The organism is Prevotella sp. tf2-5 (assembly GCF_900115435.1).
Classification (GTDB): domain Bacteria; phylum Bacteroidota; class Bacteroidia; order Bacteroidales; family Bacteroidaceae; genus Prevotella.
This window is the reverse complement of the sequence record NZ_FOWK01000004.1, coordinates 173014-230684: the sequence shown is the minus strand read 5'-3', so window position 1 is coordinate 230684 and position 57671 is coordinate 173014. Positions and strand designations below refer to the sequence as shown.

Sequence of the window (57671 nt, the reverse complement as noted above, 5' to 3'; positions counted from 1 at the left end):
AGGTGATGGCTCGTCAGCGTTTCCGTGTCTGTGTGACGGCACAACGGATGACCTGTTGCCTGATGCTCTGCAAAGTGTGTGAGACTCTCATCCAGAAACATGGGGTGAATGGGGCTGAGACGCTGCTAAAACAAAACCCAACTCTCTGGAAACAACTGTTGCTGAAAGCGCAAATACCAGCTCTGTTGGAAACTTACGACATCATTGCCAACTCTCTCTTGGAGAATGCGCTGTATTTCTTTCGTGACCGTATTGAGGACGCTTTCAACAGTCGTGACTATGCCGGCAACAACGAACGTCGTCGTATGGGTAGGAACGACTCTATCTATGAGCGTCTGGACATGCAGTTTACCATCGAGCAGGCTATGCAGCAAACTGTAGCTATCAAAGGTGCCAACGTGACACATAACAGTGTGCGGCAGATGCTGAAAAACTGGAAGAGACAGGGGCTGATCATGAATACGGAGACGGGAAGGTTCCAGAAGATGCAAGTGGGTGTGTCATGAAGGTCATTGGTCATGAAGGTCATGAAGGTTTTTATGATTAAGATTGAGAATAACATGAAATGTTTTGTGCGTCTATGGCGACTGCTGGAGCACACGAGACTGTATCTGGACGCACATTATAAGCGCTTCTGTGTACGTCATGTGCTGATCCTGTGGTTTCAAGGGGATGCTACCGACGACTTTATCTGGGAAGTGTGCAACAAGACTGTCGTTAATGAAGAGACTGTCTGCGGCTGGGACTTGTTGCCGCTGCCCTCGCTCTTTCCACGTCAGCATCGTGAACTGCTACGGGCTATCGTGGCGGTAAGGTTGGATATCGGGATGCGGAAGGTCGACCTGAAAGCGCTTGATGCAGCCTACAGCATCGTCTTCCCACATAGTACACCGATTAATGTCAGTAAGAAATAATGTAAAGTTTAAAGTTTAAAGTGTGAAGTTAAAGATATGAATACAGCAAGAGGAATGCGGAACAATAATCCGCTGAATATCGTACAGAGTTCCAGTTTCAAGTGGAACGGTGAGGTGATGGCAGAAGAGAAGATCTTCTGTGTGTTTGAAACGATGGGGCAGGGGTGTCGTGCTGCCCTGAAACTGCTCCGGACGTATTACGAGAAACATAAGTGTACCACCATCAGCAGGATTATCCGACGGTGGGCTCCAGAGACAGAGAATAACGTACAGGCGTATATCCGAAGTGTCTGCCGGATGACAGGCATCGGGGCTACGACTCCTTTGCCGCCGATGAAGGAGGAGAGTAAGGTGGTATGGTGTGACATCGTCCTCGCGATGGCGACGGTGGAATGCGGTCTGAATGCCAAAGACCGGGAGGAATTTGCTCCTTACATCGATATCGGGTGGAAGTTGCTGAATCCGTGAGTATAATATTTCACATTCTTCTTGCTTTTCTTGCAATTTTTTCCTAAATTTGCAGCAGTCTAAAACTATAAATCAAAATGTTATGAACGAGAAGTTTCCATACGGTTATGATCTGAATGCCTATATCGACAAGGCGTTCGAGCAGATGAAGGCTGACTTTCCCTGGGCAACGAGGGACATGATAGCGGAACACATCTGTTACGGTATCGAGAAAGTGGGGGATGACTATCAGTATGTCAGGTATTACTCGTTTTGTAGTCCAGAAATTCTCAATGTGGACAGTGAAGAGTTTATCCGTCGGCTGACCAAAGGACATGACTGGGAACTGGAAAAAGCCAATCCCGTGAAGGAATGCATCGATGTGCAAGCCTCTAACAGATGCAGCGGCGACTGGTTTCTGGAGTGCTATCAGATTCAGAAACATGAGAAGGGCGGCTATTCGGTTTATGTAACGGCTGGCAACCGCTCGGCAGGCGGGTCAAAGACGGTCTTTATTCCTGCCTCCTATTTCAAGCTGAGTTGGGAAGAGTTTCTGGATAAGTATCTCGATTTGGCTACCCCCGGCTCTTTTTACGTAGGCAGGGCCGATCTTGAGCGAGATCCTCGCATTAAAGAGTTCCTGGGCTTCTCAAAATAGCTATGTTTACATAGATACCTACAAGTGGACTGACGACAACAAGCTTGAACTCATCAAGACCCGTAAAGGAGCATTCTTTGGTGACGATACTATCTACAAGATCGACAGTCTGAAGCAAGAAAAATCTGAGTATAAACATTAATCGATACGATCATTATGAAGAAACTAAACCAAAGGGTTGCGCTATCAAACAGAATAATTGGCTTCTCTTTCTTTTGGACGGCAATCATAACTCATATTTAGAGTTATATGCGTGTATTTTGCTTCCAAATTCGATAAAAATGCGAATTTGGAGATAAAATTCTATAAAATAGAATGATTTTAGGCAAAAACAGTACAAAGCTAATATTTTTTTTATTATATTTGCACCAAAATTACTCAGTATGACATTACAAAAGTGGATTGAAGATAGAGCTATTCATGGTTTTCCTACGTTTTCTGTTGAGGATGTAAGGGCTGCTGACTTGTGCTCTTCAGAACAGATTCTTCAAAATGAACTTTCCAGACTTAGTTCAAACAAGACTATAGCCAGTGTATATAGAGGGTATTACGTTATTATTCCCACTCAATATGTGTTGCGTGGATCTGTGCCAGCAACCTATTATATTGATCAGTTAATGTCGTATCTGCAAAAGCCTTACTATGTCTGTATGCTTAGCGCAGCAGAGCTACTTGGCGCTGCTCATCAACGTCCCCAGCAATTCTCTGTAATGACGACTTTTCCTAAGCGTAGGACAGTCTCTACTCGTAATGTAACCATTGATTGGTATTATCGGGATGGACTGCCAGGGGAAGCTCTGATTACAAAGAATACTGAAACGGGAACTATCCGTATATCAAATCCTCTTCAAACCGCCGCTGACCTTGTGCAGTATCAGCAACATGTGGGTGGATTGTCGCGAGTCGCCACCATACTTGAAGAGCTTTCAGAGCAGATTGATATTAAAAAGCAATTTGCACCGCTTGCAACTTATGTGAAAAAGGTTGTATGGCAACGACTTGGCTATATACTTGAAAATGTTGTCGGGGAAAAGAAGTTAGCAGATAAATTGTATGAACTACTTCGTGCATCATCGGGTTATTTCAAATATCAACCTTTAAGTACATCGGCAGAAGATAATCCATCAAATAGAGACAGCCGATGGAAGATAAACGTAAACGTAGAAATAGAAACAGACGATATATGATTAACAGAACAGCAATACAACAGTGGAGCGAACATGCTCCCTGGATAGATAATGCCCAGATAGAGCAAGATCTGATTATATGTCGTGCCTTGGTTTCTATCTTTAGTGATGAGTTCCTTGCATCGCAGTTAGCATTCCGAGGAGGAACAGCCTTGCATAAGCTCTATCTCTCGCAGGATGATCAGCTCAATGCCTTCTCTGCCGTAGGCACATCGCGGTCGCCGCTTGTGGCTGCCTACCAGCTGTTGCGACAGGCAGAACCGTTGATTCTTGAGCGACAGGGCACGAAAGATATGGATGCTGTGCTGCTCGACAACGAACAGCGAGAGGCTGAGATCGTCACTGCTGATGGTTTCCGCTTCACTATCAGGCATAGTTATTCGCTGGGTTGTGAACCAGGTGCAAAGGGGGCGGAATGGCCAGAGACGGCTTGCATCATCCTAAGACTGGGTAAAGAGGATTATCTGGTGATAGGCAGTGGGGTGGTGGTTACCTTTCAGCAGCGCATCGGGTTGGCGAAATGCGAGGAGGTGGAGATCGTTGATGGCAAACAGCGCATCATCCGTCATCTGAATGGCGACCAGACGCATCAAGGTCGTCATGTGCGCATACCCGTAGGAGCATTCCAGATTCAACATTTCAAATTATACAGATACTGATGAGAAAGAACTTGCTTATTTTCCTGCTACTCTGCCTTCTGACAATGGGAGCGCAGGCACAACTGAAACCTCGTGTGGTGATCTTGACTGACATCGGACAACCGGATCTTGAACCTGATGATACGGAGTCGTTGGTGCATCTGCTTTGCTATGCCGACCAACTGGAGATTGAGGGTATCATCACCTCGACGGGCTGGAACTGCGACCCTTATCCCACGAAGAGCGCTGCCTATCGTGATTCGGTGGTAGAGGCTTACGGGGCGGATGTGCATAACCTGATGAAACGATCTGACCAAATGGCTTTTCTCAGCTTAGAGAAAGAGAATGGTTGTCAGGAGATGGGCTACTGGCCAAGTGTGGAGTACATTCGTAACCGGAGTGTGATGGGTAGTCAACGGGCTGGCATCAAGGTGATTGGCAGCGACAACGACAGCGAGGGTAGCGAACTGATTATCCGTCTGGCTGACGAGAAGGATGAGCGCCCCATCTGGGTTTGTGCGTGGGGTGGTGCCAACACATTGGCTCAGGCGATCTGGAAGGTGAAGCAGACGCGCACGCCCGAACAGCTGAAGGCGTTTCTGCATAAGCTCCGTCTATACACCATCACTGATCAGGATATGGTGTATGCAATGCGCATGGATCTGGCATACAGCTCTCATCAGTGGATGCGCAGGGAGTTCGCCAGAGATCTTCTGTTTGTGTGGGATGAAGGCACATGGCAGTTGCAATGCAGTCTCGGACAGGATTACTGGCAGCTGATCAGAACGCAGATTCAGGGACATGCCACTTTGGGCAGACAGTATCCTGATTATAAATATGGTGTGGAGGGTGATACACCTTCGTTTCTGAACGTAATTCCCAATGGTCTGCATAATCCTGAAGAACCGATGCAGGTGGGTTGGGGCGGTTATCATATTTGGACAATGACCAAGGACTCGACAACCTGTGCGTGGACCAGTTGGCAGGAGTCTGTGAAGAGCATCTCGGAAACGTATTACAGACAGTTCTATCCTTCACAACTTAACGACTTCATCGCCCGCGTCGAATGGGCTGAGAAGGGACAGGGTAACCGCAATCCGGTAGCTGTCGTCAATGGTGAGAACGGAACTGATGCTATCGTTATCATGGCAAAGGCTGGGCAGACCATCAGTCTCGACGCTTCTGCGTCATTCGACCCCGATGGTGATGAACTCACCTTCAAATGGTGGCAACAGGATGGTATCAGTCAGGCAAAGGCAACTGTCAGCAATGCCACTTCTTCGACAGTTAAAGTGGACATGCCAACAACTTTTGCAAACGATGAGATTCACATCATCTGCGAGGTACACGACCAAAGCAAGTACGCCTTGCCCGCTTATCGCAGAGTCATCATCAAACCGACAGAATGACGAATTTGAAAAAGGTGCAGGTAATGACAAATTGATATAACGTTGTCTAATATCACTTTCCCACGCAGAATCTACTTTCCGACGCAGAATGTAAAATCTGCATATATAAGTCGTTGATAATCAGTGTATATGCCTCCAATTGCAGGGGATAGATACTATGCCGAGGGACGGAGGAGGGACGTAAAATATACAAAAATCTGCAAATGAAGCTGCCGTCAAAAATAAAATATACAAACATCTGCAAAGATGTTTTTCCAGTTCTTTGTATATTTTTGTAATCTGGCGAAAAATCGAAGCATTTTCTATCTCAAAATTGGGTTGTTAAAAAGTGTTGGCACTATTTTTGTTTATTTATGGCAAAAATCGAATCTGTCCCTCGGGGGACTTTTGTCCCTCCGTGTCCCTCTTGGCTCTTATTCTGTTCCTTCTGAGCAGGAAATATATATTATAGCCGGAAGATAAAAGGTTTAGTTTAGGTTATGGATATTTAATATGGGGATAAACTAAACTGCACTATATTCAAACTTATCTGCCCCTTTCTCTTTCTTTTTTGGACGGCACACAAATCAAATGTTACGCGGAATCGTGAAACTCATAATAACATTCTACAGAGCATCATGTAGATAACAATTAACCCCTTATCTACATGATGCTCTATTCTTTACTCTGTTGTATATTCAAACCAATCAAAATCTGCATATCCGGCTTCACCCTGGGCAAACAAGCCAAGCATCACGCCTGTGAACCCGCCTATCACCTCGGTTGAAAGATAGCGGAAGTCCATCTTGGCGAGTGTAGCGAACGATTTGCCATCGGTAGAAACTTGCATGTAGTAATAGTCCTTGTCGGAACTGATGCGTATGTAAGCCTGAGCGTCTTTCAGTTCAACGGGTCGGCCGGCATGACTGAGTGCTCCCACACGGATGTTCGACTGGGCAAATAGTTTTCCGTTCTTTCGTTCCACAATCACATCATAATGATTCAGGGGGGCTGCATAGGCCGTGATTCCTGCCTGAGAGCCTTCTGCCAGATGGGATGCGTCGATGAGCGTGGTGGCGCTGAAACATAGCTCAGTCTGACGTCTTGCCACGAAAGTGGGCGATGTAGCTGCATCGAGAGGCGTAGAAGTAGGATGCAGACGCAACCAACCCTTTCGTTCAGTGAGTGAGTAGCGCGAATAATCGGGATTGCCGATGCTCATCCATCCCCAGGGCAATCCGATGATGCTGTAGCTGTCGGCAGGCACATCGTGCTTGACGTAATTGAACTCTTCGCGAACAGGGTCAAGGGGCATTGGGACTTCAGGCAAGGTGTTGCATTTCATGTCGATGGCGATAGTTCCATTGCCATTGACCACTGGCCATGCATCCTTGTCCCAACGTACAGGTGCAAGCATAGTCTCGCGTCCCATCACATGCAGGAGGTAACCGCTGGTGCGATACCCCAGACATATCATCCACCATGAGGAGTCGGGCGCTTGTATGAGGTCTGCATGTCCGAGTCCTTGAATATTGCTGTTCTGCATCTTCATGCTGAAATGCGTGAGAATGGGGTTGGCAGGATTCGGCTCATAGGGACCGAACAGAGAGCGGCTACGCAAGATGTTGACATGGTGACCATGTTCCGTGCCCCCTTCAGCAAGCATCATATAGTAGTAATCGTCTTTCTTGTATATGTGTGGTCCTTCAGGATAGCGTCCACCGAGACCCGTTCCCAAGTGATGGACATCGCCTGTACGCTTGCCTGTATAAACGTCAATCTCGCAGATGTTGATTTCACCCGGCTTGATTCCTGGGCGTGTTTCGTCTGCTGCTGCTTTCCATAGGAAATAGCACTTCCCTTCGTCCCAGAAGAGGGTAGGGTCGCAACTGCCGAGGGCAAAGTCAATGAATATGGGGTCGGACCATTCTTTAGATGGGTCATCTGTCCATACGTAGAAATGGCGACGTGATGGGAAGATGGTAGTCACCATGTAATAGCGGCCCTCGTGGTAGCGGATGGTTGGGGCATAGATGCCCGCGTTGGTCCAACCTAGTTCCGGCTGGTTCTGTGTGTAAAGCCCCGAGAGGTCAAGCTGCGACTTGCGCGAGAGGCAATTGCTTACCTGTTCCCAGTGTATCAAGTCCTTGCTGTGGAAGACAGGTACGCCTGGGAAATACTGGAACGTGCTATTGACAAGGTAGAAGTCCTTTCCGTTTGTACACACACTTGGGTCGGCATGAAAGCCGGGAAGCACAGGGTTGCGGTAGCCTTGAGCCTGAATGTTCAGAGACGCTATAACAGCGATAGAGATTATGAATAATAGTTTTTTCATAATTGTTTATTCTTTGCCGTGATAGGATGGATGTTCATTATCCGGATTAACAACTAACTTCTCAACGACGATTTCCGGGTCTATCATAACAACTTTAATGGTATGATTGCCTTCTGTAGGTATGTCGAGGTCGATGCTGAGCCATCGAAGGTTGTCAAACACCTCGCTGCGCATACGTTGACGGGTACCAGACAGATAGATGTCGCTTGCAGGTCGAGGAAGTGGTTTCAGCACCTTCGAACGTGCTATATTCTCTTTTGTATATTCGTTGAAGGTGTCCACATATCCTTGTCGTGCATCAATGGTCTGCATCTCGCCATCATCGACGCGAATGCCAATACGGAGCCCGCGGGACGGGTTTATGTCGTTGGTAGGCAAGATTCCCAGAGCCAGCTTCTGTTTGCCAGATCGTGAGAAGTTGATGTCATATTCCAATATTGGACCATCTCCCAGAGGACGGCTTTTTGCCGTAACGGGTTCAATGCCCATATTGCCCTTGCCGCGTCCCAGTCCTGGCAGAAACACCCAGCGGGCATCCTCTGTGGCTGTTCTGCGTGTGTAGTCGTGTGCCATGATGGCTGTTTCGCTGGCGGTTGTGCCCGTTTTGCCCGATGGGTTGGCCACCTGAGGCAGGGTATTTTCGCTTGGCATCGACCACATGCGGTAGCCAATGTGCTTGTCAAGCATCATGCCATCCCACTTGCCGTCTGCAATCACCTTGTTATATTTGTCGGTCATCTGCTTGTCACGCTCAAAAAGTGTCTGCATTGTAATCGAATCACCCAAGGTCGCTGCCAGATAGATCTTCGCCACTCCAGCACTTGCCACTGCCGGGTATTCTACCAATTGATAGAAGGCATCCTGCATTTCCGCAGGCATCTTCTTGCTGAGTGAAAGGGTGCGTTTCTCCAGTTCATCCCATCGGTTGAACATACGTTGTGCCTCACCAGTCTCAACGCTATAGATACCTACACGCTGTACCTCTGGCTTCCGCTCCAGATTCATTTTCGAATACTCCGTAACGATGTCGGCAATTTCTTTTGCATATTCACCGCCAAAGAAACTTCGTGCCCAGTCCACCATGTACTGGTCAATCTTGTCGGCAGGATAATCGTCAGGATTCCAGGCATAATGCATGATGAAGTCGATAGGCATTTCCTTTGGTTTAAGGTCACCTACATTGATAATCCAGATACGGTCAATGCCCGTCTGGTATGCCAGATTCAGTTGCTCGCGAATCTTGGCTGCAGTTGTTGTGTTTACCCATCGATCATTCCAAGGACCACCATTCATATCTATGTGGTAATACATGCCCATGCCTCCTTTGCGTGTCTGTTCCTTCTCTGGTCCTGTGCGACGGATGTATCCCCAGTTGTTGTCGCAGAAAAGTAAGGTAACATCATCTGGCACGGTGAAGCCGGCATCGTAATAACGTTGTACCTCGGTGAAAATGGCCCACAATTGCGGAACCTCACTGGCTGGTTTCTTATACACATGTTCAATAATCTCGCGCTGACCATCCACCACATCTTTCAGCGTCTTCATATTGTCCTCATCATCACCATTGCCCATAGCTACATCGCCGTCACCACGCATACCGATGGTTATCAGATTGTCGTATGCCTTATTGCGCTCAAGACCCTCTTCAAAGAACCTGTCAAGATTGGCCTTGTTTGTCGCATAATCCCACGCACCTATACTGTCCTTACGATATACATACTCCTTGTGGGCACGCATCATCGGCTCATGATGGCTGGTTCCCATGACGATGCCCATATCATCAGCCAACAGAGGCGAGAGAGGGTCATCTTCGTTGAAACGGCTGTCCCACATGGCGGGCCAGAAGTAGTTGGCTTTCAGACGGAGCATGAGTTCAAAGATACGAGCGTATGCTTTAGAGTTGATACCACCAAACTGGTTCTTGCACCACGTGCCGAACGAAGGCCACTCGTCGTTGATGAATATGCCTCGGTATTTCACTTTAGGTTCACCATCCGTATAGATGCCGCTTTTAGCAAAGAGCTGATCATGTTTCTGGATGGGTGCATCAGCCATCCAGTACCAGGGGGAGACTCCAATCTGTCTTGACAGTTCATAGATGCCATAGATGGTGCCACGCTTGTCAGAACCCAGTATGACGAGCTTGCCCTTGTCCGTAAAAATCAAATATTGTTCCCATTTGCCCTGTAGCTCTTTTGACTGTAGTTTGTACTTCTTGACCAGTTTGCTTTTTCCTACAGTGCCCACTACTACAGGCGCATTTACACTGCCGGTGACAGCTTTGAGGTCGTGACGCAGATTCTCTACAGCCATCCTTACCCCCTTCCAGTCGAGAGGGTCGTATGTGATGGTGTCCGATGTTCTTGTTAGCTCAATATCGGATTGTGAGTGCCGCTTAAAGGTTACAAAATCTGTAGCATATGCTATATTTGTACATGCTGCCATTAAAAGTAAGATGATAATTGTTCTTGTCTTCATATTTGATTATTCAGCCTTTTGATGTTGGAAAGTTTCTTATTTTTATATATATAGCAAGAGCGTCTTGCTGATTGCCTCTATATGCTCTGGTCTTACCCCACAATCTTTTGCTGTATCAGGCCAGGATGCTACTGTGGAGAGAACTTCCTCTATGATATGATTGGCATCGCGTATGCCGATGTTCTGTGCCACAGCCAACAAGTCCTCCCGAGCAAAGTCATCAGTCTTGCTATTGAGTGAAAGCTGGTGACGGCTTGTCCATCTGCCTGCAGGATTGTATGAATAGCATAAGTCATAAGCTGGGGCAAACGACCATTTTCCAGCCTTATCCATCAGGAAGGAGAAATTCTTGGTGTGGTCATCGTGGTTGCGTGCAATGACGTTGAACACCATGCGGCGATACAACTGCTCGAAGTCTTTGTAGTTCAGTCCCAGTCGTCGTAATACGCCAAATAGTTCCTCGTATGAATGGCGCACGTCTCTGTCTAGATGGGCAATACCAGCCGCTGTCTGCATATGGATTTTCTCACCTGTTGATGTTCGGTCAAAGCGGCGCGTCATGAAGTGGTTGCAGTCACCTTCAGGCAATAGACGACACTCCGACATGCTGATGCCGCAGGCAGTAGCCATCTTGTAGTAGGCATATTCTATGTTTCCGATGCCTTGCGGATTATCGGTTATCTCATTATGCTCGCTATAAGTGCCTCCGTCGAACTTCAACAGCCAATATGAAAATCCTTCTGGTGCAGGAACCTGGCCAGAACGTACTTCTCCTGTTTCTTCTTTGTAGGCAATAATTGCCTTTGGTTTCGCGCCGCCTGCAGACGTTCCCACTTTAAGGATGTCGAGAATCGACTTGTCGTTCTGGTGAATGAGTTCCTGAAACCTGCTTCGTTCTTTGAAGATTGAATCAGATAATGCCATCAGTTCGCGTATATAGATTTCTGTCGATTCGTTTACACCTTCCACATTGGCAGCGGGTACAAACTCCAAAGCACCCATAGCCCGTTTTCCAACGTAGCACAGACGGTCGAGCGGAGTAATCATACCCTCCGTTTTACCTTGTTGCGCGAACCATTCCGTGATAAGTTGGCTACCAAACTTATCGGGAAGGGCATCAGCTATCAAACCAGGAAGACCGTTGAAACACTTTGTTCTAGCATTGGTGGGGAACGAGACGATGCCTCTGGTTCTTGCCAATGGCATCATTAGTGGGGCGATATCTAAGCCTGACCTGCGGAAGCGGTCGTCAAACTGGAAATCCGCATAGCCTCTTTCATCATCCCACGACATGGCTCCCACAAGGTTGCCCCACAGGTATATCTGTATTACTGGTATTTCTCCCATTGTTTAATCCTTCTTTGTTCTTACGCGTTTTACCTGCTTGCCCTGCATCTTCAACAGTTCCATTGGCGATGGCTTCTGCTCTGGTACAAGCAAGTCTAGGTTTTCAAGCAATCCAAGCGTTCTCATGACACTGATTAGTAATGAGAGCGAAACAGACTGCCCGCTTTCTATCTTGGCGATGGTACTTACTCCAACGCCTGACTCCGCAGCCAGTTCCTGCTGTTTAAGACCACTTGATATACGAGAAGCTTTTAGCCTCGTCCCAAGCTTGTTCAATATAGCTGTATCACTAAGTTCTGTCCACATATTATCAAAGTCTTATGTATTTCGGTTGCAAAGATAAAAATAAAAATTGTAAATGCAAAGATAAAGACTAAAAACATTGCAAAATAATTGCAAAAACAACGATTAAACCTTGTTTTTGTTTGGTTGACTCCATCGTTTGGGGCATTTTTTACGATTACGGACAAGTCTGTACTTGTGAGCAAGGATAATAAAAAAAGGAATGTGTTATAATCTATTTACCCACGCACTCGGTTTTCATAATTGATAATCAGTGCTTTAGCCTTTAAAAAGTAGGAAACTCGAAATACGCTTTCTATACGCTTTTCAAAAGGCCACTTTTAACGTATTTAACGTTCTTTATGGACGTTAGGGGCGTTATTGCTCGTTTCATGCTGCAAAAGTACGAATTATTTTGGATATACGAGCTATATAAGCCAGGAGTTTGGCTATAAAGATGCAGGAAAAAGAATGAGTTTATTGTATATTAATGTTAAATACGGAAAGAAAATTCTATGATTATTCCCATATTCGGGAATTTCTTTATAATTTTGCCGCAAAATAGAATTGGATTATGCAAATTATCTTTGATGATAAGGATTTGGAAGAGCTAATCACGACGGGGCGCAACAGCAAGTACAAGAAATATACTCGCAATCAAAAGTTTATGAAGGCTCTCGCCACTGCATATAACTATTTGCGTTTATCTGAACGTGCCAGTGACCTCCGTGCTATCTCTTTCCTCCACTATGAACAACTTACAGGAACCAATGGTAAAAGTTCCATTCGAGTTGTTAATGGAATGGTAGAGCGCATACTTTTCCGCGAGTTTGACGGCGGCATTAGAATAATAGTTTTAAGTTTAGATGATACTCACTATGGCAACAAGAAATGAAAACCCTGCACCTTTTATGGCAGTTCATCCAGGAATGATGATTAAGCCAGAACTTGACGAGCGTGGTATTAGCCAGAAAGAATTTGCCAAGATACTTGGCACACAGCCTTCACATCTGAGCGAAGTGCTTAATGGAAAACGTGCTCTCACAACAGAATTGGCTGTGAAGATTGAGAATGCTATCGGACTTCCAGCAAAAATCCTGCTGTCAGCCCAGACACAATATGAACTGGAGTCGACTGTTGAAGACAACCAGCATGAAACCGTGGCTCTCACCATTCCCGTCCGCGACCGTAACCTTCTACAAGAGTTAGTTCGTAAGTTCGGTTGGGCCTGCGTGTTCTAAGTTATTCTTGTGTTAAATTTTGAACTTTTTCGCAGCTACGCAAAAAGATTTCGTTCTTAATTTGTATCTTTGCAGCCGATTTTAAGAATCCTATACAGTATGAACGCGATAGCAAACATAACGACACAAGCTTTTGTTCGGGGTCAGCGACGCTTCGAACCGACATGTTATGTGCAGCATCCATTTGGTACACCATGCACATACGGTATAGGATTACCACGTCATCAAGAACATAGTTTTATCTTCCGGGCATCATAGGTTGCCGTCAGAGAGAATTGTAATAGAGTGATAGTTGGGACATCCTTACCGAGGGAGATTCCAACTATTTTTGTTTTATCACCTAATGAAGAAATAAACTATGCCTGCAAATAAGAATGCCTTGATAAGGTACAAGACGATAGACAACTGTTTGAGAAACAGATACAGAAGATGGACGCTTGATGACCTCGTAGATGCTTGCTGCGAGGCACTGTACGACATGGAAGGTATCACCAAAGGTGTATGCACTAGAACAGTACAGATGGATATACAGATTATGAGGTCTGACAAGTTGGGTTACAATGCGCCTATAGAGGTGTACGACAGAATCTACTATAGATATGCCGACCCCAGCTACTCCATCACTGAGATGCCCTTGTCAGATGATGACTGCAAACTGATAAAGGAGGCCATCACGCTTCTTGGGAACAAGGAGAATGCTGACACGGCCAGAACTCGGAAAGTCCTGAAGAAAGTTGAGAACAGGCTGATGGCCATTCTGAACTTCGTATAACAAAGAGACTCCTTCTTAGGTTTTGATGCCAAAGAAGGAGCCTTTTTGTCTGGATAGCGAGACTCGAACTCACTCCGCATGGTCCCAAACCACGAATGCTACCATTAAACACCACATCCAGAAATCAGAGCTTCAAGCAGGATTCGAACCTGCGACCTGCTCATTACAAGTGAGCTGCACTACCTCTGTGCTATTGAAGCGTTTTGTAGTCGGTACGAGGATCGAACTCGTGTGGACAGATTGAAAATCTGTAATCCTGACCTGTTAGATGAACCGACCAAGCAGCGAGAGCCATCAAACTTGTTTGAATGGCCGAGTCGTGAGGGAGGAAGAGCAAAGCTCAACCGACCATCTCAGGGAGTTTGACAGGATTCGAACCTGCGTTGACAAGTGCCACAAACTTGCGCCTAAGCCTCTCGGCCACAAACTCCATATAAACTGCTCCAGATGGACTCGAACCACCACCTCCAGAACCGGAATCTGGTATGCTACCATTACACCATGGTGCAGTATATCGTCGCCCCAGAAGGAGTCGAACCTTCGCTAACAGAGCCAAAACCTGTTGTGCTACCGTTATACTATAGGGCATTATCAGTGGAACCTCGTGGAGTCGAACCACGTTCTGAGGATTTTCAGTCCTCCGCATACACCAAGTCTGCCAAAGTTCCCAATATCGTTGCCTTAGATGGGTTCGAACCACCACTTCCAGATTCAGAATCTGACGTGCTAACCGTTACACCATAAAGCATTGATGGTGACTCGTGAGAGATTCGAACTCCCGACCCCGACGTTCGTAGCGTCGTACTCTAATCCAACTGAGCTAACGAGCCTTGTTTCATCTTTCTGGGTGCAAAGGTATAATAGGCAGATGAAACCTTTTTTCGTAGCAGAAAAAAGTTTGATTTATTTTGTATTTTTCGGATTTTATTGCTACTTTTGCACCCGATAAGCATCAAGAGGGCTTCAATGCACACCAACCGAGCTTACGTTATGCCACGGTGGTAAGATGATGTGAGTTAAGTGAGTATTAACTAAAATAATAACGACATGCAATACAAACGAATTGTTCTTAACGAGCCGCACGCCTCTATTGAAGGCCTGTACGACAACCAACTGAGTTTCTGGAACATTGATGAGCACTTCATCAATGACATTGTCCTTAAGTGGACGGATTGGCACACTGATTTCCTGTTTCATGGGTATAGGAGTAACAATGTGAGAACCGTAAGATTCCCTTATTCCCGATTTATCGTCGATGCTGAGAGATTATGGAATGATCCTTTGGAACAACAAGGTCAGGGAATTGTTTACAAACAGTTCGATGGGTACACACGTACTGTACCTGAAGAGAACGAGGTGCAACTGCTTGGTTTATGGCACTGGCATCAACAACGACTTCGGGATAATCTCTGTGAAGGTGCTCTGCTCCTTGACTGTCACTCTTTTCCCAGTGAAATGAGCGACGTAGATATCTGTATAGGCTTCAATGAAGATTGGTCGAAGCCCCATAAAGAAACCGTTGAATTAGCCGTCAGTATCTTTGAAGACAATGGCTACAAGGTGGGAATCAATGAACCCTATAGCAATTCTGAGACTCCTGACTGCCCGTTTTCCTACCAGTCTATGATGCTGGAGGTAAACAAAAGAACCTATATGGAAGATGGCTCTTTGCGCCTAATAGGAACAAACAACCATAAAAGAGACGTAAGAGACATAATGAATACCATTCTATCTGAATTGGAAATGTAGATAGGTAAAAGAAGAGCAATTTACACCAATTGTTAAATTGCTCTTCTTAAATCATGCACTAAAGGAAATTACTATTCTTTCAAGTGCTTCTGATAAGCATCTAAGATTGCTGATGATGCCATATCGCCAATAAGGAACTCTGGTTCACCAACATCTTTTAGGAGTGATTCTAGATTCTCCCTTTCTCCTGTATGAATCCAATAATTACGAATCCACAGACCAAGTGAAAAGTGAAATTCAACCATATCTTCTGCATCTCTGATTGCTTTCTTTTCGCCTTCACTCAATCTCTTGTCGAGCCTTTTGAAAGCCTCTGCTGCTGTTTTGGGACATCTTGCCATAATAATACCTTTTATTTCACGATTTCTTTATAAGTTCTGATTGCATCCTGAATGATGTCATAGTGATCAAAAGCCAGATGTGGCAAGTCCGATATTGTCCACCACTCAGCCTTGGCAGCATCATCCTGCCCAGTGACAGCAATAGGTTCATCAACGATAGCGAGGTAAGCAACCGTGACAGTCCTTCCTCTTGGGTCACGGTCAACTTTTGAATAGGCTCCTATCTGCTGAATATTCGATATCTGAAGCCCAGTTTCTTCCTTCAGTTCCCTGATAGCACATTGCTCCGTTGTCTCGTCCATATTCATGAAACCTCCTGGGAAAGCCCAACCTCCTTTAAAAGGTTCTCTTCCCCTCCGTATAAGCAGTACCTTCGGCTCAGATTCTCTCGTTATTACAATGCAGTCAGCAGTAACTGCAGGTCTTGGATATTTATATGTATATGCCATAATTATTCCGCTTTCTCTGTTATGATACGTTGGAAGTTTGTTCGAATATATTTCTCGAAGCGAGATTTAACATATTCCACTCCCTTTCGCTTCCCATTAAACCATATACTGCGTTTACCGACGTTCTTTCCGTTCTTGTTCTGTATCGACTCTTCTATGAATTCCTTCGATGACATGATCCACATAGTACCGTTTTCTCCAATTCTTTCTGAATAGAAAACAAACCAATAGTTTGGCCGGTATTCATGTTCAATTGCAGCAAAAAGTGCTGCATCGCCTTCTTTTACAGCCTTTGATCGGGCTTTTATCTGAATCTCAACGAATGAGCCGTCGGGACGACGCACAACTGCATCGATACCTTTATCATCTACTACTGGGAGATAGACATCAAGGCCTTCTTTGAGCATTTGTCCAATAAGGAAATGCTCTATTCGTTTTCCAAATGATGCTAAGTTTGTGAAAGAATGATTATCCATGTTAGTTCTTTTATTCCACTGTGTCTGAACTATCGTAAAACTCCATTGCTGCAAGAGCTTCGTCATCATTACTGAAGCCTGAATCCTCTTCGAAGATTTCTTCTACGTCCTCTTCGATTTCTCTATTCTCCAGTTGCTCGAGCTCCACTTTCTGTTTCTCTGGGGTGAATGAGCCAATCTTTCCAGTTTTTATACGATGTCTCATAATTACTATTTAAGTATTCTTTTTCTTATTTCTAGATTAATCCCATCCTTCTTCATCGTTATTCTCCATATAGCGGCTCATACCGTTATCATCCATATCATCCTCAGAGGCGGGGTCAAAGCCGCGCATATTGTCCGGCTTGTGGGGCGGACGGCCTTTCCCGTGTGACGGTGGAGGTGGCGGCACGCCTGGGGGCATACCATCAGGTGGCGGTGAGCGATGGCCATCAAAACTACCACTATCTGGCGTTGGAGGTGGCATGTCAGGACGCATGGAGTCCAAAACAGCAATACTATCCTCATAACTAAAATTATCAGCACTAGGACTCTTCCCGCTGGTACATGAAACCATGAATAGCAGTGCAATGACGATGTAACTATATGTAAGTTTTCTCATTCTTGAAACCGTATTATCACTTCATTTTTCATCTTTGGTCAACAAATCTATTGCTGCCCCTTCATCACCATATCCAGCAAGGAATCCACCATCAATGTATCTTCTATAGAAGCGAAGTACCACTCTTTTCATATCGGAAGGCAGATAATTCATAGCTTGTATCTGCATATCTATCGATATACCCCAAATTGCTTCGGCAATACTACCGACAATCGATCCGAGGGTATCAGCATCAGCGCCAAGACTAACAGCCTTTCTAACAGCATCCTCAAATGAGGTACTTTCGCCAATTATCCAAAGTGCAACAGGCACAGTTCCCTGGCATGTTTCATCGAACCGATTGATCACGTCAGCCATCTCGATCTCAATATCATAGTTGGATATGGCGGTGCATCTACTCAATATATAATCGATATCTTTTTCACCAAGCACATTGCGCCCCTGATGTAGTTCCCTCGCTGTATAAATTGCCATCGCAACTGTCTTTGCTCCCTTTATCCCTTCTGGATGATTATGGGAACAGGCAGCTGTTGCCTCGGCAGCTTTAAGCATCTGATATTCATCCTTATAGCAGTATGCCACAGGACTAACTCTCATTGCTGCCCCATTACCTAGGCTGTTATATGGCTGGGGATTAACACTCCGAACCCAATGTGCAAACCGGCCACCATAGCCTCCCATCGGATGTGGATAGCGGTTACACCAATCATGAATGCTTTCTCCGAAGTCACGGCCTTGAAGCAGCGCATCGGCAACAGCCACCGTACAGATGGTGTCATCCGTGAAGTCATTCTTATCTGAAAGCCATTCAAAATGGTAATCATTCGTGGGTTTAAACTCCCAAAGACTGCCAACGATATCACCAATGATTGCTCCTAACATATATAAAATCTTATTCAAATGTTATTCTTCCAGCCTTAATCTGACTATAGATATCAGCCTCCATATTTCCAATACGTAGTCTTCCTGCCAGTTCCTCAGTTCCTTTTCCTGTATCGTCGTTTGTATGAACTAATACGGCTGGGATGTCTCTACCGGCTTTCTTATACAGGAAACTGTCTTGCTCGTATAACTCAGACAACTCATATATGTTGCTCCGGAAGGAATCCTCCTCATTCAGGTTGACGGTTAGGAAACTATTCTCACGCGCGACCTCTTTATCTTTTTCAGCGAACCAACCTGTTATCTTTGTTACACCATACCCTAATTCACGAAGCCTTCTCTGAAGTTTTCTGTTATTGTCATCGTTAGTCTTCCTGCTTTTTCCCCCACGCCATGCTGTAAGGATGGCACAATCACGAGTGTTAAACCAAGTTTCAGCTCTTTTCACGCTACAGGCATCAGTTCGTGGTATGAGATTCCCATCATCATCAAGAGTGTTTTCTGAATTACAGAAAGCACCAAGATCCTCATACGATTCAATCTCCTCTGCTGGCAAATGAATGTTTATCTGGTCAGGAACGAATGAATCATCTTCTCCATCGAAACCAATACTACCATCTTCATCAGGCTGCTCATAATAGTCTAAATTACCGTCGCTATCAAACTCTGCATTTGCTAAGAATCCTTCCGTCTCATAGTAAAAGAACATACTCACCATACTGGCCACGTCCAAACAGAAATACTTTTGGTATGGATCAATGTCCTCCTGCTTAAAGTCATAGAACCTGTTCTTTACTTCGTTATAGAATAATGTGAAGGGGAATAAGCTCGGTGTCATCTCGCTAACTTGTATGACAGCCGAGCCGTCTGAGATATAAATGACAGTCCCTGAAATGTGGGCATTCTCTTCAAACATGCCCAATTGGTCATCGACAAATGCATAGAACTCGTCAACATTCTTACCGGATTCTTTAGGGCTCTGTGGCGTCCATGTGAATGGTGATCCCAATTTGATGTCTTCTACCATATCCAAGTTGTTTTAGAGTTTATATGTGTGCAAAGTTACGAAAAATCTGCTGAATAACATGTTGTTTGAGCATAAATCCGCATCAATGTACCATTATTCTTTTGGTATACGTATAAGTACAAGCCAACTTCGGACGTTTTTATGTAATTTTGCACCATCAAAGTTAAACATTAAAGTATAAGTAATATGGCAGAGTATAAAATTGAATGCGAACAGTTTCTTGGTTTCTCTCATAGTGGTTCTGTGACTACCAGTGGAGAAAGTACTATTGAACTCTCTGACGAAGAGGTGGCCACATTGGTACAGCTGATTCGTGAGAAAGGAACTACTGATGTTGGTGAACTCGGCTTGGAGACATCTCATCCAGAGCTTTATGCGAAACTCGATGAAGCCTACCACGACATGGCCCGCCATGCCGAGTATATGCATTGGTTGTGGGAAGGTTTTGATAACGGCTACTACGAGTATGATGAAGAAGAACTGATGGACTACTGTGAGCGCGAATGCGGTTTCAACTTCGAATTCATAGAGGAGGACTATCTTGATGAGAACGGCGAAATTGACGAGGAGAGCAAGGAATATGCCAAGTCTGCAGCCTTCCATGACTGGCTTGATGACTACGTGAGGAGCCTGAGTGACGACGATGCTGCAGAGTTCATGCGCGACCATATGGATGCTGAAGTTGACGTTGATGAAGTAGAATATGCTGTCAACGTCCCTGAGGACATCATCAAGAAGGCCAAGGAACAGGACTAATATGCAGACGATATGATTGCAGACCTTAACAATATGCCCCACATGTTTTGGGAGTGCAACAGGTTGTACTTCAACCACAAGTTGCCTACCCCAAAATTTGACGTAATGCATACCTATCGTAAGCTGGGAAAGTTTGCATATCGCTGGGGTGAAAAGAAAAAGCCCTTCAAGAAGCGTTTCATGGTGATTCTTATGTCCGACTACTTCGACTTCGACGAAGAGACGTTCAGGAACATCATGGTTCATGAGATGATTCACTATCATCTATATCTTAACGATCCCGATGATCGTTCGGTTTTCCGTCGTTGTCTTCGGTTCTTCAGTTTCAAGGACTACAGTCATGGCCCTAAATTCATGGTGATGGCTCAGAAGTTGAACGAGCAATATGGGCTGAACATCACTATGACCTACGATGTTTCGCCCCTCCCATTAGCGCCCAATGCTCCACGCTAATCATTGTGACGTTAGAGAGGGTATTGTTTGTTATACCTATAAATGGAAGGACAATCCCAATAATAGTTCGTATCTTTGCACCATCAAACAATAAATGTTAGTATATGGCAAACTTTTTAGAGATTAAGATTCCTGTAAAAAAAGATGAGGGTTGGAATAAATGGGCAAAAGAGATGCGGTCAAAGATCAGGGCTGCAGGAATTCCTGTCAGATGGCAGATGTTCCATTACCATATGACCATATTGTTCCTTGACGATGATAACTGTGTAAAGGATCTAAACCAAGAATTTGAACAGTGTATGTCAGTATTCTACTCTCTTCCAATAACCATCGATAAACTGGATGCCTTCACCACAGGTGATGGTGCCAGCCATATCATTTACCTAACATCTTCTCAGGTTCCGTCTCAGATCCTTACTATTGCAGATGATGCCAGGACGCTGGCTGATAGTCTGAATGCGAACTACGACAAACGTCCATTTAAGCCCCATGTCACTTTGGGGAGGGTATCTGCTGACAAGGTTTCACTGGAGCAATTGCAATCCGTCCTTCACAGGATAAATCAACCGATGTTCAACTGTATTCTCAACGAGGCAGAACATCGCTATTTCAGGGGTGATAAAATTAAAACATGGAAGCTTAAATATGGATATCATTGAAATAACAGAATCAAATTATCGGGAGTATAAGTCTCTCAATATCGTGGCTTTCTCCTTTGCGTATGAAGGGGCAATGGGTGAAATGGGGGCAATCTACATCATTTGTCACGATGGGCAGATATATCATGCGAACTATTGTCAGGGAGACGACCCTCTTGATCCAAGCCATATCAATGATATCATCCCCGTTCTTAAGGATATCTCGTGGCGTATGTTCGATTGTCTGTCAAACAATCCCGATTGGAAGCCCGTCGACCTGTTCGCTGGGAATAATCTTCTTGTGGCTAATGAAATCTATGATGCTTTTATGAAGAAGGTTCAAGAAGCGAACTTAGAACACCCCAGCAGATTATTCCAACGATGGCCAGGCTTTATGTTAGGTCTGATTGGAAAAGAGCCCGACAGCCTTACCATGAAGGATATATGGAGACTTAGAAGGACTCAGAACGAGTGGTCCACGAGGCCGATCACCATGCTGCCAAAAAGGCCGAAAAAGCAGAATAGTAACCTGTTATACGTATACATTTCCGGCCTTATCAAGAAACTATTCGTATCTTTGCATCGTAAAAATTAATAATTGTTTAAATAATAATAGTATAAGATGAAAAAAGAACAGAACCTCCCAAGACCAACTGTTGAGCAGTTGAATGAGTACGACCAACTGAGTGCCAAACTGAGCGACTCTCAGCTTCAGGGTGCCGCTTATGACGAAGTCATCAACAAACTGAACGACCTCATCTCTTCCTACAACTGGGACAACTACGAGTTCGTCGACCCTGTCACTGGCAAGAAGGGCGTCAAGAACGCTGCTGGACAGATTCTCGTTCCTGCAGATTTTGAAGAATTCACATTCTTGGGCGACCATCACGTATTCAACTTGCCCCATCTCGCTGCCAAGAAAGACGGCAAATATGGCGTTGTGGCAGCCGACGGTACTGGCAATGTCCTTGCAGATTTTCGTTTCGACGTTCTCATTTGGTGTCCCTACACTGCCATGTATCAGGCTTGTTGGGATGGTGTGAAGGGTAAGTTTGGATTTGTCACCAAGTACGGAAAGGTGTTCATCCCCAACATACTGACCCAGTTCTACGAACCATGGAACGACTTCATCCTCCTCGAAGCTGATGGAAAATTTGGTGCTCTCGATGCCAGAACATTCCATTTCGTGCTGCCTGAGTATGACCAGATTGATTGGGACCCCGACGAAGATGTGGTTTTCCACAAAGACGGTGTCGAGGGCTATGTCATCGAGGACACTGGCGAGTTCGTCCCCAAAGACCAGTTCGAGGAGGATGAGAAATATGATGGCGCTTACGTCTACAACACCGTCATCAACGAATAATGTAAATAATATTTAAACAAGCAAATCTGTCAAGACAAACATTAAGAGACCGTAACCAGCATGTCATTGGTTACATCGATGTAGAATTCAGTGGACGCCAGTGTCTGCGTGACAGTAACAACCACGTCCTTGGCTATTACGAGCCAGGGCGCAATCAAACCCTCGATTCCAATTACCATGTCATTGGTAATGGAAACATCCTCACAACTCTCCTATAAGAGATGATCACTCACAGAATTATTACTCATATTCAGGAAAAGCGCCCAGTCGTGAAGACTCGGCGCTTTTTGCATGTTATTCTGATAGTTGGTCACTTGAACCGTCATCGTTCCAGTTCTCGTAATACTTTGCATACAGTCTTTTGGCCAATTCTATCTTACCCGACCTTCTCATTACTTGTTTATAGTTAAGCATAAAATCTCGTGTCGGTAAGTCCTTCGTATATTTTACGAGACTCTCCGGCACAACAATTTGCTCTGGTTTAACCGCGATAGTCGTAATGCTATTCCTACCGCCCGTCGATCTTATCTTGTATAGTTCAAGTTCGTCATTGCTGCACACCTCGCCGAAGAATTCCGAGGCCTTTCTCACTTCGTTCGAATACATCCAGTTGGCGTATTCATAGCTATAGCCTATATTCCCGTATTCATCTTTCATGGGAACCTCGCTATATATGAACTTCTCAATCCACTTGTCCGGTCCTTCTTCGTCATTCAAAAGGGAAATGTTGGCCAAGCTGACAAGTCTGTCTCTTCCATAACAGAAGAAACGAGCCATCAGTCCCTGCACGGAATCTTTGTTTGACACCAGCAAGAGCAACAACAGATAGCAGAACTTCCGTCGATCAGTACCAAATCTAACGTTAGATTCCGTGCCGTCTGAATGGTGGACGTAAATATCATATCTTCCCATCTTTCCACGATGACCAAGGTCTCTTATTTCTATGTAGGAGTCGTTCGTTCCTCCTGTCACCTCTGCTTCGTCCTCGATTTTTTTTATCAAGTCGCTTACCGAAGTACCTTTATGATTCTCATCGTTATACCCCAGTCTTTCTGCCATTCTTAGCAGAGCCAAGGCCTTTGATGAATTAGAACCGCCAGTTCCATTTCCTGTATAGTTCAATGTGCCGAGCATGAAATAAGCCTTGGCATAATGAGGTAGGTTCTCTTCATCAAGAGGATCTTCGATGAATATACGTCCACTCTCATCTTCGTGAGTAATCATGGTGACAAGATTCTCCCTGTACTCCTCTTCGGCATTACATACCGCTTCCAGTATCTGAGCAGCCTGCTTATCGTCGCATTTTGTTCCCCAACCTTCAATCAGACACTCAGCCATGGAAACTTTTGAACGTAAATCTCCCATTTCGGCCCCTTTCTGATAGAGTTCAAAGGCCTTTTTCTCATCCTTATCTATACCAAGCCCTTTTCTATGACAATCACCAAATGGCGCGAAAGCGGACCTTTCACTATTTTCACAACTCTTTTTTAGCCAATATGCTGCTTGAGTGTAACTCTGTTCCACACCTTTACCTTCCATATACATCTCTCCAAGCACTTCCTGACTGTTAGCATAGCCAAGATTAGCAGCTTTTGTATGGAACTCTGCTGCTTTGTTATAATCCTGCTCAACTCCGCGTCCCAAATAGTAGCAGTTCGCAACATTGCTCATGGCTTCCTGGTTCAATCTTTCTGCTGCTTGCGAATACCAGTAAAAAGCCTTTTCGTAATTTTGAGCTACACCTATTCCACGGGCATACATATTCCCTATATTATTTTGAGCATGGTCTAAACCATTCTCAGCAGCCTTCTCATACCATTCTGCCGCTTGCGAATAATCTGGTTCAATCCCGACCAATGGTAATCCGAAGAAATAGAAATTCCCTAATCTAAATTGTGCATCGCGGTCATCTTCAGTAATAGCCTGTTCATAATATGAATCGTAAACGTCTTGATCCATTTTCTTGGCCATTTCCAAGTCTTTCTCAACCACAAGACCCTTTTCATAAAATGTTGAAATTAGCAACTTCGATTGGTTATCACCAATCTTAGCACCTCGTTGATAGTAGCTGAATGACTTTTCTAAATCTTTCTCCACATACTCTCCTACAAAGTACAAGTCACCCAATTCCACAAGAGCCGCAGGATAATTATCTTCGGCAGCTTTTTCAAGCCAATAGAGAGCTTTCTCTATATTTTGGCTCACGCCATAACCGCGCTCATAGTTCAGGCCCGTATCAAACATGGCCCTGACGATGCCAGCTTTAGCAGCCTTTTCGTTATAGAATGCCGACTTCTGGAGATCGGTTTCTGTACCATGACCCCAGAAATAGCACATTCCAAGGTTATCCATGCAATCAGGATCACCAGCTTTTGCTCCTTTCAGATACATCTCAAAGGCCTTCTTGTAATCCTTTTCTATACCGTTTCCCTCAAAGTAAAGGTTTCCCAAATCACAATATGCTTCGGCTACACCTTCTGCGGTAGCCTTCTCAAAATACTCTTTTGCCTGTGCATAGTCTTCTTTCTCCATGCACTCCCATGCCTTGTCAAGCCATTCGTTTTCTGCCATATTGTTATACTATCATTGTTACTAATACATCCTCCATTTGCCAATACTATTGTTCCTAAAGTATCTATACTCTACCTCTTTAAGTTCGAGCGTAAAAGGCGGGATATCTATTCCTTCAACTATATTTTTAACTTTCTCCAGATTATATGCATGAGCATCAATCCTCCCAAGTGAAATATGCAGTCGAAAGTCAGAATCATAATTTGCTCCAATGCTTTTTGCACTGTCACGAATATCTCTTATAATTTTTATAACATCTTCTGATGGTTGTGTTGATGCCAGGTACACGATGTGCTGAAGCCCCCCTCTTGTAGTGAACGCGCCTATCTTATCTAATGTAATCGATGGAGCTTTCCTGCTATTCAGAATCTTATTGAATTCGGAGTATAAAAGTGGAACATGTCGGTCATCATTTACAAATACGACAGTAATATGATACCATCCATCCTGCCATTTCACGGATATGCCCTCTTCGGCCAAGGCCTCGCGAAGCCTTGTAAGCCAAATGGCATTTTTCCCAACAGGAACTTTTAATTCCAAATAGTTTCTTGTTTCTGGCATGATCAATTGTCATCTGTATTAAATCTGTGCAAAGATTTCATTTTGAACATGATAATTTCACGACCATCTTCTCTTTCCAGATCATAATCAAGATACTGAAGTTCATCGTAGAACTTACACGTTTTGTCATCATTATGTTCAAAAACAAATATTCTTGAATTATTTTCACGCTGGCTCTTTATTGCGCCATTGATATGAGTAAATACTTGGGAGAATCTTTTGTCTTCTCCATTTCCTCTCAAACTGATGTTGTGGGGGTGTTCTTTGTCTAACTCTTCTGCTTTACTCTTGCTTATGAATACAAGAATGTCTTTTCCCATCTGAACATAATGTAGGTCATGATTAAAATGATAGACTTTCTTGTTTTCAAATATTTCGTATTGAATAATATTATTAAGACTAAATTTGAAAATTTTATCCTTTATAACTGCCTCAATATTTTTAGACTCGTCAACAGTGAAGTCTTTCATTTCCTCTTTGTTTGAAACTACACTCTGATTTAAAACAGGTAAGACCACTGGTGTGACAGGTTTTAATATTTCTGATGTGTCCGCCAGATTCGCATACCCATTAACAAGATCTTCAATTATCAATTCCCTCAATATTTTTCGTTCATTAGACAAAATATCACCTAATCGCATCAGCTCATTGTATTTAGCTATAACTTTGGTTCCAGTAGGTGATTCTTCGCAAATATATTCGACAGCTGCAGAAATAGACAATCCCTTGGCTTTTGTGTAATAGTTTAGAATTGCCAGCTCTTTTTCACTTAAATCGAGCATCTCTATTAATTTCGACGTGTCGGAGGATATAAGATCGCGAGTTCGAGAATGCTCATCAATTCTTTTACAAAGTTCTGCATTCGCAATTTTAACATTGGTCAAATCAATGAATTGTTCTATTGATGGGAATAAGATATATAGTGCTTTATAAATAGCATCATTATCAAATCCTTGTTGTTGAAGGAAATGAAAAATTGCTTTCAGTTTTAAAGTGTCTTTAGTGTCATTTGTTACAAGATTTTCATTTGTCTGTTGTTTAATTTCTATGCTATCAACTTTTTCTTGTAACTTAGTTTTGATGGTTTTTATTGCCGTATTTAAGATGTCCTCTTCTTCTGTGCATATAAAGCAGTCTTCCATGTACCATTTAGAATCGTTCAAAACTGCAAAAGAAGCAAAATCAGATGGCAAGTCTTTCTTGTAAAGTATAGCCCTGCGATAATCACTGATACCATCCCTTCTTGTGATGACTATAACATTCTCTTTTGCAAGAATCCAGCAAATAGTTCCTTTGTCAATATTGCATGGCTTATGTAAAGACTTCTTCGAATAGATAAGATTGCTGTGCTCGGAAAGTTTGACAGAATCATCGTTTACAAAGACAAATCTTCCAATTGTAACAATGGGAACGACTGTTTCCTTAACTTCTTCAACAGGCTCCTGTTTATTCTCTGTTTGTGGAACAATCTCTCCGGATTCAATACTTAAATCTAATACATTTCCTTCTGATAGTTTAGTACCAGAGAAATTTATCTTATATTTGGTTTCTTCATCATTATCATCGTAGCTAACGATACTGATAATGTCATTATCAAAAATTGGCCGTTCATAGCTTGTATGAACAACTTTCAAGGAATTAACATCTTTTGCTGGGCAAGTTTTGATGAAATCCCATTGTACATCATCAATCACACCCATTGCAAGTTGGTCGCTTATGAACTCTATGTCAGAATAACCAATTGTATCTTCAGAAGAAAGTCTATTATTAGCATTGTACAAATAGTATAATGGGCTGTTCTGACGATACTTATATAGGCTTTCTTTTACATGAGTAATTTCTTGGGCGACGAGTTCGTTGCCATAGAGGTTTTGTTTGAATCTCACTAATGATTGCAAAATCCTACCAGTTCCCTTTTGTTTGAAGGAAATCGTAGCTATCTCATCATGAACATCTAAAATGTCCTTCCATCTAGTTAAAGGGAATTCAAGTTTACCACTTTTCTCATTGATTAACGAAACGAGTTCCTCACCATCTTTGTCATATTCAACAACTTTTCGATATTTATCATCAAAAACTGTCTCTGATATTTCAGCATAGATCTTTGTAAATGTATTAGGCATAAGCAAAATATAGCCACTACGAGAACCGACGTCATGGCTACTTACGCGCAAAAGCATATTGTCATTGTCGTAGAAAAAGACTTCGTCAACCAATAGTCTTCTTAAAGAATGAACAACGATGAAACTTTCTCCGTTAGTGTCTTGAACAATATCCAAGCGTGCCTTACCCCATTCTTTTATAGACAGGTTTTCCGCTGTCTCTCGAGCAATTAGTTTTACCATAAGTCATTAGTATTAATTACACGAACTCCTCTAAGTTTACCTTTATACGAAACTCCACTTATTGCGATGATACTTCCTTCTTCAACATCATCCACAGAAACACTGGAATCATTTACATAAGTTACATAATATTTGAATTCCTTCTTTATGTTGTCGAAAACCACATCATCAACGATGACTTCTTCTGTCAGATTCGAGTCCTTGTCTATTAAATACAAAGCTTTAGAACCTCTGGCAACAACGAACTCAGAAACCTTTGCATCTCCCAGATTAACTGAATTATTGTTAATCAAATCATCATACATCACATGGATGGCATCTTTTGTTTGTTGATTAAGAGCAACCCCAAGGATGTCTTGCTCTAAGCCATTATCAATAAGGTCCACCATCATTCTGAATCCGTTTCTTAATTCTTTAGGATTCATAAGCCTTGAGGTAATATTCAATCCACCTATAATTTTGTCATATATCGTAATGAACGATGTATTTGACTTTATTCCTCCAATATCAGTATTTAAAACACCAGAGCAATATTCAATGTCAGAGCGTTCAAAAGCAGAATCGCTAAGGAATGTCTCATATAGAAGTGCGGCCAGAAGACTCCTTTGTATTTTACTTGTTATCAGAGGATGTGTAATGATGACACCTTTTGTAAACATCTTGTGAGTAAAGGCATTCAACCTGTAGTGACCATTTGGGTTGGGATAATCAATTATGTTTTCAGAAACGTTTCCGTTAGCATATCTCACATATTCCTTATATCCTTTTATTTGGGTAAATTCACTAAGTCCCAGATTCATAATATGGAAATCACCAAAACTGATATGCCCATGAATTTTTGATGCTTTCTGTGGAGTAACAAGCACACTTGTTCGAGGCTTTGTCGAAACCGATTGATTACCACGGATCTTATCAAGTATAATTTCATGTCTGATTTTATCAACTCTTATAACACGTCTTGGTTCTCTAAGATAAATGTAAACAGCTTCTGGATACGCCTCTCGCAAAACATTTTGCATACTTAGGTCACCCCGACCTTGATCAGGATCGTTATTTTCATATGCTTTATATTGTACATCAAACTGCCTGAGGGTGAAAGCATTCTCCGGATCACTTCCGCCAAGTTCAGAAAACTGTTGATATTCTGTCGAATATTGATTGTTCATAACATCACGACAGATTTCATTAAACTTCTGTGGGAAGAATTGCTCTATCTTGTTAAAGGCTTGAATATGATTATTGCCAGCAACTGATTGGAATTCCAATCCCTCTCCGACGAAATGTAGAGCCTGAATGTTTACCAAATTCTCGTTGTCCAAATACAATGCAGGTTCCTCTGGTGGTAGTGACAGCAATTTTTGTGGATCATTGAACAATCGCTTCGTTACTATGCTGTTAGGATTATCCATGATTATTACCACAGCTTCGTCATTTGCATTTCCTCTTCCAACTCGACCTATTCTTTGATAGAAACTGGTTGAACTATTAGGGATACCTTTTAGTATTGCAATATTAAGTGCTCCTATATCAATACCAACCTCTAATGACGACGTACTTACAACACCTCTGAATTTGTTTTCTGTTAGTGCAGAAAGAATGTTATTGTAATCGTCTCGCTCTAACCCTGATTTAAATGGATAAATACCTATTTGTTGTAGATTTAAAGCTTTTTCAGCCTCTGCTGCAACCTCGGTTACGTCTTTACGACTGTCTATAAACGTAATGGTTCGACAGTCATTCGACAAATTTCCTGTAAGTTCTGTCAATAGATTGGATAAACCTTTTCCTAAACCGATTAGAAAAATCTTTGTTGGACAGGATGGTGATGTGTCCATGTTTGGACCAACTATTTCAAATGTATCTATACCAGAAATGTCTGATGAATGCTGAACTGGGTCATTAATTGTTGCGGAAGCTGTAATATATTGAGGTAATTTGCCTCCCGCAAGTTTAACACAACTATTAAGTCTGCGGAATAGATATGCACTATTTGAGCCTAACATACCTCGGTAGAGGTGAACTTCGTCAATAATAACGAGCTTTAGATTGCTCAAAAACGATTTCAACGCATCTGCGAACTTGTTGTCTTTTAGCTTACCTAAAAGAAATGTGTGGATAGTATCTGGAGTAAATGTAACAACGCTACATTCTTTTAGTATTCTCAGTCGTTCAGAAGAATCTATAGTTCCGTCAATTCGACCACATTTGACATTTTTCAGTTTGTTTTGCCAACTGTCAACTTGCTGACTACCCAAAGCTCTCATCGGATAAACAGCAATTACCCTCGCATCAGGATCCTTTTCAAGAATCTCCAATGCAGACATATGAAAAATGGCAGTCTTCCCTGAACTTGTTGACGTGGTGATACAAACGTTTTTATTCTCATAGACCAGTTTTGCAGCAGCATACTGGTGTTCATACAATTTCCCTTGATAATTCGTATTTACATATTCTTCAACCCTTTGCCCCAAATCTTTCACTCCTATATGATATGAGGCTGCTTTGCCTGGTTTTTCAATTTCATGAATTATCATGTAGCCGTTATTGGACAGAATATTCCTAATCTTGTCACTTAGCTTGTTTTTAGGTGTTGTCGTTGGGATTGGTGCCGTATTCTGAGGGATTGTACTTGCTTGTAATGCTCCACTCGATTCGTAGACAATATATTTGGGGTCATCACAATTTAATATCTTAGGTAACTTATCAAGGTCTGCGCCCGAATAATGAATGGCAGGACTAGTAATATCACTTATTTTATCAGAAATATGATCCATATCGCAAATATGGAACCATGACTTAGATTTTGGCGATATCAAATGGTCATCAACTGTAACAGGCTGATTGAAAACAACAACACCTGACGTATGACCCAAATTTACCTGTGCATTGGGGAACCATGTGTTTAATGTAGTTATGACCGCAAATTTGTTGTTTTTAGTTTGGGTAAACGGATTCTTGCCCATACCGCCCTTAATGATTGTACCATCATCAAGCTTCCAATCTCCGTTTTCTGCTGCAATCACATTACCACTATAGTTCTTAAACTCCAATACAGTAATTGCATCGGGTTTTATGAGCAAAGCGTCAAGTGGCACACCGTTGAAGTTGATGTTGGCAAACAGCAGGTGCATTTCAGCCGACTTGTCATACAAATCCTTCAAAATTGAACACAATTTTCTAAACTGTTCGCGCTCATGAGTATGATCATACTCTTCTAACTTGAATATTCTTAGACTCATATCTATATAGTTTTAATTATTTTATAGCGTTGTTGTGCAGAGAGTTTATCCATTTAATCTCGAAACTTCAATACTTCCTCTGCTGTTGTAAACATTGGCTCACCCTCTTCGAGAGTTCCGAACTCCTCAAGGTGTTTCACTCGCAGATGCGCCAAAAGTTCACGAATATTTAACTTTCCAATTGTTACTTCCTCATCGAAACGGAAGAAGAAATGTGGTCCTTTTACGTCAAATGGATACCACGTTCCACGCATTCTTTCTTCTGTAACTTTGCTGGCCGTGTCTTTCACATGGAATACACGATACCCGCCTGTTTGGTCTACACCATCAGTATAAAGGACAATGAATTGGATATTCTTTTTACTATAGAAGCCCGCTGTATGTGCACCAGCTCTTGGCTCCTCACCTTTTACTTGCAAACGTACGTTATATACCAATGATCCCTTATCATTATGTCCAAGAATCCATTTCAAATGAGCTTCGTCCTTGTAATAACCTACTAAAATGCCTTTGCCAGTATATCGTTCTAGATAGTGTAGTGTCAGCCATTGCGATTGTACAACAGGTTGCTGAAGTTCTTGTTCAATTGCAGGATTCAGCACTACCTGCGGGTCTTGTCCCATACCGCATTTCTCGATAATAAAGTATCGTGACAATTCATCATATTGCGCTTGGGTTTTCTCCAAATTCTTAGTAGAGCGAGCATATGCGAAATAAGTCATTCGTTCTTCACCATATGGCTGGAACACTCTGCCATTTAGGTCGTAGAAATGCTGTTGCAGGTATAATGCACCATCAACTCCCAATCTGGCCCGCATAGCATAAATCATGAATTCTTTCTGGATGACAGCCCTTATCTCGTCGCGGAATTTCTTCCGAACATGTTCTTTCCATTGAGATTTTTCGTTGGCCTTATTGCGAGCATATAGGAAGAGTACATACAGGAAATTCACATCATATTGCGAAAGAAACAACGTATCCCTGTCAAACAAGCGGTCAGAAAACTGATAAGAAACCTTTGTGCAATGCTCCTTGTTCTTATCTTTGTGTGGTCGTATGTTCTCCTGTACGTTGTACTTGAGGTCATTATTAACAAAGGCACTGATAAAGAAGTTGGGAATCACATCATAACCTTCTGTAAGTGAGTTGTCTTGCAGATGAATTTTACTGAAGCGTTTCTTGTCTTCTTTTCTATTCTTCCTCTCGTCTTCATCAAATTGAGAATCGTCCGACGCAAACAGGTTCACATTCCATTGTATGACATTCCGCGCATACGTGTATTGCTTATATATAGATTCCGATGTCAACGGATGCCCACTCTTATAATACTTACTATCACCAATATAATAGACCTCCCTGTTCGTTTGGGCTTCTGCAGATGTTAACGCTAAATCTGTGTACATATGGTCCACCCGCTTTCCATCGTCTTGATCGGCCAGTCCTTTAGGAATGTCATGATGGGGTGTGCCTATCAGTTCATCTATCATCGCCTCAAAAACAACATTAAAGCTCTTGGCCAGAAGATACTCCTGTGCATTAGTATTGATGGCAATCCGATAAGAGTTCTCAAAGAATGCAAAGCACAAGTCCCACAATTGCAATGCTTTGTCCGAGAAGTATTTGTACCTTATTTTCATCAGCCTCGTCTTGCCCATTCCCTGCATATATTGCTTAAACTGCTTTCCACAAATCAGTTCGTATTGGATGTTGATGGGCGTACGGAAACCATAAGCTCCGTTCAAATAGTTTAGGATGCTATAGAATATGACGAACAATTCCTCTTCATAGTTCACAATGCGTTTTTTGTTCACTGGATTTAGATAAACTACATCCTTATCCTGTACAAAAGCCTGCGAATGAGAGATAGTACGCGACCAGTTAATTTTGTTGTTCCCTCTATGCAGATTTTTGATAGTGAAGAGTACGAAATCGCGATTTTCTTGATTGAAGGTGATGAGGGATAGCACGATATCCAGATACGTCTTCGCCTGATGTCTGTGCCCTTTGCCAGCTTGTGGCAGGTGCTTGTAGAGAATAGCTTTACTCTTGGGATTAGCCTTGTAAAATACATTCAAGGTTCTGTATATCCACACAGAGAATTCGTATATGAACTTTCTGTACTCTTTGCTTAGTTTTACCTGACCCTGCGGATCTAACACCATTTCTGGTGTCACAGGCTCGCCAGACTTCTGCTTCACACCCACTAATGTCTCTTGTTCTGTCAATAGCACCTTGGGTAAGATGAACACACAATCACGCAGGTGTGGATTATAGAAATAGCCCACATATTGTACGCTCACCTTCTTGTCTACATCCTGAAGCACATATATATCCTTCAGAACTTTCTCCACAAGGTGGCTTTCATACTGATGTTCTTCAAACAGGATGTACATTAGCTCTGCTCTTCGTTCTTCTTTTTCCAGTTTATTACGCTTTCAAGGAAACCTTTCAGGCGTACTTCGCTCACATTCTCGCCCTCCTCGTCGAAGAAGTCGGGGAAAGTGAGGTCTTTCATTACCTCCTTACCTTTTTCTATCGTTTTGTATTGGAACAGTGAGGCATCCTCAAAGCCATAGTCCTTGAACACGTCGTTCCAAAGGTAGAAAATGACTTTACTTACGATAGTTTCTGCGCTGATTACGCCTTCGTTGTCGGCCTTGCAGAAGAAATATCCCAACTGTTTGTCGGCACTGGAGGTCATTGATGCGATGATTTCGTTAATCTTGCTGATGAAGTCCCACCAAGAGAGCGATTCCTTATCGTTAATCTTGACGATGTTCTCGTCTTTGTCTTTCACAACAATCCTCCAATCCAGCTCGTTGCCGTTCTCGTCTTTCCCCTTCTTGATCTTCATGAACTTCCACTCCCAACGGCGCTTGAAGGCAGAATCTATCGGGAACAGACTCTGGTCGCTTGTGTTCATAGTGGCCCAGATATAAAAATTGGGAGGTAGTACTAATACTTGACCATGTCTGATTTTCTCTGCTACTTTTTGACTTGGCTGACCAACAATGTCATATTGCTGGTTTATATATGTAATCTGCTCAGCTGTAAAATTCAGTCCATCCTTGCTAAAACTTAGTCCATCTTCAGGATCCTCTTCGAGAAGAGCTTTCTGAATGTCTTCATCTGCCTCAATGGGGTATTCTGAGAAACCGTTTTTGCGGTCAAGAAGCTGGAACAAATCACCGAATATCTGAGCACAGTTTCCTCGGTTTATTTCCTCTATTACAAGAAACTGTGGTAACAGTTCTTTCCCATTAGCACAGCTATCCTTAAACAGTTTCCAAGCCTTTATGTATGCCTTCAGAAATGCTTGTTTAACAAACTTGTATACTATCTTGCCATCTTTAATATTCTTTCCTTTCTTTTCACCCTCGGGGTAAACGAGAGCAACGGTATTTGAGCCGTTCAATCCATAGCGTTCTTCTTTAGTCGTTGTAGGTTTGTAGGCACCGACAAAAGTTGAATAGTCGCTATCAGGATGAAAGGTTGTACGAACTGTTTCTGGGTACTCTGCAACTACTTTTTTTGTTGCATAGGACTTTCCAGTGCCTGGTGCACCATAATATATTTGTTGAAGGGGCTGGTTCATAAGTTCTTGTATTTTATAATTTTTTATATTGAAAATAGAATCATCATAGAGCAGACTGCTAAAAGAGAAATAGCCATAATACAAGGTAAGAATGTCTTTCAGACGTTTGTTGGCATCAGGATATTTTTGTTGTGGACAAATCCTATCAATAGTAGCAACTTTGTCAAATGAGAACATTATATCCAACGCTTGGAACATTTCCTTTCTCGCTGAACGGGTAGTATAGCTATTGATTTGTTCAATCAATTTGTTAGCACCACTTATCGCATTTGCTGATAACTGCATTTTCCTTAATTCCGTCAAATCTATGGATGACATATCTGTAAATGCTAAATCATCTACGATGTCTTCTAACGGAGCATAATTATTATCCCGTACGGATAAGTAACTTATCAAATACGAAATGGAAATATTTTTTGAAAGTTCAGTAATGGAAACTTTCTTTGATATGAAATACCAAAAACGTACTATTGATTGGTAAGTTGGATTTTGTTGGCGTAAAGCTTCCAAAAGAACTAGTAGAACTATAGATAGCTCTTCATCGTCAGGAACATCTAATAATTTACAATTATACAAAAGACTATTTGCCAGTTCCGACTTCTTTCCCTTTTCTCTGTCATAAAGTTGTGCAGAAGTCAAATCCGTCAACAATTGTGATTCACGAGATTCCGCATCACCTTTTAATGCAGAAATAAAGCGCGATGCTTTACGCATAGAAGATGTATACGGATCTCTTCCTCCTGTTGAAATCCGGCTCGTTCTTCTGCTTAACCAAGCATCCAATTCACTCAGTTTAAACTTGTCTGTCCACATATTCTTATCTTTTTTCAGCTATAAATAAGTATTCGTTACACTTATCTGCAGTATGCCCTTGGAAACTTTGATAGTTTGTACGCTCAAAAGCTAATTGTTCAAAACTTCCTGCTTTGAAGATGTCGCTTCTAAATAGCTCAATAATAGCAGCAATGCCATTATCTTTTCTACGAGTACCTTTATTCTCATGGTTTCTGCCATCATAATAGCTCATTATAACATATTGTGTTCTCGCATCACTTATAAGTTGGCGTAGTGATTCTATGAACTTGTCTGATTTGCAGAATGTCGAATCGAAGTCATCATCCATATTCTGACCTCTAACAAACTTCACATTCTTGAAGTATTTATTTAGATTCTTAATCGTACAGTAGTTACAAATAAGATTCAGCATAAAATAGTATGATGTATATTGTCTAAAATTATATGGAGGATCCAAATAAAGAAGCTTGTGGTCAGGCACCTCCTTAATGAAACGGAGAGAATCTTGAGCTCTACCAATGATATGTTCGTTCTGAGTGCTGATTACATCATCAAAAGGAGGAATTCGTAAGGTCAAATCATGTAATGCCCTTTCATCATAAAGTTCTCTTTGAAAGTCGTGATATGTACCTTGGGTATTACTGATTTTTTCTATAGATTCACATAAGATGCTGATGAGTAAACTATATTGAACTTCACTTAAAAGCTGGTTATCATTCCATTCACGAATCTTATTTAAAATATTATCTATTCTCTTTCCATTAGCAGGTGTGAAGAAGCGACGGTGTCCTTCTGTACCCCTTAAGCTACGGAAATAGCTATTTTCCCCTTTTTCTGTATAAGTGTTGTATATATAATGGGCCTGAAATTCCTTGGCAATATCTGTTGTTTCTATTCTTTCGAGATAGACAAGGACTATAATAAGATTCTTGTAGAGTTCATATAGTTGCTGATTTCTCAAAAAGGAAAAGCCTACCTCATCCTTTTTTTTCTCAATAACTTCTTGAGCTATATTCTCATAGTCAGCACCATTTATACCAAGTAGCCCCAAGTCAAAGGCTGGTATTGTATTGTTTCTCAAATAGCAATTGGCATAGTGATATGAGAAAATACTGATGTCATTGGATACAACCCTATAACCACTTCTCTTCAGGGCCATAGACATTGATATTGTACCAGAAAAGATATCGCATACAATATCCCCTGGTTGGCAGAATCTTCCAACCTCACGAAGGATGTGATCTGCGATAGAGTTCTTGTTTCCCAAATATCTCTGAATCATTTCTTTTCAAATATTATAAGGAATTCTTTGTCTTCCTTGTCGTGAACTATTTTGGCAGATGAGTTTAATTGTCTGTAATCAAAATCAAATCTAAGTTGCTTTGACTTGTAATTAGGTAGATACTTTTCTGCTATTGATAAAATATCATTCCTCGTCACCATCCTTTCATTACCGGTCGCATCCTTTTTTGACTCAGAATAACTGAGAACAAAACTGCATTGGATTTTCTTTACAAGCTCAAAGATCGTTCTAAAAGCGTCTTTTGCTTTTGTTTTTGAGCAGAAATCTGACTTAAATTTGCCGTCTGGATAAAGCCCCTGTGTTATATGTCCTCTGTGCTGTTGTAACTGAGGATATTTATAGAATCTAACCACTTCTGGAACATGATAGAACCTTGAGTATTGCTGGGCTGTATAAGGAGGATCTGCATATATAACTGATATGTTCTTGTCTTCTAAAAGATTTGCAAAGCATTTGTCTTGAACATTATTGCAAGAAGATACACATGGTTGCAACGTCTTTTGCTTTCCAGTTTTAGCAAGAATTTCCTTCAGAAATCCAACAAACAACAGATCTACGTCATAACTGCGGTTCTCAAAAAGTCTTATATTGGTAATCTTGTTCTTGTCAATATCGGTTATGCAGATTGGCTGTGCAAAGTGCTTTCCTGCACTATGCACAATAGTAGATAAAGTACTATACAAAGCTGTCAATAAAGCAGTGTGCACCCAAAAATCACCATTTTCAATAAAATTCTTCTCGATATAGCATCTTATTGCGTCCAGTCTGATAGACTGCATTATACCAAAATAGGAACCAGAATAATAATTAGTAATTAGAGGTGCACCATTAAATGCTTCCTTACCTATATGCTCTCTTATGTACTTTACCTGACGAGAAGGCTCAATAGTCTCATTGCTCATAATAGGGAGTTGAGAATACAGGTTCTTTAGCCCATGCAAGTCTTTTGTCCTTATTAACCTTTCTTCATTATCTATATATTCTTTAAATGGTTCAAAGAATTCAGAATCTATTTGGCATGTTGAAACGCCCTTGATTGCTTCCTTCAGTAATGATTGTGAATCATTCGTCTTCGCAATGTTTAACAAACAGGCAGACATATCAGAACAGAACCTCATAACATCATTAGCAATGACTGGCATTTTGTTAAGATAAAGAGCCTGGGATACAAGACTGCTACCAGAGAATAAATCCACAACATAGGATTCCTTCTTATACAGGCGGTGACATTCAGAGATAATAGCATCTAATGTTCTTGTCTTTGCACCCAAATATTGGACTGGCTTATATAATGATCCTAAGTTCTTATTCATCATTCTTTTCCTTTCTTCAACCCTTTAACCTGTCCGAGCTGCTTGCCATCTTCTGTATACCAGTATTCCCACCCGTTACGATTGCCGTGCAGGATGAGTGAGGCTATAGAACTAAGGGCAGTAGAGCCTTTTATCTGAGTATAGAAAGTGTAGTTCTGCATGAATACAAGCTGATGCTTGTCATTATATGCAATAACTCCATCTTCTAATAGTTCTTGACGCTGTTCTTCTACCCAGGGATATTTTTCTGGTGTCGAGAAGGCTGTATTCAGCACTGAAGACTCAAGCACCTCGATACTTCCATTGTCAGGGTAGAACGTACCTATAGCGTATCCTTCTTGACAGTCGATGACTACTGGTATCTTTGTCACAATCTCACCCTTTGCCTCGTAGTAAGGATAAAGGCGTATGATACTTGAAATGAGTGACCGTGTACGCTCGTCTATATCCCCAATTGTCCAATGCGATTTCTTCAGAATAGCCTCGTTAAGTTTCAGATGGCTTGTAGAAGCCAATATCCTCGTCTTATATTCCCAGACATTGTTGCTCATCTTACTATTATCGGGACGGGCTGCAAGGGTTAGGTTGCCAAGACGATGGAGATTCTGCTCATATGTGTCAGCATCTGTCTGTAGGGCATCGCACCACTCTTGGGTAGGCTTCTGCGGCATCAGATGCTCAATACTCAGTTTTGAGAAATCAACTGGAGCAGGGTTGTCCTCGCTTTCTAGTTTGCACAAGAAGATAGTAAGCCACGTGCGCAGATTATACATGTTCGCATTGAGGATACGCTCTTCCAACTTCTTGTCATCTGGCATTTCCATTGCATTGCCCTTATTGCGGTTAACAAGGTCTTTCTTGAAAACAACCACGATGTTGGAAAAGTCACCATTACAGTCAACCAAGGTCTCTTTCAATAACGTCGGGAAGTAATTGGAGATGGAACTTGTATCCAGATCACACAATGCACGACGCATCAAATATGAATTAAGCACCGTGATAATGTCTGCCAACTGCGCTGTACTAATAAACGGATTACCATTTGTATCTGTACGTTTGCTTAACGACATATACTCCATCAGTAATGGTGCTGGCATATCTGACAGGATATGTCTGAATTCCTCTATAGGTTTCCGTAATACGGCATCAAGTTCTGTAATAGGTTGAGCATATACAGCATTGTGGCATCGGGCATAGTGAACAACTTCCTTGAAGATACCCTCAACACCAATTTCCTTTTCTGTGGAAGCAAACCATTCTGTGAATACGCGGTATATATCGCTTTTTTTTACGGTTGCCTGACGTTTGGCTATCAAGAAGAAACGGAAATAGGACTCCAGTTTTTTCGAGTCTGTAGAAATAAGCCTTTCCAATTCCTTCCAGTACTTGTTGTAATATTCATCCTGTTTCACACTCTCAATAGGCATGAGCATGAAGTTGCGGATGAGGTCTGATGCAGTAAGTTTCGCACCAGTAGCATTGATGCTCTCAAATATCTTCTGCGGATAGTCATCATTGCTAATTGGTACACAGACAAGGTATAGGCGGTTCATCGCAAGAAGTACATCATTGAGAGAGAACCGCTCCGTCAGGTTCTTTATCTCATTTTTGATGTACTCAAAGTTCAACCACACATTTGACTTCATATCAACGATATTTTTGAAGTCTCTGTTAACAATCTGCTGATAGACAGTATCATCGCTGACAAGGGGCTTCAGCTTATATTTTGCTGTCTCGTCGTATGGATTAATAAGATACTGCATTTCCAAACGCTTGGCCTCTTCCTCCATACCACGTTCGAGCATCAGTTCCTTTACTGCATATAGTGAAAGGAACAATGTTGTCAATCGTTGCTGGCCATCTATCACAGAACGTTCTCTTCGTGAAAAGTCAAGAGAGCGTTCAAGGTATATGATAATTCCTATAAAGTGCTTATTGCGTTCTCCTCTCAGCACAGCCTTTATATCATCAAGCAGTTGTTTTACCTCTCTGCTTGTCGTCCAAGTATAGTTGCGCTGATAGGCAGGTATAACGAACTGCACTCCTGATGATGCGAGTAACAATTCCAATAAGCCAACCTTTGCAGGTGTATTTTCTTGTATCATTTTTCTTTTTCTTAATTATCCAATTCTTCAAATCTAACGAGTTCTTTAAGATCTACGTCAAGCAACTTTGAAATTTTCATAAGGGTTTCAAGGGTTGGCTGACAGCTATTTGTACACCACTTTGAAACAGTTGCAGGATCTTTCCCTAACTGTTCAGCAAGCCATTTGTTGGTTCGCTTCTTGTCAGCCAACACAACTTTTATTCGGTTAATATCTTTATCCATTATGATAGCTATAGGTTCACCTAAATTTTATATTTGTCGCAAAGATACAAAATATAATCCACAAATCGTGCGAGAAATAGAAAAATCTGACGAAAAATAACAATTTTATTGCATTTTACTCACTTTAATATTCAAAAATAGCTTTTTACTACTGCATGTATTGGTAATCACCTCTTGACCATACTCGTGCCACCAACGGGCAGAATTGCTCATGGCATATACGATGCTCTTGATGTTGTCGGGGAATCGCATGGGAACCTCTTCATGATTGTAGCCTGCAAGGGCACTGATGAAAGTCAGATCGCCACGCACGTACTCGTGCAGCTTCTGCTGGCCAATGAACCAGCCCAGCTTGCGGTCAAACTCGGTTTCATCCTCGGCAAACTGGATGTTGGCCACCAGGTGGGGCGGTGCCTGCTGATACACCAGCCAGTAGTCGCCATGTCCCTTAACATGCTTCAGTTCCGCACGGAAAGCCTCGCGCTCCACATGTTTGAATTCAATACCCTGTTCCTGCAGTCGCGGGAACATCACATAATTACACTTTTCAATTTTCTTGATCTCCATATCGTTAATCTTTAGTGGGTTATTATCTCACTCGCATCTTTTTACCACCGCTGCCAACGATATTTCAAAGGCCGGTTGGTGGGCATTTTGCCACTCTTGATGCAAAAATCTGGTGCAAAGATATAACTTTTCCATTAAACTACAAAGACAATAGTATTTTTTTCGTATCTTTGTCCCCAATTTATTTCAAATAAGATTTAGAGTTATGGACATCATTGAAATTACAGAATCAAATTATCAAGATTATTCGTCTCTTGATATTGTTGCTTTCTCTTTTGCCTATGAAGGGGCAATGGGAGAAATGGGCGGCATCTATATTATCGACAGAGAAGGGCAGATATATCATGCCAACTATTTCTTGGGTGATGATTGTATTGACCGAGAACATATTAAGGATGTCATTCCAGTATTTGTGGATCTTGAACATGGTTTGATGGGCAGTGAGTCTAACAATCCCAATTGGAGTTCTGAATATTTGGGATTTGGTAATACTTTGCTGATTTCAAACGAGATCCGTGATGGCTTCAAAAAGAAAGTAGAAGAAGCCAAATTTCAAAGAACTGGCGAATTGTTCCAGCAATGGCCTGGTTTTGTTTTGAACCTGATTGGAAAGGAGAATGACAGTCTCACCATGAATGAAATATGGGAACTACTGAAGAAATAAATTACCCGTTGCTACGACCTTCCTACAAATGAGTCTGGAATTCTACAAATGCAGCAGCTGGAATGCTCTAACTCCATATCATCTCCATAGATGTCGTAGAGTTTATCGAAGTCGGCTTCATGGTAGTCATCAAACTCGTCTTTTCTATCCTTCTCAATGTAACCATTGTCGAAACCATTAATTAACATTTCCACGAATACGGGAGGCATGATAAAATCCCAGAACTTCTCGAAAAGCTTCGGTTCTCCATCTTCAAGTATCTGAAGAAGGTCTGGCTCTGGTACATAGTCATCTTCATCTTTGGGTTCAGCACTAGTTGCAGCACTGGCAGCAACCAACTCCTTGATTCGGGCCACTTCCTCGTCGGAGAGTTCCACCTCGACCTCAATGTCCTTATCTTCATAGGTAAGGGCTACCATGACTTGAAACTTATACTTCATATTGTGAATTGTTTAAGCGTTTGTAACTTCTATCATACTACGACCTTCGCCCTTCTTGACCACCTGTATTTTCACGGGGATGCGCTCTTCAAGCTCCTCACGGTGTGAGATAATACCCACACGTCGATTGGTCTGTCCTGCTATCTCCTGAAGCTTTTCGAGGGTCTGCATCACAGAGTCAAGGCTCTTCTCGTCAAGCGTTCCAAAGCCTTCGTCAATAAAGAGGATGTTGACATTCATATCCGGACGATTGAGCGAGGAGAGAGCCAGTGAAAGGGCAAGCGAAATCATGAAGCGCTCGCCGCCAGAGAGGACGGTGACGCTTCGCACCTGGTCCTTGTTATAGCGGTCGAGCACAAGGATGCTCAGCTGCTCATTGTCCTCACTACAGGTCAGACGGTAGCGGTCTGTAATCTGCTCCAGATAGATATTGGCATTGTTGAGCAACGGACGCAGGATGTAGGTCTGCACCAGTGTACGGAAACGAGTGCCACCGAAGATTCGGTTCAATTTATCCCAACGCGCAAACTGTTGCTTGGCAATGGCAAGGTCATTTTCTATCTCCTTCAGACGCTTAATGTTGTTATTATGGGTTTCCAAGCGGCCCTTGATCTGAACAACATTGGTGAAAAGTTCGTCATATAGGGCTTTCGTACCATTTTTCTCGTTTTCTACGCTCTGATAGTCTGGCAACTCAGTTCGCTCATTGAGACCTAATGCCTTAAGCGAAACTTCTATTTGTTTCTGCGCATCGACTATGGCATCATTGCGCGACTTCAATAGAGAATCTGTATCGACAACGAATTTACGAGCTGTTGCTACCTGTGGTTCTTGGGCAATCAGCATCAGCAAATCCTTTTCTGTCTTGCCCGACTCCTGATAATAGGCAGTTAACCCCTCGGTAGATGATGTAATCACTGCCTTACAGTCTTTAATCTTTGAAACGAGTCTTGTGACTTCTGCTAACAAGTCTGCCCATTCCCTGTTGATGTCACGACAAAAATATGCTTTGGCATCAAACTCAGCCTTCCATTCTGGACATACTGTGAGGATGCTCTGACTGAATTGAAGTAGCGAATTATTAAGCGTCGTTCCACTTTCCAGTTTGGTACTATCATCGTTCAGCTGTTTCTGATGGTCGTTATACTCATTTGCGTCTTTCTTTAATTTGTTAAGGAGATTATCGATATCAGTCTGCCAATTATCAGAATAGCCAGATAGTTGAGAACTGATTTCAGATTTGATAGTCTCACATTCAGCGGTCAGTTCCTTATGCTCCTTATCCAATCGAGTGATTGTTTCAGAATTATTATTCACGGCATTCTCTGCCTTTGTCTTGGCTGTTTCCGCTTCACTTTTGAGCGTATCCAAAGGCTTCTTTTCTTCCAGCAGAGCATTAATCTTCCCTTGTAGAGCCTCTGCCTCTTGCTGGGCTGCCTTCAATTTGGTGATGTCTTCATCCAATGAACCAAGCAGTTTCTCTATCTGAGGTATTAGGGGATCCTGAATATTTAGACCAGCTGCTATAGCTTTTGCTTCAATGGCTTCTTTTGCCTTATCATTTTTCTGATCGGCTTCCTTTAGGTTTTTAGCTTTAATTTGATGGGCACCGTCGAATTTCTTATAGGAATCTCTTGCAGTGTCACGTTGACTGGTAGCTTGTTGATATGCTTCAGCAGCGCGTTTCTGTTCATCTTCAAGCGGAGTAAGAACACCATTAAAGTCATCATTAAGATGGGCATAATCTATATGCTGACCACATAGCGGACAGGTATCTGCCTGCTCTTCTTGCAGTCGGTGGCGCAGATTGATAAGGGTGTCCTTTATGCTCATCTGCATAGTCGTTAAAAGCTTATCGGCTTTCTCAGATTCAGTTTTCTTGGTCAGAAAGACTTGCTCTGCCTTTTCGCTCGCATCTTTTAGTTCTGATAGTTGAGCCTTTTCTTTCTCAATATCTTCTCGAAGTATATTGGCATCTTTCAATGCCGTTTCTAAATCATCGTAAGATTTACGGATGTTTTCTATCTCTCGCTTTGCAGCTTCCTTCTTGCTCTTCTGGTCGTCGATAGCTTGGGGATTCAGAGCTTTACGTTGATTACCCAATTCTTCTATCTCGTTCTCCTTGGCCTTTACAACATCCTTTGCTTTCTTAGCGTTCTCTTCAGCTTCTGATTTTGCTTTCAGAAGGCTTTTGGTTTTGCCTTGTTCTTCTTTGAGCCCTTTTGCTAACTCGTCAGTTTTCCTGACCTTTTCGAGGTATTGTCCTATCTTGATTTCGACCTCTCTGGCTTTGACAAACAGGTCTTCGTGTTGCTTGCGTTTCTCAATCCACTCATTGTTAAGCTGGATAGCATCTTCAATAGCCTTGGTCTTAGCCTGGCGGTCTATGATGTCAGATGAGAGGGCATTGAATTTATCTTGCAACTGCGATAAGCTTTCTTTTGAAGTCTGTTCGTCACGCCTTGCTCTCTGGAGGTCAGCCAACTGGTGACGCTCGTTGGTGGTTGCATCCCAATCGGAATATAGAGACTTGTTGTTCTTGTATTCGTCGCCAGAGATTATAATAGTTAGTTCTTGTACTTTTTGTCTGGCTTGGTCTTGCTCCTTCTCTTTGGACAAGATTCCTTCGATTAACTTCAGCTGTTCGTCAAACTTCTTCAGTTTAGCATCATATATATCAAGTTGTTTCTGACCTTCCTGTTGTTCTTTCGTAAGTTGCTCAACCGCTTCATCGCTAAGTGTGTGAGGCTTTTCGGTATCGTAGATGGTCTGAATACGATCTTGATTGGTTTTCGCTTTCTTCCACAAGCTGTTGATGGCCTCGCCGTAAGCTGTGAAATGCTGGGTATTTGTCAGCTGTTCCAAAATGGCCTCGCGTTCTTTCTTGTCACCTGTTAGGAAGTTGGCAAACTGACCTTGTGCCAGCATGGCCATTCTTCCGAACTGCTGGAAGTCAAGACCAATAGCATCAAGGATGGTCTGCTCCACACTGTCCTTCGTCCAGTCACCCTTATCAATCCTTATCTCCCATGTTGGTTTACTGTGTTTTATTGGGCGAATACCTGTTTCTTTATCCTTTGAACCCAGTTTCATGCCGAGTGTAAGACGGGCGTGATACATCCTGCCGTCATTGCCTTCAAAGACGACCTCACTGTAGCTTTCGTCTTTATCAGAAATCCCTAAACGGGTATACTGTTCAATACTGGCCACACGTATCTGTTCACCTTCTGCATCGGTATAATCATTCTTGGAAGCATTTGCCACATCTGCTATACGTGGTGTTTTCTTGTAAAGAGCCATTGAAATACTGTCAAGAATGACAGACTTACCAGCTCCAGTATCACCTGAAATCAGGAAGATTGAAGCCGGATCACCTGTAATGGCATCGTTGAGATCCTTCTCAAAATCGATGTCAGCCCGCTCAATGGAGGCAATATTGCGAATATGTAGTTCTTTCAGTTTCATTGTTCAGGGGCTGTCGTTTTTTGTCGATTCTTTACTTCTTTTTCCTCGTTAAGGAGTAGCATTTCTGCCTTAACCTCCTCGAAGGCCTGGCGCACATCTTCCAAGTCAAGTCCAGGATATTGGTCTTGTGTACGTTCGATAAACATCATTGGGTCTGTCATTTGTTGAAGTTCGGCCACTTCAAAGACCAGCTCTTCCTTTTCAGAGTCCTTGCTGTCACTCACCCCAGTCCAAAGCATCTTTGGATTATAGCGCCATTCATCGTTATAGGGCAAAAGGGCATCATATATCATTTGACCAAAGTTGGATGGCAAGTCAGTGTTCATGTCGAAACGAAAACGGATATAGCCACGTTCCCCTTTACTGACAAACTCTGTCATTGATTCCAATGCTTCATCCGCCGAAGTGAAGGATGTGCCATCTGAAGGTAGGACATAGAAATGGCGAAGTTCATCAATGCGCAATTGTCGAATCTGTACTTTCCCCTGATGACAGTCAATCTCAACCAAACTGACTGTGTGGGGATAAGTCTCGTCACAACTGACATGCAAAGCACTACCAGAATATCTGACTACAGGAGAGCGATGAGCGGCTATCGTGTTGATGTTATCATCTTCTTTATGTCCGATTGTCTGAGGTTTATGGATATGTCCCAAGGCGAGATAGTCATAACCATTACCCATTGCAGAAGGGTCGAGTGTCCTCAATGTGCCGATGTCGAAATGATGACCTGCTGGGTCAAGACCTGTCACAGCTTGGTGAGCCATCATGACAACAGGTAGTCTCATTGTGTTATCATCGGCCACCTTGTCAAGAATGGACTGTATTACATTTCTACGATCTCCTGTCATATACGGCAGAGCTACTATATACCCACTGTCAAGTCGGATGATATAGTTGTACTGCCAACCATCATTATTATCAAGGCTATCAATAGTTGGTGGTGTTCCAACCAAATGAGCATTAGCCAGTTCCCATATAGAACTGTCAGCCTGAATGCGGGAGGCTGAATCGTGATTGCCAGCCGTAATGACTATGTGCATCTGGGGACATTCCTGGTGCAGCCGGACGAAATAGTCGGTAAATGTCTTTTTTACTGTTGCCGAGGGCTGTTGGATGTCAAACACATCACCGCTCACGAGCAAAGCATCTGGTTGTTCTTCCTTACACCATTGTTCCAGCTGACGGAAGAAGTGTTGATGCTCGTCACTGCGGTCATAGTTCTGATAGATGACCTGACCCAAGTGCAGGTCAGCAGTATGCAATATCTTCATTTATTTGATAACAATTTCGTCTCTATATGTAGAATCTAGATAATGTCGCTGCGACTCATTATAAATTCCCTGCCATTGACGGCCAATACCGAGTTTGCTTAATAGCTTAGACAAAGATTTGTTTGCTTCATCAGGCAAGGAGCCTTTCTTCTGAACCTTACTTCTACCATAGGTTTTGGTCAATTCATTCAAATATGACACAAGTTCCATAGCCCGATCGTAAAAATCGCGTTCAAACTTGTCGGGGACAAAGAATGACACAACCTGACCTTCAATGGCAGGTACAACAAAGCGATGATGCGGGTCATATGGGCTATGGACATTGATGAATTTACACAAAACCCCATATTTCTCCTTGTATTCATGTAGCAGAGCCCGTTTTTGTTCGATAACCTCTTGCTTTTTAACCTGCATCCTTGGCTTTGTTACCTTCTCGTATCTCTTTCTTGCTGCTTCGTTTCTCTTTTCTCGATCAAATTCATACTTTGCCCGTTTTACATAGTCTTTCCATTCTGTTTCCAACTTGGCCAAGAATATATCATCTGGAGTTTCTGAGTCAACAAACTTATAGTATTTCATTCCGGCCTTAATGAAATCGTCATGCAAAGATTCGTAAGGCTGCGATTTACTCATAGCCTTATCTATAGCATTGAAGGCACTTCGATAATTACGATATAGTCTCGATTTCTTCTCCCTCCATTTTTCACGCACCTTATATAGTTCAAGCCTCATAAGTGCTTCTTTATCTATCCAGTTCTCAGAACAATAGCGTTCGACCAAATAGGCTGCTACCAAATCTGCAGGTGTATGGATGAAGTCCAGATATTTAAGTGTATTGCTGTTGTCATACAAGAATGCATGCCCAATTTGAGCATCTGTTATGGTACATGAGGTTCCTCCTAACTCAATCTCGGCAATATGCTCGTTTTTCACCGTAATCTTTTCTGGTGGAAATCCTGCTTGTGATAATGCCTCTAACAAGTCCTTTGTCGTTGTACGGACATTCATGTCAACATTGGTAAGCAAACTAATGTATTGTTTGCTTGCCTCTAACTGAATGTTCACCTTTATATTAGCAAGGATCTCTTCATCGGTATCACCCCAATTTCTTGGAGCATCAAACCATTTCGCTTTGGATTTTAGTTCGTCGTACGTCATTGTTGCCCATTGATTACTAATTTGTTGCAAATATAGTGTTTTTTCTTCAATAACACTTAGTTTGATAACATTTATTATTAGAAATCATGCAGCGAGACGGTAGAATGACCCAGACTCCTCACGAAGAATAGTGAGGAGACGTGTCATTTGAGATTCAGAAAGGTGGTGACGACGTGCGAAGTCGGAGGTGGTGTAGCCGTCGAGGAGCATCTGATGGAGCTCTGCAGTGAGATGGCTAAGTCCGTATTGGCGGTCTTCAGCGCGACGTTTGAGGGCTTCGAGGGCATCGCGATAGCGGAGATTCCAGTCTGTTGATTGACAAGGTCTGGCTTCAAGATAGTCGGCATGTGTCTCACCATCCTTATCGTCCGCGTAGAGGGGTTCATCAAGCGACGAGTGGCTGTGGCGGATGTAATCATAGGCCGCTTTGCGCACTTCGTTCTCGATATGCCAAGTGGCATATGAGATAAGACGATAACCAAGGGAGGCATCGAACTTATTGACCGCTCTGACCAGCCCCTCGCAACCAGCTTGGATAAGGTCCTCGAAGGGGGCTTTCGAGGCAAGGTACTGCTTGGCTACACTGACAACGTAACGAAGATTGGCAAAGATGAGCTTCTCACGAGCACTCTTGCTGCCATTTTGCATGCGATACCAGAGATCATACTCTGCTTCGGTGGTAAGGGGCTCAGACTGACGGATGCTGCTGAGGAAGAGATTGACACTGTCGACACTGCGGTCGGTGAAGCTGAAGTTTTTACCGTTTCTGTACATGGGACTTATATTTAAAGATGAGACTTGTTGATGCGGAGGGATGCGTCGATGATGACGTTGCCGCCATCGGCGACAAAGGGGATGAGTACCTTGCCATTGTGTGACTGTGGGCGGTCGATGGCAAAGGGTTCTGCGAGAGACGATGCCTGACGGATTGCGTTACGCGACTGAGCGATATAATGACTCAGGAAATGGTCAAAGTCCGTGCTTGCGATAGTGTTCAGCAGTGCATCACTATCTCTGAAGTAGAGCATGCTGTAGAGATGACACAGCTCGCGATAGTCCTTGGCTGCTGGCACTCGACGCTGATAGCCCTGTGGATGAAGTAAGGTGTAGATATAAACAAGTCGAGAGTAGCGGTCGCGAAACTTCACTTCTATTTCGCCCCCTTCTTCGTCAATAAGAAGAATGCTGTAGCGACACTTTGCAGTGCCAGTTTGGTTGAGCCTGACTTCTACGGCTACAAGACCTGGCATGAGTTCCTTGTCTGCTGCCATGTATTCGGCCAGACGCTGCTTGATTTCTTCAAGACTCATTGATTCAATTTTTGTTTGGATATCTATCATACTTTTGCTTTTGTTTTCTGGTGCAAAGGTATTAAAAAATCAGCATCCTTCCTAAGAAAAATGCTGAATGTATAGGTATAAGAAAAGGTAGTTTTTCTTAACGTAACTTACTCATCTTCAAGTGAATACAATATTTCTTTTCCGTCCGGCATCTGCTGGGCAAGCCGTAGAAGTTCAGGCGGTAATTCGATGTCTTTGGCATCAAGATTCATTGAGCGAAGAGGTCGCTTCCCTATCGTTTCATTGTTGTCAAACAGAAAATGAATAGCATCATCATACTCACTAATGGCTCTATCAATGGACTTCTTCGCATCGTTGGAGTATTGTTTATAGAAGTTTGTGCCGTTTCGTGAGCTGTCCATGTATTTCCAAACATAGTCGATGGCTTTGGCTTCAGACCTATAGCCAAGTACCAGTCTGACAAGTTCTGCCATGACCGAACGACATGTCTTGTCGAGTGCCATTACTGTACTATAACCGCTCTTGAAGGAGCAAATGATGGTCAGAAGCAAAAGCACCAAGCTGTTGGGGTTAAGCTTAACCAGCATCTCTTCTCCATTGGCAAGGATGATAACTATCTCATAACGGGCCTTCTTGGATGAAGACTTCCTGACAATAATCTTTCTTTTTGATCTACTCTTTTTGTCTGTTGATGAACGATGGATACTGAGTTGTTTGTTAATCTCCTTCTGATAGTCCTCATGAAAATGTTCACGATAGGAATCAACCAGCTGTAGGAAATAGTTTTGGTTAGCTTGTGGAGTCATCTCTCCAACAAGTGTCTGCAGTGTTGTTCGCATATCAAGAACATCTTCAAGCTCCGAGGTTATTTCCTTCCATTGTTCTGGACGGACTTTCTTTAGAAGCATCAAACATGTTTCATCGTTGTTATAAGCTCCCTCGCGGAGGTAGTCTATACCACGTTCAATATCCTTCTCAACACCTTGGCCTTTAATCAACATTTGGGCTAAGATATGATTGGCTACTGTTAACCCTTCATCGCTTGCAGTCTCGAGCAACTCGAAAGCCATTTCATAATCCTCATCCTGATACATATATACACCTACTTGTAAGTATACTTCAGGTATGTCGAGTTCAAGCCCCTTTTCAATCCAATACAGGTATTCTTCACCTTCTTCATCCTCCACAAGTCCGTCGTGATAAGCACGAATGACATAGCGAATTGCTACTGTGTGGTTCAGTTCAGCGGCTTTCAGAAACCAGTTGAAAGCTTTCTTATCATCTTTCTTCACACCGTGCTCTCCTCTGTCGTAGATGTATCCTGCTGAGTATGCTGCTTCAGCACAACCTTTTTCAGCCGCTGCTCTGTAATAATTCAGTGCTTCATTCCAGTCAATGTCGCATCCGAAGCCGTGCAATCTGTACACTCCTAGTTGATAGAGTGCATCAGCATACCCCAGTTCAGCTGCTTTCTGGAGGTATTGTATGGATTTGCTATAGTCCTGAGACACAACATCGCCTGTGCCATAAAATGCCCCAACATAGAAAAGCCCCTCAGCATCACCTATTTCTGATGTCTTTTTCCAAAGAGCAAAGGCCTTGTCCTGGTCTGCTACACGACCAATACCTTCATTGTATGCCTGTGCCAACAGATTCATAGACTTTACATTACCCATCTGAACGCCTTTCAAAAGGATCTCATTATCCTCTTTCTGCATCTCTTCTGACACATAGCTGCTCATATCCACATAATCATTGGCTTGTGGCATGGCATCAACAATGGGCTGCAATTCTTCAGGATAGATAATCTTTGTTGGTTCCATGTGCATCTGATAGATACGTTTCTTGTTGACATTCAAGGTATAGGGCATGAACCAACGTTCCTCTTGAAGCTCTCCGTTTTTTTTGATAACACTACCAATAACACTCCGCATTTTCTGGATGATGTCGGTAAAAGACACCTCTGGATCCATTTCCCTGATGATACTGTCTTTAGTTCCACCAGCAGGATATACCATTTCCATCAGTTGCCTTGCCGTAACCATCATTAGGTTATACCTGTTGTTGGCTCTTTCAAAAGCTCTCTTATACAGATCGCCGTCATCATCCAAATAATCCTCTTTAACTGGTTTTCTGAGGAACTCTGCGGTATAGCCGTTCTTCAGAGATGACAACAGAATGAGCATATAAAGCAATTGTTCCTGCTTTCGCTTGAAGTGAACAACCTCTTCCTTTTCGTTATCGAAATGGAATCTGATATGATAAGCGCCTTCGGTATCATTGGCTTTCAATTTCTCACCTTTGTCCATTATGCGCTTCTCAATCTTGATGAAACGGGGGGAGAGAGCATTGTCGAGTTTTTGGAAGCGGCTATAGTTCTCCAAACCATCTTCCAAAGCTCCCAGTACGTCAGTGGTGTAATGCTCGTTATCCTTATTATAATATAAAAGGTACGCGAGCATATCGCTGTACTGCTCCTCGTTGTCCATTAGTCTCAGGTGGAGCGCTCCTGTCTTTTGCTCTGTATTTGTGCTCATTTCTGAATTTTGCAACAAAGATATACTTTATTTCTTATCAGTACAAAGTTTTTGGGTTAATAATAAGTAAAAATGCTACTTTTTAATACATGCATTATATGCATTACTCCAAAATCACAGTTTTGGTGGTAAAATTAGAATATACAATGATTTGAACGCCTTTTTCATTTGGAGAACAGGGGCGACCAGAGAGATTGTAGCGGGCCACCTCCTCTGCATCATCATTGCTGATTCCATCTGATTCAATACCCCTGACAGCAGATTGTGTGCTCTCTCCATAGTAGATGCCCTGGAGGGAGGTACAACCTGCAAAGGCATCCTCGCCGATGAAACTGACAGTTTCAGGAAGGTAGATCTCGCGGAGATAAGCTGCACCTTCGAAGGCTCCACGCGCTATTCGGCGGCAATTCGGGTGAACATTATAGGTCGTGTTCCTACTACCGGCAGGATAGCGTACCAGGATCCAATCCTTGGTGCCCTCATAGCCGACAGCATAGAGAACACCGTCGATGGTTTTGTACTTGTTCATGTAGGTTCCGTTGATGTAACCCGACGTGAACTTGTCGACCTTCTCAATCTCTTGGGCTTTAACAGCTGTGCTCATTATCAGAGCGAACAGCAGGAATAATACTTTTCTCATATCGTTTTGATGTTTGTTAATCAATATAATTGTTTAGCAACCGTCGGCTCTACGTTTAGCCATTGTATAGCGACCGAAAGAATCTCTTAGATATAGTTCAGGGAACAAATACCCATCGATAGTTAAGGAGATATTACTCCCGCTTCTGGAGAATCGCAGGGTATTGCCATAGTAGGCATAGTTGTAGGTCTCTGTGTACCATTCGGTGTCATGTTGCTTGGCCATCGTGATGTCGGCTTTGCCACCTGACATGAACTTAATCTGTTTAAACTCCACCCCACCAATAATCATAGGGTAATAACACTGCCAAGTGCCAAGTAACACATCGGCATGGAACACATCGCCCGTAGTTTTGCGCTGTTGGGCACGGTCCAACTCGTCTTGATAAGGGCATTCACAGGATACCATTATCAAAGCTAAAAGGGCAAAAAATAGTTTCGTCATTTTCATAATAATCATTTATTATTTATTCGTGGTAGTCTAGAGTGAATTCGGATAGTAAGCCCGTAGTCCCTCTTTAGGCGTTTGCATTGTCTGCGGAAAAGGCGACCATGTCCGAAGAGACCTCCCCATTTGCGGTCGATAGTCTTGACATAGTGGTGAATCATCTCGTGGATAATGACCTCACGGAGAGTTTCTTCCGTCCAGTCAATATCATTGGTAAGCCAGATACGACCTTCAATGATGCCGTCTTTCTCCTTCTTATAGGTGTACATCCCTTCGCACCACGACATCTTCTGGACTGAAAACTTACAATACTTCAGCTGATTGCCAAAGTAAAGCTGGTTATACTCCTTATAGCGGACTCTGATATCTTCCTTTGTAATCTTATTCATCTCTAATATTAATTACTCCACCATTTCCAAAGATGTAGTCACCAATTTTCTTAACAGTGCGAGGTATGGAGAGTTCTACGTTATGGCGGCAAGCTAAAAAAGCAAAGTCTTCAATTTCTTCAACTCCATCAGGCACCTCATAACAGATATCATTGAAGGTATAACGACATCCTATCAGAATCTTACCATCTTTTGAATAACCAACTTCATGGTCATCGAATATGGGCATATCATTGTTAAAGTCATCCTCTTCTTCAACAGGTGTTCCGTCATAATGTGTATCCCATATTTTGACCTTCAGCCCTTGTGGGTATTCACGGAGCGATCCGTTGTCAAAAAGCATCTCAACAGGGATGTCCAATTTTTGGAGTTCAATACAATGCCTGGCTGCCATCGGTGAAATATAGAGGGTACCTTCCTTGATACGATAGTGAGGAATATTAGGAATCTGTATGAGATATGAGCCAGAGGGCGAGTAGATGGCATCCTTCTCTGTCAGACCATCATCAACAGCACAGATAACACCTTCCAGACTGACACTCTGATAGTCGAGAGCATGGATAAGTGAAGCCATGTCGAAGATGTCAATGGCACGGAAAAGGACGCGGGAAGTACCGTTCTCGTTCTCAACCATGAATCCGTAAAGTTCATAGAAGTTCTCACATGCCTCTCGGAAATTCTCCAGTCGTTGGGGAGTTGGATTGTCTATAGTATATGCCAATTCAAGAGTCATAACAACTCCTCCTGATAGCTCGTATGAGAGAGTAGGAGCAATCACAATGTCTTCTCTGTAGTCTTGTTTGTAACAATGCATGAGTTTATTGTCAACCCTTTCATGGATTGCCGTGTTAGTCCATGGGGCATCGAAATGCCCGTCATGGAGTCCCTTAGTACTGATAAGTTTCTTCATGACAATACTTTTATGAAATAAAACCTATGCTTCTTCGTTCCTTGCCACCCAGGAGCTCTGCGCGACAGTAGCCCTCTATCTCGTCAAGAGAAGCGAATTTACCTGAGAGAATGTAGTCAACTGTGCGCTTGCGGGCGATATTCTCTATCTGACCACCAGAGAAATCGAAGTGGGAGGCCAGCTGACGGGCATCGTCTGCACTGATATCCTTCAGCATGGAACGCCAAATCTTGGTCTTCACGTCCGTATCAGGCTTGTGGAACTCCACCTTGTAGAGGAAACGACGCTCAAAGGCCTTGTCAAGGTTGCTCGTCAGGTTGGTGGTGGCAATGAGAATGCCATCAAGGTCTTCAATCTCCTGCAGGATGATGTTCTGCATGGCGTTATCCATCTTATCGACAGAGTGCTCCACGTTCTCCGTGCGCTTGTTGATGATGGCATCTGCCTCGTTAAAAAACAGGATGGGCATCACCTCGCTGTTCTGACACAGTCTGCGATAACGGGCAAACACCTCCTTGATATTCTTCTCACTCTCACCAACCCACTTATCGCGCAGACCAGCGATGTCCACCTGCATGAGGTCACGTCCCGTCTGACGGGCAATCTGTAGGACAGTCTCAGTCTTACCCGTACCAGGGGCACCATAAAACAAGCAAGCAAAGCCCTTGCGCATACCCTGTTCTTCGAGTCGCTTCTGGATAGAGGGCAGGGTCTCGGTACTAAGCAGACTGGTGAGTCGCTCAATCTGCTCTTGCTCTGATGTATTGAAGAACAACGACTTCTCCCTGATGGCATCGTGGCTTTTCAGGAAGCGGTCATCGGGTCTCATCCTTCTACACTTTGAGTGACTGGGCGTATAGGCAGAAAGAAGCTCAGACTTTGCCTTACGTGTGAGCATATACTGCTCTGTATCGGCCTGGCCCTCATTACACTTATGCTCAATATAACCGCATTGAATGAGGGGATGAGTCCCGTCTCTAAGTCCCTCGCGCATAAAGTCACAGTCATACTCTTCTGGATAAAGACCATCGATAGTCTGGAAGGTAAGACCCTCACCATCAGAACCTTCCCACTGTGCATAATCAACGACTATCAGCAACAGAAGCGACTGAACATGAATATCATCAAACTTCAGGACCTCATGACAGAGAGGAAGATGTGGATTCGCCTTGGCAAATTCGCGCATCCATTCCTCATCATCATTAAATACTGCATTGCGGTCATTCATATTCTTTTCGACATGCCTCTCCAGTTTGTCAACGAACTGTTGCTCATTAAGACCGTCTATCTTCTCTGGAACGAATGTCTTGTTATGACGAAGTGCCGTGACTACACCACGTACCAGAGCAATACCCTCGAAGAAACCACCAATCTCATGGACTCCTTTGTGAATAGCCCAGCGCTTGGTTACCAATTCCTCAATCTCCTCAGAATATACCATGATTGACAGACGAGAACAGCCGAGATAGTTACCCATGCTCTTCCAAGACATCGGTTCGCCAGCCTCAATGAGCATGGCAAGAGCGACAATCTGGACGTTGGTTAACCCCAGTTCCTTATTAAGAAAAGCCAATGGATTCTTTACCGACTTCCAAAACTCGTCTGACAATTGAGAGTCCTGTGCCAAATCAAGGATTCTGTCAAGTGCAGTGATGATAGTCCAAGTGTCAGGCTCCTTGAACTCGTCCATAATCTCACCTGGGAGATCTACCTGACCTCCGATTCCTGACTTAAGTCTGCGTACTGGTTTCTTTCTAATATTCATATTGTACTATTTTTGATTTTGTGATGCAAAGGTAGGCATTAACAACAAAACAAACACTAAAGTTATACATATAACAGATTAAGCTGGTTGGTTCTGAGAATTGACCTCAGAACGCAAGATGTCGATTATTTGGAGTGGTGATGTAATACATTGATGCTCTGGGTCTGCGAGCATCAGCTCTTTCTCGCCTGCATCTGCACCCCAAAGACAATGGTATGCCTTGATGCCTGCATTGCCAGCAGCCTGTGCATCGCACAGTTCGTTGCCAAAGGCAAGAACATGAGTAGGGTCTTCTTTGAGTTGCTTCAAAGCATATTCGAAGAGAGCGGGATTACCACCACGTTTCCTTATTCTTCGCCCAGTGGCATCTTTACAGCCTATGCGATTGATTTTATCCTTAGGGAAGATTTCCTGCAAACCAAAAGTGCGAACGGCTACGTTCAGAACTTCACGGTTGTTGCCAGACACGATGGCTGCCTGGATGTTGTTTGCTTTGATGTATTCGAAGACTTGGTGCCAACCATCGTACAACGGACACTGCTTGACGTGTTCGAGATACTCCTTTCTGGCCTGTACCCACTCAGGGGAAAAACGTCGTAGGGTCTTTTGTCTGGCCACGTACTGGTCAGCTTCTACAGTATCGAATAGAGTGCCGTCGTAGTCGAAAAGCACTGTTTTGTAGTCACGATTGATTATCTTCTGCTTTGCCATAAACACTAACTATTAACATTTACGGCTGCAAAATTAGACAATCTACCTTGGAAAGGCTATGTTTCTATACGTATACCGAATGCGATTTATTGAGCCAATTTGCAGAGAGAATGGTATAGCATTTCCATACCAATAGTTGCGGTTTCCTTGATATGGAGGAACCCTTCTGGAATCTCCACCTCCCCTGGATCAATTACAATATTATGATTTGCGCCTGAACATGCTGTTAGTGTGTTTGCTGGTGAAACCAACAGGGACGTACCAATAACAACAAAGATATCAGCCTCGAAAGCCGTATTCATTGCAATAGGCATGTTGGGAACAGGTTCACCAAACCAGACAATATAAGGACGAAGTTGACTACCGTCTTTAGCTTTGTCACCAAGCTGAATATCATCAAACAGAGGGCGGAACTCGATACACTCCGTTTTCTCCTTGTCGATGGACGAACAGACCTTGGCAAGCTCTCCATGAAGATGTATGACATGAGAAGAACCAGCTCTTTCATGGAGGTCATCGACATTTTGGGTGATTATACTGACATCGTACCATTCTTCAAGTTGTGCCAACAACTCATGAGCTTTGTTTGGCTGAACCTCCAGCAACTGGCGACGACGGGCATTGTAGAAGTCAAGCACAGCCTTAGGATTGTTATTCCATCCTTCGATGCTTGCCAACTGCATGGCATCTTTCTTTTTCCAAATGCCATCCTTATCGCGGAATGTATCAATACCACTTTCTTTGCTTATTCCTGCTCCAGACAGAACAACCAGTTTCTTATTCATATACCAAATTAGTTGCCTATATAGACTATGAAAGCTCCCATCCGTAGAAATCCTCTACATCTTCATAGTCTTCACCTTCTGATTTCTCGTGCTCAGTATTATCGAAGGCCGCACAGAGTAGCTTGTAAGCTTCCTTCTTTTCAAT

Annotated in this window: 53 protein-coding genes, 8 tRNA genes, 1 pseudogene and 2 riboswitches (2 of these 64 only partly in view); of the genes and pseudogenes, 17 read left to right on the top strand and 45 right to left on the bottom strand. The window is 42.8% G+C overall.

Annotated elements, in window-relative coordinates; all coding sequences use genetic code 11:
- From BM257_RS06275 to BM257_RS06245, 7 genes are all read left to right on the top strand, one after another.
- On the top strand, positions 1-506 hold the final stretch of the coding sequence (locus BM257_RS06275) for a DUF3987 domain-containing protein (RefSeq protein WP_255405588.1). 1831 nt of this gene lie to the left of the window's left edge; only the last 506 of its 2337 coding nucleotides appear in the window; the start codon falls outside the window, past its left edge; the stop codon is at positions 504-506.
- A 33-nt stretch (positions 507-539) separates the two neighbouring features.
- Positions 540-914, top strand: coding sequence for a hypothetical protein (locus BM257_RS06270; protein WP_092069965.1), 375 nt, complete (start codon positions 540-542; stop codon positions 912-914).
- Positions 915-950: 36 nt separating this feature from the next.
- Positions 951-1382 carry a structural protein P5 gene (locus BM257_RS06265; protein ID WP_143096780.1) on the top strand — a complete coding sequence of 144 codons (432 nt, stop codon included), beginning with the start codon at positions 951-953 and terminating at the stop codon, positions 1380-1382.
- 82 nt (positions 1383-1464) lie between these two features.
- Positions 1465-2019 carry a hypothetical protein gene (locus tag BM257_RS06260; RefSeq protein WP_092069832.1) on the top strand — a complete coding sequence of 185 codons (555 nt, stop codon included), beginning with the start codon at positions 1465-1467 and terminating at the stop codon, positions 2017-2019.
- 383 nt (positions 2020-2402) lie between these two features.
- Complete coding sequence (locus tag BM257_RS06255; protein ID WP_092069829.1) at positions 2403-3206, top strand: type IV toxin-antitoxin system AbiEi family antitoxin domain-containing protein; 804 nt, start codon at positions 2403-2405, stop codon at positions 3204-3206.
- The gene (locus tag BM257_RS14775; RefSeq protein ID WP_177216036.1) at positions 3203-3865 is read left to right on the top strand and encodes a DUF5597 domain-containing protein; all 663 of its coding nucleotides are present in this window, start codon (positions 3203-3205) and stop codon (positions 3863-3865) included. Before BM257_RS06255 ends, BM257_RS14775 begins: the two co-directional genes overlap by 4 nt.
- On the top strand, positions 3865-5253 hold the full coding sequence (locus BM257_RS06245) for a DUF1593 domain-containing protein (RefSeq protein ID WP_092069826.1): 1389 nt from the start codon (positions 3865-3867) through the stop codon (positions 5251-5253). Before BM257_RS14775 ends, BM257_RS06245 begins: the two co-directional genes overlap by 1 nt.
- Positions 5254-5914: 661 nt before the next feature.
- On the opposite strand, the gene BM257_RS06240 is transcribed toward BM257_RS06245, so the two are convergent.
- The 4 genes from BM257_RS06240 to BM257_RS06225 are packed head-to-tail and all read right to left on the bottom strand — an operon-like array spanning position 5915 to position 11698.
- Positions 5915-7567 carry a glycoside hydrolase family 43 protein gene (locus BM257_RS06240; RefSeq protein WP_092069822.1) on the bottom strand — a complete coding sequence of 551 codons (1653 nt, stop codon included), beginning with the start codon at positions 7565-7567 and terminating at the stop codon, positions 5915-5917.
- Between the two features lie 6 nt (positions 7568-7573).
- On the bottom strand, positions 7574-10045 hold the full coding sequence (locus tag BM257_RS06235; RefSeq protein ID WP_255405587.1) for a glycosyl hydrolase 115 family protein: 2472 nt from the start codon (positions 10043-10045) through the stop codon (positions 7574-7576).
- A gap of 42 nt (positions 10046-10087) precedes the next feature.
- A complete protein-coding gene (locus BM257_RS06230) occupies positions 10088-11392 on the bottom strand; it encodes a type II toxin-antitoxin system HipA family toxin (protein ID WP_092069817.1) in 1305 nt (434 codons plus the stop codon).
- A 3-nt stretch (positions 11393-11395) separates the two neighbouring features.
- A complete protein-coding gene (locus BM257_RS06225) occupies positions 11396-11698 on the bottom strand; it encodes a helix-turn-helix domain-containing protein (RefSeq protein ID WP_092069815.1) in 303 nt (100 codons plus the stop codon).
- Between the two features lie 550 nt (positions 11699-12248).
- On the opposite strand from BM257_RS06225, the gene BM257_RS06220 reads away from it, so the two are divergent.
- From BM257_RS06220 to BM257_RS06210, 3 genes and pseudogenes are all read left to right on the top strand, one after another.
- The gene (locus tag BM257_RS06220; protein WP_092069812.1) at positions 12249-12569 is read left to right on the top strand and encodes a hypothetical protein; all 321 of its coding nucleotides are present in this window, start codon (positions 12249-12251) and stop codon (positions 12567-12569) included.
- Positions 12553-12915, top strand: coding sequence for a HigA family addiction module antitoxin (locus tag BM257_RS06215; protein WP_177216035.1), 363 nt, complete (start codon positions 12553-12555; stop codon positions 12913-12915). Before BM257_RS06220 ends, BM257_RS06215 begins: the two co-directional genes overlap by 17 nt.
- A 358-nt stretch (positions 12916-13273) precedes the next feature.
- A pseudogene (locus tag BM257_RS06210) lies at positions 13274-13597 on the top strand (hypothetical protein); the annotation flags it as partial.
- 138 nt (positions 13598-13735) lie between these two features.
- On the opposite strand, the gene BM257_RS14770 reads toward BM257_RS06210, so the two are convergent.
- The 8 genes from BM257_RS14770 to BM257_RS06180 form a co-directional block, all read right to left on the bottom strand.
- A tRNA-Pro gene (locus BM257_RS14770) sits at positions 13736-13808 on the bottom strand.
- Between the two features lie 7 nt (positions 13809-13815).
- Positions 13816-13887, bottom strand: a tRNA-Thr gene (locus BM257_RS06205).
- 157 nt (positions 13888-14044) lie between these two features.
- Positions 14045-14117 (bottom strand) — tRNA-His (locus BM257_RS14765).
- A 7-nt stretch (positions 14118-14124) separates the two neighbouring features.
- Positions 14125-14197, bottom strand: a tRNA-Arg gene (locus BM257_RS06200).
- A 7-nt stretch (positions 14198-14204) separates the two neighbouring features.
- A tRNA-Gln gene (locus BM257_RS06195) sits at positions 14205-14275 on the bottom strand.
- Between the two features lie 7 nt (positions 14276-14282).
- Positions 14283-14355 (bottom strand) — tRNA-Phe (locus tag BM257_RS06190).
- 8 nt (positions 14356-14363) lie between these two features.
- A tRNA-Gln gene (locus BM257_RS06185) sits at positions 14364-14435 on the bottom strand.
- A 4-nt stretch (positions 14436-14439) separates the two neighbouring features.
- A tRNA-Arg gene (locus tag BM257_RS06180) sits at positions 14440-14517 on the bottom strand.
- A 114-nt stretch (positions 14518-14631) separates the two neighbouring features.
- Positions 14632-14736: riboswitch (SAM-I-IV-variant riboswitch) on the top strand.
- Here BM257_RS06180 and BM257_RS06175 point away from each other — a divergent pair.
- Complete coding sequence (locus tag BM257_RS06175; RefSeq protein ID WP_092069804.1) at positions 14735-15436, top strand: N-formylglutamate amidohydrolase; 702 nt, start codon at positions 14735-14737, stop codon at positions 15434-15436. It overlaps the preceding riboswitch by 2 nt.
- Positions 15437-15507: 71 nt before the next feature.
- Here BM257_RS06175 and BM257_RS06170 read toward each other — a convergent pair whose 3' ends face one another.
- Genes BM257_RS06170 through BM257_RS06140 form a run of 7 tightly spaced genes read right to left on the bottom strand, consistent with a single transcriptional unit; the run spans position 15508 to position 19212 of the window.
- The gene (locus BM257_RS06170; RefSeq protein WP_092069801.1) at positions 15508-15777 is read right to left on the bottom strand and encodes a DUF6794 domain-containing protein; all 270 of its coding nucleotides are present in this window, start codon (positions 15775-15777) and stop codon (positions 15508-15510) included.
- Positions 15778-15788: 11 nt separating this feature from the next.
- Positions 15789-16226 carry an NUDIX domain-containing protein gene (locus BM257_RS06165; RefSeq protein WP_092069798.1) on the bottom strand — a complete coding sequence of 146 codons (438 nt, stop codon included), beginning with the start codon at positions 16224-16226 and terminating at the stop codon, positions 15789-15791.
- Positions 16227-16228: 2 nt separating this feature from the next.
- A complete protein-coding gene (locus tag BM257_RS06160) occupies positions 16229-16702 on the bottom strand; it encodes a hypothetical protein (protein WP_092069795.1) in 474 nt (157 codons plus the stop codon).
- A gap of 10 nt (positions 16703-16712) precedes the next feature.
- Positions 16713-16907 carry a hypothetical protein gene (locus BM257_RS06155; protein ID WP_092069792.1) on the bottom strand — a complete coding sequence of 65 codons (195 nt, stop codon included), beginning with the start codon at positions 16905-16907 and terminating at the stop codon, positions 16713-16715.
- 36 nt (positions 16908-16943) lie between these two features.
- Positions 16944-17303, bottom strand: a complete 360-nt coding sequence (locus BM257_RS06150; protein ID WP_143096779.1) for a hypothetical protein — start codon at positions 17301-17303, stop codon at positions 16944-16946.
- A 21-nt stretch (positions 17304-17324) separates the two neighbouring features.
- Positions 17325-18203 carry an ADP-ribosylglycohydrolase family protein gene (locus BM257_RS06145; RefSeq protein ID WP_369821305.1) on the bottom strand — a complete coding sequence of 293 codons (879 nt, stop codon included), beginning with the start codon at positions 18201-18203 and terminating at the stop codon, positions 17325-17327.
- Positions 18196-19212, bottom strand: coding sequence for a hypothetical protein (locus BM257_RS06140; protein ID WP_092069784.1), 1017 nt, complete (start codon positions 19210-19212; stop codon positions 18196-18198). Before BM257_RS06140 ends, BM257_RS06145 begins: the two co-directional genes overlap by 8 nt.
- A 186-nt stretch (positions 19213-19398) precedes the next feature.
- Here BM257_RS06140 and BM257_RS06135 point away from each other — a divergent pair, with 186 nt between their 5' ends.
- The 5 genes from BM257_RS06135 (at position 19399) to BM257_RS06115 (ending at position 22422) form a co-directional block, all read left to right on the top strand.
- Positions 19399-19968: a hypothetical protein gene (locus tag BM257_RS06135; RefSeq protein WP_092069781.1), complete on the top strand. Its 570-nt coding sequence runs from the start codon at positions 19399-19401 to the stop codon at positions 19966-19968.
- A 12-nt stretch (positions 19969-19980) separates the two neighbouring features.
- Positions 19981-20421 (top strand): SprT-like domain-containing protein, encoded by a 441-nt coding sequence (locus BM257_RS06130; protein ID WP_092069778.1) that lies wholly within the window; start codon positions 19981-19983, stop codon positions 20419-20421.
- Positions 20422-20525: 104 nt separating this feature from the next.
- Positions 20526-21080, top strand: a complete 555-nt coding sequence (locus BM257_RS06125; protein WP_092069775.1) for a 2'-5' RNA ligase family protein — start codon at positions 20526-20528, stop codon at positions 21078-21080.
- Positions 21067-21654 (top strand): hypothetical protein, encoded by a 588-nt coding sequence (locus tag BM257_RS06120; RefSeq protein ID WP_092069771.1) that lies wholly within the window; start codon positions 21067-21069, stop codon positions 21652-21654. The genes BM257_RS06125 and BM257_RS06120 overlap by 14 nt, the downstream gene beginning before the upstream one ends.
- Positions 21655-21681: 27 nt before the next feature.
- Positions 21682-22422 carry a hypothetical protein gene (locus tag BM257_RS06115; protein WP_092069769.1) on the top strand — a complete coding sequence of 247 codons (741 nt, stop codon included), beginning with the start codon at positions 21682-21684 and terminating at the stop codon, positions 22420-22422.
- Positions 22423-22716: 294 nt separating this feature from the next.
- Here the strand turns inward: BM257_RS06115 and BM257_RS06105 are convergent, their stop codons facing one another.
- The 11 genes from BM257_RS06105 to BM257_RS06055 form a co-directional block, all read right to left on the bottom strand.
- A complete protein-coding gene (locus BM257_RS06105; RefSeq protein WP_092069765.1) occupies positions 22717-24993 on the bottom strand; it encodes a tetratricopeptide repeat protein in 2277 nt (758 codons plus the stop codon).
- A gap of 21 nt (positions 24994-25014) precedes the next feature.
- Positions 25015-25554, bottom strand: coding sequence for a 2'-5' RNA ligase family protein (locus tag BM257_RS06100; protein WP_092069762.1), 540 nt, complete (start codon positions 25552-25554; stop codon positions 25015-25017).
- A 2-nt stretch (positions 25555-25556) separates the two neighbouring features.
- Positions 25557-27899: a hypothetical protein gene (locus BM257_RS06095; RefSeq protein ID WP_092069759.1), complete on the bottom strand. Its 2343-nt coding sequence runs from the start codon at positions 27897-27899 to the stop codon at positions 25557-25559.
- A complete protein-coding gene (locus BM257_RS06090; RefSeq protein ID WP_092069756.1) occupies positions 27893-31138 on the bottom strand; it encodes a DEAD/DEAH box helicase in 3246 nt (1081 codons plus the stop codon). The genes BM257_RS06095 and BM257_RS06090 overlap by 7 nt, the downstream gene beginning before the upstream one ends.
- A 53-nt stretch (positions 31139-31191) precedes the next feature.
- Positions 31192-33531, bottom strand: a complete 2340-nt coding sequence (locus tag BM257_RS06085) for an LlaJI family restriction endonuclease (protein ID WP_092069753.1) — start codon at positions 33529-33531, stop codon at positions 31192-31194.
- A complete protein-coding gene (locus tag BM257_RS06080) occupies positions 33531-35546 on the bottom strand; it encodes a hypothetical protein (protein ID WP_143096778.1) in 2016 nt (671 codons plus the stop codon). Before BM257_RS06080 ends, BM257_RS06085 begins: the two co-directional genes overlap by 1 nt.
- 4 nt (positions 35547-35550) lie before the next feature.
- Positions 35551-36810, bottom strand: a complete 1260-nt coding sequence (locus BM257_RS06075; RefSeq protein WP_092069747.1) for a DNA adenine methylase — start codon at positions 36808-36810, stop codon at positions 35551-35553.
- Positions 36807-38147 (bottom strand): DNA adenine methylase, encoded by a 1341-nt coding sequence (locus BM257_RS06070; RefSeq protein ID WP_092069744.1) that lies wholly within the window; start codon positions 38145-38147, stop codon positions 36807-36809. The genes BM257_RS06075 and BM257_RS06070 overlap by 4 nt, the downstream gene beginning before the upstream one ends.
- Positions 38144-40249: a GmrSD restriction endonuclease domain-containing protein gene (locus tag BM257_RS06065; protein WP_092069741.1), complete on the bottom strand. Its 2106-nt coding sequence runs from the start codon at positions 40247-40249 to the stop codon at positions 38144-38146. The genes BM257_RS06070 and BM257_RS06065 overlap by 4 nt, the downstream gene beginning before the upstream one ends.
- Positions 40250-40260: 11 nt before the next feature.
- Positions 40261-40473 (bottom strand): helix-turn-helix transcriptional regulator, encoded by a 213-nt coding sequence (locus BM257_RS06060; RefSeq protein WP_092069738.1) that lies wholly within the window; start codon positions 40471-40473, stop codon positions 40261-40263.
- Between the two features lie 105 nt (positions 40474-40578).
- The gene (locus BM257_RS06055) at positions 40579-41004 is read right to left on the bottom strand and encodes a hypothetical protein (protein ID WP_255405599.1); all 426 of its coding nucleotides are present in this window, start codon (positions 41002-41004) and stop codon (positions 40579-40581) included.
- A gap of 33 nt (positions 41005-41037) precedes the next feature.
- Positions 41038-41148: riboswitch (SAM-I-IV-variant riboswitch) on the bottom strand.
- 97 nt (positions 41149-41245) lie between these two features.
- On the opposite strand from BM257_RS06055, the gene BM257_RS06050 reads away from it, so the two are divergent.
- Positions 41246-41704 (top strand): hypothetical protein, encoded by a 459-nt coding sequence (locus BM257_RS06050; protein ID WP_092069732.1) that lies wholly within the window; start codon positions 41246-41248, stop codon positions 41702-41704.
- Between the two features lie 11 nt (positions 41705-41715).
- Here BM257_RS06050 and BM257_RS06045 read toward each other — a convergent pair whose 3' ends face one another.
- The 15 genes from BM257_RS06045 to BM257_RS05975 all read right to left on the bottom strand — a co-directional run.
- Positions 41716-42144 carry a hypothetical protein gene (locus tag BM257_RS06045; RefSeq protein WP_143096777.1) on the bottom strand — a complete coding sequence of 143 codons (429 nt, stop codon included), beginning with the start codon at positions 42142-42144 and terminating at the stop codon, positions 41716-41718.
- A 12-nt stretch (positions 42145-42156) separates the two neighbouring features.
- Positions 42157-45609 carry an AAA family ATPase gene (locus tag BM257_RS06040; RefSeq protein ID WP_092069727.1) on the bottom strand — a complete coding sequence of 1151 codons (3453 nt, stop codon included), beginning with the start codon at positions 45607-45609 and terminating at the stop codon, positions 42157-42159.
- The gene (locus BM257_RS06035; protein ID WP_092069725.1) at positions 45606-46883 is read right to left on the bottom strand and encodes a metallophosphoesterase family protein; all 1278 of its coding nucleotides are present in this window, start codon (positions 46881-46883) and stop codon (positions 45606-45608) included. Before BM257_RS06035 ends, BM257_RS06040 begins: the two co-directional genes overlap by 4 nt.
- Complete coding sequence (locus BM257_RS06030; protein ID WP_092069723.1) at positions 46884-48041, bottom strand: hypothetical protein; 1158 nt, start codon at positions 48039-48041, stop codon at positions 46884-46886.
- Between the two features lie 84 nt (positions 48042-48125).
- The gene (locus BM257_RS06025; protein ID WP_092069720.1) at positions 48126-48815 is read right to left on the bottom strand and encodes a sigma-70 family RNA polymerase sigma factor; all 690 of its coding nucleotides are present in this window, start codon (positions 48813-48815) and stop codon (positions 48126-48128) included.
- Between the two features lie 11 nt (positions 48816-48826).
- The gene (locus BM257_RS06020; RefSeq protein WP_143096776.1) at positions 48827-49351 is read right to left on the bottom strand and encodes a hypothetical protein; all 525 of its coding nucleotides are present in this window, start codon (positions 49349-49351) and stop codon (positions 48827-48829) included.
- 137 nt (positions 49352-49488) lie between these two features.
- The gene (locus BM257_RS06015; RefSeq protein ID WP_092069715.1) at positions 49489-51879 is read right to left on the bottom strand and encodes an SEL1-like repeat protein; all 2391 of its coding nucleotides are present in this window, start codon (positions 51877-51879) and stop codon (positions 49489-49491) included.
- Between the two features lie 103 nt (positions 51880-51982).
- Positions 51983-52519: a leucine-rich repeat protein gene (locus BM257_RS06010; RefSeq protein WP_092069713.1), complete on the bottom strand. Its 537-nt coding sequence runs from the start codon at positions 52517-52519 to the stop codon at positions 51983-51985.
- 33 nt (positions 52520-52552) lie between these two features.
- Positions 52553-52963: a hypothetical protein gene (locus BM257_RS06005; RefSeq protein WP_143096775.1), complete on the bottom strand. Its 411-nt coding sequence runs from the start codon at positions 52961-52963 to the stop codon at positions 52553-52555.
- Positions 52964-52974: 11 nt separating this feature from the next.
- Entirely contained in the window at positions 52975-53355 is a 381-nt protein-coding gene (locus tag BM257_RS06000; protein ID WP_092069708.1) for a SprT-like domain-containing protein, read from the bottom strand.
- Positions 53348-54265 (bottom strand): leucine-rich repeat protein, encoded by a 918-nt coding sequence (locus BM257_RS05995; protein ID WP_092069705.1) that lies wholly within the window; start codon positions 54263-54265, stop codon positions 53348-53350. Before BM257_RS05995 ends, BM257_RS06000 begins: the two co-directional genes overlap by 8 nt.
- Before the next feature lie 10 nt (positions 54266-54275).
- Positions 54276-56030: an ATP-binding protein gene (locus BM257_RS05990; RefSeq protein WP_092069703.1), complete on the bottom strand. Its 1755-nt coding sequence runs from the start codon at positions 56028-56030 to the stop codon at positions 54276-54278.
- A 78-nt stretch (positions 56031-56108) separates the two neighbouring features.
- Positions 56109-56741: an HAD family hydrolase gene (locus tag BM257_RS05985; RefSeq protein WP_092069700.1), complete on the bottom strand. Its 633-nt coding sequence runs from the start codon at positions 56739-56741 to the stop codon at positions 56109-56111.
- A gap of 86 nt (positions 56742-56827) precedes the next feature.
- Positions 56828-57526: an SIR2 family NAD-dependent protein deacylase gene (locus tag BM257_RS05980; protein ID WP_092069697.1), complete on the bottom strand. Its 699-nt coding sequence runs from the start codon at positions 57524-57526 to the stop codon at positions 56828-56830.
- 25 nt (positions 57527-57551) lie between these two features.
- On the bottom strand, positions 57552-57671 hold the final stretch of the coding sequence (locus BM257_RS05975) for an NADAR family protein (protein ID WP_092069696.1). Its footprint extends 762 nt past the window's final position; only the last 120 of its 882 coding nucleotides appear in the window; the start codon falls outside the window, past its right edge; the stop codon is at positions 57552-57554.

What these genes read in the sequence shown, in the direction of transcription:
- BM257_RS06270 (WP_092069965.1), top strand. Translation starts at nt 540, where the DNA reads ATGATTAAGATTGAGAATAACATGAAATGTTTTGTGCGTCTATGGCGA.
- BM257_RS06265 (WP_143096780.1), top strand. Translation starts at nt 951, where the DNA reads ATGAATACAGCAAGAGGAATGCGGAACAATAATCCGCTGAATATCGTA.
- BM257_RS06260 (WP_092069832.1), top strand. Translation starts at nt 1,465, where the DNA reads ATGAACGAGAAGTTTCCATACGGTTATGATCTGAATGCCTATATCGAC.
- BM257_RS06255 (WP_092069829.1), top strand. Translation starts at nt 2,403, where the DNA reads ATGACATTACAAAAGTGGATTGAAGATAGAGCTATTCATGGTTTTCCT.
- BM257_RS14775 (WP_177216036.1), top strand. Translation starts at nt 3,203, where the DNA reads ATGATTAACAGAACAGCAATACAACAGTGGAGCGAACATGCTCCCTGG.
- BM257_RS06245 (WP_092069826.1), top strand. Translation starts at nt 3,865, where the DNA reads ATGAGAAAGAACTTGCTTATTTTCCTGCTACTCTGCCTTCTGACAATG.
- BM257_RS06240 (WP_092069822.1), bottom strand. Translation starts at nt 7,567, where the DNA reads ATGAAAAAACTATTATTCATAATCTCTATCGCTGTTATAGCGTCTCTG.
- BM257_RS06235 (WP_255405587.1), bottom strand. Translation starts at nt 10,045, where the DNA reads ATGAAGACAAGAACAATTATCATCTTACTTTTAATGGCAGCATGTACA.
- BM257_RS06230 (WP_092069817.1), bottom strand. Translation starts at nt 11,392, where the DNA reads ATGGGAGAAATACCAGTAATACAGATATACCTGTGGGGCAACCTTGTG.
- BM257_RS06225 (WP_092069815.1), bottom strand. Translation starts at nt 11,698, where the DNA reads ATGTGGACAGAACTTAGTGATACAGCTATATTGAACAAGCTTGGGACG.
- BM257_RS06220 (WP_092069812.1), top strand. Translation starts at nt 12,249, where the DNA reads ATGCAAATTATCTTTGATGATAAGGATTTGGAAGAGCTAATCACGACG.
- BM257_RS06215 (WP_177216035.1), top strand. Translation starts at nt 12,553, where the DNA reads ATGGCAACAAGAAATGAAAACCCTGCACCTTTTATGGCAGTTCATCCA.
- BM257_RS06175 (WP_092069804.1), top strand. Translation starts at nt 14,735, where the DNA reads ATGCAATACAAACGAATTGTTCTTAACGAGCCGCACGCCTCTATTGAA.
- BM257_RS06170 (WP_092069801.1), bottom strand. Translation starts at nt 15,777, where the DNA reads ATGGCAAGATGTCCCAAAACAGCAGCAGAGGCTTTCAAAAGGCTCGAC.
- BM257_RS06165 (WP_092069798.1), bottom strand. Translation starts at nt 16,226, where the DNA reads ATGGCATATACATATAAATATCCAAGACCTGCAGTTACTGCTGACTGC.
- BM257_RS06160 (WP_092069795.1), bottom strand. Translation starts at nt 16,702, where the DNA reads ATGGATAATCATTCTTTCACAAACTTAGCATCATTTGGAAAACGAATA.
- BM257_RS06155 (WP_092069792.1), bottom strand. Translation starts at nt 16,907, where the DNA reads ATGAGACATCGTATAAAAACTGGAAAGATTGGCTCATTCACCCCAGAG.
- BM257_RS06150 (WP_143096779.1), bottom strand. Translation starts at nt 17,303, where the DNA reads ATGAGAAAACTTACATATAGTTACATCGTCATTGCACTGCTATTCATG.
- BM257_RS06140 (WP_092069784.1), bottom strand. Translation starts at nt 19,212, where the DNA reads ATGGTAGAAGACATCAAATTGGGATCACCATTCACATGGACGCCACAG.
- BM257_RS06135 (WP_092069781.1), top strand. Translation starts at nt 19,399, where the DNA reads ATGGCAGAGTATAAAATTGAATGCGAACAGTTTCTTGGTTTCTCTCAT.
- BM257_RS06130 (WP_092069778.1), top strand. Translation starts at nt 19,981, where the DNA reads ATGATTGCAGACCTTAACAATATGCCCCACATGTTTTGGGAGTGCAAC.
- BM257_RS06125 (WP_092069775.1), top strand. Translation starts at nt 20,526, where the DNA reads ATGGCAAACTTTTTAGAGATTAAGATTCCTGTAAAAAAAGATGAGGGT.
- BM257_RS06120 (WP_092069771.1), top strand. Translation starts at nt 21,067, where the DNA reads ATGGATATCATTGAAATAACAGAATCAAATTATCGGGAGTATAAGTCT.
- BM257_RS06115 (WP_092069769.1), top strand. Translation starts at nt 21,682, where the DNA reads ATGAAAAAAGAACAGAACCTCCCAAGACCAACTGTTGAGCAGTTGAAT.
- BM257_RS06105 (WP_092069765.1), bottom strand. Translation starts at nt 24,993, where the DNA reads ATGGCAGAAAACGAATGGCTTGACAAGGCATGGGAGTGCATGGAGAAA.
- BM257_RS06100 (WP_092069762.1), bottom strand. Translation starts at nt 25,554, where the DNA reads ATGCCAGAAACAAGAAACTATTTGGAATTAAAAGTTCCTGTTGGGAAA.
- BM257_RS06095 (WP_092069759.1), bottom strand. Translation starts at nt 27,899, where the DNA reads ATGGTAAAACTAATTGCTCGAGAGACAGCGGAAAACCTGTCTATAAAA.
- BM257_RS06090 (WP_092069756.1), bottom strand. Translation starts at nt 31,138, where the DNA reads ATGAGTCTAAGAATATTCAAGTTAGAAGAGTATGATCATACTCATGAG.
- BM257_RS06085 (WP_092069753.1), bottom strand. Translation starts at nt 33,531, where the DNA reads ATGTACATCCTGTTTGAAGAACATCAGTATGAAAGCCACCTTGTGGAG.
- BM257_RS06080 (WP_143096778.1), bottom strand. Translation starts at nt 35,546, where the DNA reads ATGTGGACAGACAAGTTTAAACTGAGTGAATTGGATGCTTGGTTAAGC.
- BM257_RS06075 (WP_092069747.1), bottom strand. Translation starts at nt 36,810, where the DNA reads ATGATTCAGAGATATTTGGGAAACAAGAACTCTATCGCAGATCACATC.
- BM257_RS06070 (WP_092069744.1), bottom strand. Translation starts at nt 38,147, where the DNA reads ATGATGAATAAGAACTTAGGATCATTATATAAGCCAGTCCAATATTTG.
- BM257_RS06065 (WP_092069741.1), bottom strand. Translation starts at nt 40,249, where the DNA reads ATGATACAAGAAAATACACCTGCAAAGGTTGGCTTATTGGAATTGTTA.
- BM257_RS06060 (WP_092069738.1), bottom strand. Translation starts at nt 40,473, where the DNA reads ATGGATAAAGATATTAACCGAATAAAAGTTGTGTTGGCTGACAAGAAG.
- BM257_RS06055 (WP_255405599.1), bottom strand. Translation starts at nt 41,004, where the DNA reads ATGTTCCCGCGACTGCAGGAACAGGGTATTGAATTCAAACATGTGGAG.
- BM257_RS06050 (WP_092069732.1), top strand. Translation starts at nt 41,246, where the DNA reads ATGGACATCATTGAAATTACAGAATCAAATTATCAAGATTATTCGTCT.
- BM257_RS06045 (WP_143096777.1), bottom strand. Translation starts at nt 42,144, where the DNA reads ATGAAGTATAAGTTTCAAGTCATGGTAGCCCTTACCTATGAAGATAAG.
- BM257_RS06040 (WP_092069727.1), bottom strand. Translation starts at nt 45,609, where the DNA reads ATGAAACTGAAAGAACTACATATTCGCAATATTGCCTCCATTGAGCGG.
- BM257_RS06035 (WP_092069725.1), bottom strand. Translation starts at nt 46,883, where the DNA reads ATGAAGATATTGCATACTGCTGACCTGCACTTGGGTCAGGTCATCTAT.
- BM257_RS06030 (WP_092069723.1), bottom strand. Translation starts at nt 48,041, where the DNA reads ATGACGTACGACGAACTAAAATCCAAAGCGAAATGGTTTGATGCTCCA.
- BM257_RS06025 (WP_092069720.1), bottom strand. Translation starts at nt 48,815, where the DNA reads ATGTACAGAAACGGTAAAAACTTCAGCTTCACCGACCGCAGTGTCGAC.
- BM257_RS06020 (WP_143096776.1), bottom strand. Translation starts at nt 49,351, where the DNA reads ATGAGTCTTGAAGAAATCAAGCAGCGTCTGGCCGAATACATGGCAGCA.
- BM257_RS06015 (WP_092069715.1), bottom strand. Translation starts at nt 51,879, where the DNA reads ATGAGCACAAATACAGAGCAAAAGACAGGAGCGCTCCACCTGAGACTA.
- BM257_RS06010 (WP_092069713.1), bottom strand. Translation starts at nt 52,519, where the DNA reads ATGAGAAAAGTATTATTCCTGCTGTTCGCTCTGATAATGAGCACAGCT.
- BM257_RS06005 (WP_143096775.1), bottom strand. Translation starts at nt 52,963, where the DNA reads ATGACGAAACTATTTTTTGCCCTTTTAGCTTTGATAATGGTATCCTGT.
- BM257_RS06000 (WP_092069708.1), bottom strand. Translation starts at nt 53,355, where the DNA reads ATGAATAAGATTACAAAGGAAGATATCAGAGTCCGCTATAAGGAGTAT.
- BM257_RS05995 (WP_092069705.1), bottom strand. Translation starts at nt 54,265, where the DNA reads ATGAAGAAACTTATCAGTACTAAGGGACTCCATGACGGGCATTTCGAT.
- BM257_RS05990 (WP_092069703.1), bottom strand. Translation starts at nt 56,030, where the DNA reads ATGAATATTAGAAAGAAACCAGTACGCAGACTTAAGTCAGGAATCGGA.
- BM257_RS05985 (WP_092069700.1), bottom strand. Translation starts at nt 56,741, where the DNA reads ATGGCAAAGCAGAAGATAATCAATCGTGACTACAAAACAGTGCTTTTC.
- BM257_RS05980 (WP_092069697.1), bottom strand. Translation starts at nt 57,526, where the DNA reads ATGAATAAGAAACTGGTTGTTCTGTCTGGAGCAGGAATAAGCAAAGAA.